The sequence below is a fragment of the Candidatus Methylomicrobium oryzae genome (assembly GCF_016745425.1).
GTDB lineage: Bacteria > Pseudomonadota > Gammaproteobacteria > Methylococcales > Methylomonadaceae > Methylomicrobium > Methylomicrobium oryzae.
Genome location: NZ_JAERVK010000020.1, coordinates 1 through 56,959, shown reverse-complemented (window position 1 = coordinate 56,959; position 56,959 = coordinate 1). Strand labels below are relative to the sequence as shown.

Annotated in this window: 53 protein-coding genes and 2 pseudogenes; 30 read left to right on the top strand and 25 right to left on the bottom strand. The window is 56.9% G+C overall.

Annotation, left to right across the window (positions count from 1 at the left end):
• Positions 1-509 precede the first annotated feature (509 nt).
• The 7 genes from nifW (at position 510) to JJL52_RS18795 (ending at position 6,102) form a co-directional block, all read left to right on the top strand.
• Positions 510-824, top strand: a complete 315-nt coding sequence (gene nifW / locus JJL52_RS18825) for a nitrogenase-stabilizing/protective protein NifW (protein WP_202054049.1) — start codon at positions 510-512, stop codon at positions 822-824.
• Positions 821-1,300: a nitrogen fixation protein NifZ gene (locus JJL52_RS18820; protein WP_202054048.1), complete on the top strand. Its 480-nt coding sequence runs from the start codon at positions 821-823 to the stop codon at positions 1,298-1,300. Before nifW ends, JJL52_RS18820 begins: the two co-directional genes overlap by 4 nt.
• Before the next feature lie 2 nt (positions 1,301-1,302).
• Positions 1,303-2,166, top strand: a complete 864-nt coding sequence (gene nifM / locus JJL52_RS18815) for a nitrogen fixation protein NifM (protein WP_202054047.1) — start codon at positions 1,303-1,305, stop codon at positions 2,164-2,166.
• A gap of 422 nt (positions 2,167-2,588) precedes the next feature.
• A complete protein-coding gene (gene clpX, locus JJL52_RS18810) occupies positions 2,589-3,881 on the top strand; it encodes an ATP-dependent Clp protease ATP-binding subunit ClpX (protein WP_202054046.1) in 1,293 nt (430 codons plus the stop codon).
• A 379-nt stretch (positions 3,882-4,260) separates the two neighbouring features.
• Complete coding sequence (grxD, locus tag JJL52_RS18805) at positions 4,261-4,875, top strand: Grx4 family monothiol glutaredoxin (RefSeq protein WP_202054069.1); 615 nt, start codon at positions 4,261-4,263, stop codon at positions 4,873-4,875.
• Positions 4,876-5,131: 256 nt separating this feature from the next.
• Positions 5,132-5,665: a flavodoxin gene (locus tag JJL52_RS18800; RefSeq protein WP_202054045.1), complete on the top strand. Its 534-nt coding sequence runs from the start codon at positions 5,132-5,134 to the stop codon at positions 5,663-5,665.
• Positions 5,666-5,673: 8 nt separating this feature from the next.
• Entirely contained in the window at positions 5,674-6,102 is a 429-nt protein-coding gene (locus tag JJL52_RS18795) for a SoxR reducing system RseC family protein (protein ID WP_202054044.1), read from the top strand.
• Positions 6,103-6,168: 66 nt separating this feature from the next.
• Here the strand turns inward: JJL52_RS18795 and JJL52_RS18790 are convergent, their stop codons facing one another.
• A complete protein-coding gene (locus JJL52_RS18790) occupies positions 6,169-6,978 on the bottom strand; it encodes a TOBE domain-containing protein (protein ID WP_202054043.1) in 810 nt (269 codons plus the stop codon).
• A gap of 190 nt (positions 6,979-7,168) precedes the next feature.
• Between JJL52_RS18790 and JJL52_RS18785 the strand changes: the two genes are divergently transcribed.
• Positions 7,169-8,671, top strand: coding sequence for an alginate export family protein (locus JJL52_RS18785; protein ID WP_236994364.1), 1,503 nt, complete (start codon positions 7,169-7,171; stop codon positions 8,669-8,671).
• Between the two features lie 127 nt (positions 8,672-8,798).
• Here JJL52_RS18785 and JJL52_RS18780 read toward each other — a convergent pair whose 3' ends face one another.
• On the bottom strand, positions 8,799-9,008 hold the full coding sequence (locus tag JJL52_RS18780) for a hypothetical protein (RefSeq protein ID WP_202054042.1): 210 nt from the start codon (positions 9,006-9,008) through the stop codon (positions 8,799-8,801).
• A gap of 11 nt (positions 9,009-9,019) precedes the next feature.
• Here JJL52_RS18780 and modA point away from each other — a divergent pair, with 11 nt between their 5' ends.
• The 16 genes and pseudogenes from modA (at position 9,020) to JJL52_RS18705 (ending at position 31,144) form a co-directional block, all read left to right on the top strand.
• Positions 9,020-9,790, top strand: coding sequence for a molybdate ABC transporter substrate-binding protein (modA, locus tag JJL52_RS18775; protein WP_202054041.1), 771 nt, complete (start codon positions 9,020-9,022; stop codon positions 9,788-9,790).
• 10 nt (positions 9,791-9,800) lie between these two features.
• The gene (gene modB / locus JJL52_RS18770) at positions 9,801-10,487 is read left to right on the top strand and encodes a molybdate ABC transporter permease subunit (RefSeq protein WP_202054040.1); all 687 of its coding nucleotides are present in this window, start codon (positions 9,801-9,803) and stop codon (positions 10,485-10,487) included.
• Positions 10,484-11,563 (top strand): molybdenum ABC transporter ATP-binding protein, encoded by a 1,080-nt coding sequence (modC, locus tag JJL52_RS18765; protein ID WP_202054039.1) that lies wholly within the window; start codon positions 10,484-10,486, stop codon positions 11,561-11,563. Before modB ends, modC begins: the two co-directional genes overlap by 4 nt.
• Before the next feature lie 593 nt (positions 11,564-12,156).
• Positions 12,157-12,585 carry a TOBE domain-containing protein gene (locus JJL52_RS18760; RefSeq protein WP_202054038.1) on the top strand — a complete coding sequence of 143 codons (429 nt, stop codon included), beginning with the start codon at positions 12,157-12,159 and terminating at the stop codon, positions 12,583-12,585.
• A gap of 172 nt (positions 12,586-12,757) precedes the next feature.
• Positions 12,758-13,231 (top strand): annotated as a pseudogene (locus JJL52_RS21875) (ATP-binding cassette domain-containing protein); the annotation flags it as partial.
• A 315-nt stretch (positions 13,232-13,546) separates the two neighbouring features.
• A complete protein-coding gene (locus JJL52_RS21870; RefSeq protein WP_436231533.1) occupies positions 13,547-13,933 on the top strand; it encodes a TOBE domain-containing protein in 387 nt (128 codons plus the stop codon).
• Positions 13,934-14,179: 246 nt separating this feature from the next.
• A complete protein-coding gene (locus tag JJL52_RS18750) occupies positions 14,180-15,097 on the top strand; it encodes a LysR family transcriptional regulator (RefSeq protein ID WP_202054036.1) in 918 nt (305 codons plus the stop codon).
• Between the two features lie 133 nt (positions 15,098-15,230).
• Positions 15,231-16,433, top strand: a complete 1,203-nt coding sequence (locus JJL52_RS18745; protein ID WP_202054035.1) for an NAD-dependent formate dehydrogenase — start codon at positions 15,231-15,233, stop codon at positions 16,431-16,433.
• 84 nt (positions 16,434-16,517) lie between these two features.
• Positions 16,518-16,964, top strand: a complete 447-nt coding sequence (cynS, locus tag JJL52_RS18740) for a cyanase (RefSeq protein ID WP_202054034.1) — start codon at positions 16,518-16,520, stop codon at positions 16,962-16,964.
• A gap of 665 nt (positions 16,965-17,629) precedes the next feature.
• Positions 17,630-19,210 (top strand): efflux transporter outer membrane subunit, encoded by a 1,581-nt coding sequence (locus JJL52_RS18735; RefSeq protein WP_202054033.1) that lies wholly within the window; start codon positions 17,630-17,632, stop codon positions 19,208-19,210.
• A 17-nt stretch (positions 19,211-19,227) separates the two neighbouring features.
• Positions 19,228-20,415 (top strand): efflux RND transporter periplasmic adaptor subunit, encoded by a 1,188-nt coding sequence (locus JJL52_RS18730; protein ID WP_202054032.1) that lies wholly within the window; start codon positions 19,228-19,230, stop codon positions 20,413-20,415.
• Positions 20,412-23,543, top strand: coding sequence for an efflux RND transporter permease subunit (locus JJL52_RS18725; protein ID WP_202054031.1), 3,132 nt, complete (start codon positions 20,412-20,414; stop codon positions 23,541-23,543). The genes JJL52_RS18730 and JJL52_RS18725 overlap by 4 nt, the downstream gene beginning before the upstream one ends.
• A 363-nt stretch (positions 23,544-23,906) precedes the next feature.
• The gene (locus JJL52_RS18720; protein WP_236994363.1) at positions 23,907-25,805 is read left to right on the top strand and encodes a GspE/PulE family protein; all 1,899 of its coding nucleotides are present in this window, start codon (positions 23,907-23,909) and stop codon (positions 25,803-25,805) included.
• A gap of 16 nt (positions 25,806-25,821) precedes the next feature.
• Entirely contained in the window at positions 25,822-26,658 is an 837-nt protein-coding gene (locus JJL52_RS18715) for an HDOD domain-containing protein (RefSeq protein WP_202054030.1), read from the top strand.
• Between the two features lie 102 nt (positions 26,659-26,760).
• On the top strand, positions 26,761-26,985 hold the full coding sequence (locus JJL52_RS18710) for a hypothetical protein (RefSeq protein WP_202054029.1): 225 nt from the start codon (positions 26,761-26,763) through the stop codon (positions 26,983-26,985).
• The gene (locus JJL52_RS18705) at positions 26,966-31,144 is read left to right on the top strand and encodes a bifunctional nitrate reductase/sulfite reductase flavoprotein subunit alpha (protein ID WP_202054028.1); all 4,179 of its coding nucleotides are present in this window, start codon (positions 26,966-26,968) and stop codon (positions 31,142-31,144) included. The genes JJL52_RS18710 and JJL52_RS18705 overlap by 20 nt, the downstream gene beginning before the upstream one ends.
• A 556-nt stretch (positions 31,145-31,700) precedes the next feature.
• Here JJL52_RS18705 and JJL52_RS21865 read toward each other — a convergent pair.
• From JJL52_RS21865 to JJL52_RS18695, 3 genes and pseudogenes are all read right to left on the bottom strand, one after another.
• A pseudogene (locus tag JJL52_RS21865) lies at positions 31,701-32,021 on the bottom strand (S8 family serine peptidase); the annotation flags it as partial.
• Between the two features lie 46 nt (positions 32,022-32,067).
• Positions 32,068-32,181 (bottom strand): S8 family serine peptidase, encoded by a 114-nt coding sequence (locus JJL52_RS21860; RefSeq protein WP_202054027.1) that lies wholly within the window; start codon positions 32,179-32,181, stop codon positions 32,068-32,070.
• A gap of 7 nt (positions 32,182-32,188) precedes the next feature.
• Positions 32,189-33,685, bottom strand: coding sequence for a S8/S53 family peptidase (locus JJL52_RS18695; RefSeq protein WP_202054026.1), 1,497 nt, complete (start codon positions 33,683-33,685; stop codon positions 32,189-32,191).
• 766 nt (positions 33,686-34,451) lie between these two features.
• On the opposite strand from JJL52_RS18695, the gene JJL52_RS18690 reads away from it, so the two are divergent.
• On the top strand, positions 34,452-35,186 hold the full coding sequence (locus JJL52_RS18690; RefSeq protein WP_202054025.1) for a response regulator: 735 nt from the start codon (positions 34,452-34,454) through the stop codon (positions 35,184-35,186).
• Between the two features lie 82 nt (positions 35,187-35,268).
• Here the strand turns inward: JJL52_RS18690 and JJL52_RS18685 are convergent, their stop codons facing one another.
• The 10 genes from JJL52_RS18685 to JJL52_RS18640 all read right to left on the bottom strand — a co-directional run bounded on the left by JJL52_RS18685 (position 35,269) and on the right by JJL52_RS18640 (position 43,522).
• Positions 35,269-35,715 (bottom strand): hypothetical protein, encoded by a 447-nt coding sequence (locus JJL52_RS18685; protein ID WP_202054024.1) that lies wholly within the window; start codon positions 35,713-35,715, stop codon positions 35,269-35,271.
• A 5-nt stretch (positions 35,716-35,720) separates the two neighbouring features.
• The gene (locus JJL52_RS18680; RefSeq protein ID WP_202054023.1) at positions 35,721-36,698 is read right to left on the bottom strand and encodes a DUF364 domain-containing protein; all 978 of its coding nucleotides are present in this window, start codon (positions 36,696-36,698) and stop codon (positions 35,721-35,723) included.
• Between the two features lie 8 nt (positions 36,699-36,706).
• Positions 36,707-37,084 carry a hypothetical protein gene (locus JJL52_RS18675; RefSeq protein WP_202054022.1) on the bottom strand — a complete coding sequence of 126 codons (378 nt, stop codon included), beginning with the start codon at positions 37,082-37,084 and terminating at the stop codon, positions 36,707-36,709.
• A complete protein-coding gene (locus tag JJL52_RS18670) occupies positions 37,081-37,599 on the bottom strand; it encodes a hypothetical protein (RefSeq protein ID WP_202054021.1) in 519 nt (172 codons plus the stop codon). Before JJL52_RS18670 ends, JJL52_RS18675 begins: the two co-directional genes overlap by 4 nt.
• A gap of 3 nt (positions 37,600-37,602) precedes the next feature.
• A complete protein-coding gene (locus tag JJL52_RS18665; protein ID WP_202054020.1) occupies positions 37,603-37,926 on the bottom strand; it encodes a (2Fe-2S) ferredoxin domain-containing protein in 324 nt (107 codons plus the stop codon).
• 66 nt (positions 37,927-37,992) lie between these two features.
• On the bottom strand, positions 37,993-38,304 hold the full coding sequence (fdxB, locus tag JJL52_RS18660; RefSeq protein ID WP_202054019.1) for a ferredoxin III, nif-specific: 312 nt from the start codon (positions 38,302-38,304) through the stop codon (positions 37,993-37,995).
• A gap of 10 nt (positions 38,305-38,314) precedes the next feature.
• Positions 38,315-38,530, bottom strand: a complete 216-nt coding sequence (locus JJL52_RS18655) for a CCE_0567 family metalloprotein (protein WP_202054018.1) — start codon at positions 38,528-38,530, stop codon at positions 38,315-38,317.
• A gap of 8 nt (positions 38,531-38,538) precedes the next feature.
• Positions 38,539-39,012, bottom strand: coding sequence for a NifX-associated nitrogen fixation protein (locus JJL52_RS18650; protein WP_202054017.1), 474 nt, complete (start codon positions 39,010-39,012; stop codon positions 38,539-38,541).
• Between the two features lie 127 nt (positions 39,013-39,139).
• Complete coding sequence (nifB, locus tag JJL52_RS18645; RefSeq protein WP_202054016.1) at positions 39,140-40,630, bottom strand: nitrogenase cofactor biosynthesis protein NifB; 1,491 nt, start codon at positions 40,628-40,630, stop codon at positions 39,140-39,142.
• Positions 40,631-40,945: 315 nt separating this feature from the next.
• Positions 40,946-43,522: a chemotaxis protein CheW gene (locus JJL52_RS18640; protein WP_202054015.1), complete on the bottom strand. Its 2,577-nt coding sequence runs from the start codon at positions 43,520-43,522 to the stop codon at positions 40,946-40,948.
• A gap of 291 nt (positions 43,523-43,813) precedes the next feature.
• Here JJL52_RS18640 and JJL52_RS18635 point away from each other — a divergent pair, with 291 nt between their 5' ends.
• A complete protein-coding gene (locus tag JJL52_RS18635; RefSeq protein ID WP_236994362.1) occupies positions 43,814-44,275 on the top strand; it encodes a GNAT family N-acetyltransferase in 462 nt (153 codons plus the stop codon).
• Positions 44,276-44,448: 173 nt separating this feature from the next.
• On the opposite strand, the gene JJL52_RS18630 is transcribed toward JJL52_RS18635, so the two are convergent.
• Together JJL52_RS18630 and JJL52_RS18625 are read right to left on the bottom strand one after the other, a co-directional pair.
• Entirely contained in the window at positions 44,449-44,871 is a 423-nt protein-coding gene (locus tag JJL52_RS18630; RefSeq protein ID WP_202054014.1) for a PIN domain-containing protein, read from the bottom strand.
• On the bottom strand, positions 44,868-45,125 hold the full coding sequence (locus tag JJL52_RS18625) for a type II toxin-antitoxin system Phd/YefM family antitoxin (RefSeq protein ID WP_202054013.1): 258 nt from the start codon (positions 45,123-45,125) through the stop codon (positions 44,868-44,870). The genes JJL52_RS18630 and JJL52_RS18625 overlap by 4 nt, the downstream gene beginning before the upstream one ends.
• A gap of 209 nt (positions 45,126-45,334) precedes the next feature.
• On the opposite strand from JJL52_RS18625, the gene JJL52_RS18620 reads away from it, so the two are divergent.
• From JJL52_RS18620 to JJL52_RS18605, 4 genes are all read left to right on the top strand, one after another.
• Entirely contained in the window at positions 45,335-45,928 is a 594-nt protein-coding gene (locus tag JJL52_RS18620) for a recombinase family protein (RefSeq protein ID WP_202054012.1), read from the top strand.
• A 31-nt stretch (positions 45,929-45,959) separates the two neighbouring features.
• Positions 45,960-47,606: a DDE-type integrase/transposase/recombinase gene (locus JJL52_RS18615; RefSeq protein WP_202054065.1), complete on the top strand. Its 1,647-nt coding sequence runs from the start codon at positions 45,960-45,962 to the stop codon at positions 47,604-47,606.
• Entirely contained in the window at positions 47,596-48,576 is a 981-nt protein-coding gene (locus tag JJL52_RS18610) for an ExeA family protein (RefSeq protein ID WP_202054011.1), read from the top strand. Before JJL52_RS18615 ends, JJL52_RS18610 begins: the two co-directional genes overlap by 11 nt.
• A gap of 505 nt (positions 48,577-49,081) precedes the next feature.
• Entirely contained in the window at positions 49,082-49,450 is a 369-nt protein-coding gene (locus JJL52_RS18605; protein ID WP_202054010.1) for an endonuclease domain-containing protein, read from the top strand.
• 204 nt (positions 49,451-49,654) lie between these two features.
• Here the strand turns inward: JJL52_RS18605 and JJL52_RS18600 are convergent, their stop codons facing one another.
• The 8 genes from JJL52_RS18600 to nifH form a co-directional block, all read right to left on the bottom strand.
• On the bottom strand, positions 49,655-50,617 hold the full coding sequence (locus tag JJL52_RS18600) for a hypothetical protein (protein WP_202054009.1): 963 nt from the start codon (positions 50,615-50,617) through the stop codon (positions 49,655-49,657).
• Positions 50,610-51,374, bottom strand: a complete 765-nt coding sequence (locus tag JJL52_RS18595) for a 4Fe4S-binding leucine-rich repeat protein (protein ID WP_202054008.1) — start codon at positions 51,372-51,374, stop codon at positions 50,610-50,612. Before JJL52_RS18595 ends, JJL52_RS18600 begins: the two co-directional genes overlap by 8 nt.
• Positions 51,375-51,383: 9 nt before the next feature.
• Positions 51,384-51,650, bottom strand: coding sequence for a DUF6129 family protein (locus JJL52_RS18590; protein WP_202054007.1), 267 nt, complete (start codon positions 51,648-51,650; stop codon positions 51,384-51,386).
• Between the two features lie 131 nt (positions 51,651-51,781).
• Positions 51,782-51,982, bottom strand: coding sequence for a 4Fe-4S binding protein (locus JJL52_RS18585; RefSeq protein WP_202054006.1), 201 nt, complete (start codon positions 51,980-51,982; stop codon positions 51,782-51,784).
• A 10-nt stretch (positions 51,983-51,992) separates the two neighbouring features.
• Positions 51,993-52,205 carry a putative nitrogen fixation protein NifT gene (gene nifT, locus JJL52_RS18580; RefSeq protein WP_202054005.1) on the bottom strand — a complete coding sequence of 71 codons (213 nt, stop codon included), beginning with the start codon at positions 52,203-52,205 and terminating at the stop codon, positions 51,993-51,995.
• A 128-nt stretch (positions 52,206-52,333) separates the two neighbouring features.
• The gene (nifK, locus tag JJL52_RS18575) at positions 52,334-53,905 is read right to left on the bottom strand and encodes a nitrogenase molybdenum-iron protein subunit beta (protein WP_202054004.1); all 1,572 of its coding nucleotides are present in this window, start codon (positions 53,903-53,905) and stop codon (positions 52,334-52,336) included.
• A gap of 243 nt (positions 53,906-54,148) precedes the next feature.
• Positions 54,149-55,630 carry a nitrogenase molybdenum-iron protein alpha chain gene (gene nifD / locus JJL52_RS18570; protein ID WP_202054003.1) on the bottom strand — a complete coding sequence of 494 codons (1,482 nt, stop codon included), beginning with the start codon at positions 55,628-55,630 and terminating at the stop codon, positions 54,149-54,151.
• A 214-nt stretch (positions 55,631-55,844) separates the two neighbouring features.
• The gene (gene nifH, locus JJL52_RS18565) at positions 55,845-56,726 is read right to left on the bottom strand and encodes a nitrogenase iron protein (RefSeq protein WP_202054002.1); all 882 of its coding nucleotides are present in this window, start codon (positions 56,724-56,726) and stop codon (positions 55,845-55,847) included.
• Positions 56,727-56,959: the final 233 nt, after the last annotated feature.

Below are 56,959 nucleotides of genomic sequence, written 5' to 3'. Positions count from 1 at the left end.
TTGCGCTGGTTCCGCTGCTGCTGTTCGTATTGCTGGTGATTTACCTGCTGATCAGCGATTTGGACAAGATCGGGCCGTTTTGAGTTACCGAAGCAAAATGCAATGGGTAACGGCTGAAGCGAGTAGGGGGGCTATCTCTTACCGTGTGGCATCGGCTGATACATGAAAAAGCCGGTTTTCGGAATAAATCCCCCCTGGCCCCCCTTTTTCAAAGGGGGGGAAGCGGCTCTGTTACAAGAGGGGCTTTGTTAAAAAAAGGGGTTAAAAGGAGACTTTGTTAAAAGGGAAAGCGGCATTCACAAGGGAAAACGGTTTTACTTTAATAATCACGATATCCCCTTATGAATGAAGGATAAGACAGCTTCCTGCTTTGAAAAAGACAAGAGAGCACCTCTTTGAATAAAGCAGAACAATATCTCCTTTGAAAAAGGGACGACCACTTCCCCCCTTTGAAAAAGGGGGGCCAGGGGGGATTTCAAAGGGCACTCTTACACCAAACGAGGTAACCGATGAGTTTTCAAGACGAGATCGAAGAGCTCGAATCCGCGGAAGATTTTTTGCAGTATTTCGAATTGCCTTATGAAGCGCGCGTGGTCCACGTGAACCGCCTGCACATCCTGCAGCGTTTCCACGACTATCTGGACAAAGGGGCGGAGCACCTGCCCGAAAACGAGGAAGCGCAACGGGCGGTTTACAAGCAGCTTCTGGCGCGCGCTTATCAGGATTTCGTCGAATCCGATGCGCAGACCGAAAAGGTGTTCAAGGTCTTCAAAATGGCCGAACCGCAAACCGTTTTCATTTCGCTCGGCGATATCCAGACATGAACGACGACCGTTTCGACGAAGAACGCTTCGATTTCGGCGAAGCGGTCCGGGTGACCCGTAACGTCCGGAACGACGGCACTTATCCGGGCAGGGCGATCGGCGATCTGTTGATCCGGCGCGGGAGCATCGGGCATGTAATCGAAATGGGCACTTTTCTGCAGGACCAGGTGATTTATACGGTGCATTTTCTCGACCAAGGACGGATGGTCGGATGCCGGGCCGAGGAATTGATTCCGGCCGATGCGCTCTGGAGTCCGAGCCGTTTCGAGTTCCGCGACAAGGTGGTTTGCCGGATCGATCTCGCCGTCAACGGCGGGATCGTCGCCGCCAAAGGCGCCGAAGGCGAGATACTGAAAGTGCTCAGGGACAGCCTGCCGTTGCAGTATCACGTGCGCTTTCCGGGCCGTACGCTGCAAGTGCCCGAAAGCGTGCTGGAGCCGGCCGATCCGGAAAATTTCCGCGAGCCCGAGGATTGATCATGACGCAAACGTCCGAGAATGCCATCGAACCCTATACCCTGCTCAGGGCTTCCCTGGCCCTGTTCAAAAAAGCCCCGGCCGAACTCGGCCCCGAAGAACGGCGCCGGGCCGAACGGCAGGCCCGCAGCGAATACGACATCGAAACCCGGGTGCTGCACTCGGCTGAGGCGGCCGGGGTGGTCATTTCCGACAGAGAACTGGAATTGGCGTTTTCCGAAGTCCGCGGCCGCTTCGACAGCGACGAAGCGTTTCGCGCCGCATTGGCCGCCAACCGTCTGGACGAAGCGTCATTGAAAGCCGCCCTGGCGCGGCAGTGCAAGGTCAATACGGTGCTGGAGCGGGTCGCAGCCCGTTCGCCGAAGGTTAACGAGGTCGAAGTAGGGATTTTTTACCACCTGCACCCGGAAAAATTCCGCCTGCCGGAACAGCGAGACGCACGCCACATCCTGATCAGCATCAATCCGGACTACCCGGAAAATATCCGGGAGCAGGCGCGGCGGCGGATCGACGAAATCGCCCGGCTATTGCAGCGCAAACCGTACCAATTCCCCGAGCTGGCGCTCAAGCATTCGGAATGCCCGACCGCCCTGGACGGCGGCGCGCTCGGGACGATCGTCCGCGGCAAATTGTATCCGGAACTGGACGGGGCGCTGTTTTCGCTGAAGGAAAACGAGATCAGCGGAGTGGTGGAGACCGAGATCGGCTTCCATCTGATCCAGTGCCTGAAAATCATCCGCGCCGAAACCGTGTCGCTGAAAAAAGCGGCGCCGAAAATCAAGGCGCTGATCCAGGAACGCTACCGGCGCAATTGCCAGCGCACCTGGCTGGCGAGTCTGCCGGAGGTCGATAGGCAATGCCGTTAAGTTAGGAGAAACTCGTCGTTCCGGCAGGGATTGCCGGATGACTGTAGGGACACAGGAGGTACGAGCCGAAGGAAGGGCGAGGTAGATCGCGTCGGGAACAAGCGATCGACGCCTCCATGGATGGGGAAGGTAGATCACGTCGGGAACAAGCGATCGCGGGCAACGCAAGGAGCAGTTGCCGAATCCGGAAGCCAGGGATGGCAACGACAGAACACATCCCTGTGTCCTGGATACCGGCAATCCTTGCCGGTATGACGCCTTAACTTAACGGCATTGGGTCGATAGGTAGGGGGTAGGTGCGCAATTGCTTGTTTTGAATGTGCTGCGATGCTTTCCGCGTGCCGTTCGATGGTCGCTGTTGATTTTTTAAAAAGGTACGCGCAGCGTACCCTACGACTTAACGTTGAAGACGGGATGAAATGATGACCAAGGAATCCAAACACTGTTCCTTCTGCGGCGTCGAAGCGTCGGCTTCGGTGCCGATGATCGCCGGCACCGAGGGCTTCATCTGCGAAGCCTGCGTGCTGCTGGCCAGCCAAGTGGTTTCGAGCTGGGGCAGGAAGAAGGAGTTGAACGAGATGCAGGGGCCGCTGCCGAAACCGGCCGAGATCAAGGCGCTGCTCGACCAGTACGTGATCGGGCAGGATTTGGCGAAAGAGATTCTGGCGGTCGCGGTTTATAACCACTACAAGCGCCTGAAGCATGAGAGCCTGAAGTCGGGCAGCCTCGACCCTGCGGAAGAGGAGGTCGAAATCGGCAAATCGAACATCCTGCTGATCGGGCCTTCCGGTACCGGCAAAACGCTGCTGGCCAGCACGCTGGCGAAGATCGTCGGGGTTCCGTTCGCGGTTGCCGATGCGACCACGCTAACCCAGGCCGGCTATGTCGGCGACGACGTCGAAAACATCCTGGTGCGCCTTCTGGACGTTGCCGACGGCAATGTCGGCAAGGCCGAATGGGGCATCGTCTATCTCGACGAAGCGGATAAGATCGCACGCAGCCCGGAGCAAGCTTTCGGTACCCGCGACGTGTCGGGGGAGGGCGTGCAGCAGGCGCTACTCAGGCTGGTCGAAGGCTCGCAAGTCAAAGTGCCGGCCAAAGGGCGCCGCAAGGACGGCAGCAATGACGCGGTGACGGTCGACACGCGGAATATCCTGTTCATCGCCGGCGGCGCGTTTCCGGGGCTCGAAAAGCATGTCGAGAAGCGCCTGATGCCACGGAAAACCGAGATCGGTTTCCATGCCGAAGTGCAGGATGCGAAGCAGAAGCCCTCGCTCGAAGCCCTGCTGAACGCGACCCAGCCGGACGATCTGAAACGCTTCGGCCTGATTCCCGAGTTCATCGGCCGCTTTCCGGTGCTGGCGCCGCTCGAACCGCTCGACGTCGATGCGCTGATCCAGGTGCTGACCGAGCCGAAAAACGCGCTGGTTAAACAGTATCGGCAATTGTTCGCGTTCGACGAGGTCGAGTTGGAGTTTACCCAGGACGCGCTGGTCGAGATCGCCGAGCAGGCGATTGCCCGCAACACCGGCGCCCGCGGTTTGCGCGCGATCATGGAGCAGGTGCTCCGAAAAACCATGTTCGACCTGCCGTCCAGGGAGTCGGTGGCGCGCTGCATCGTGACCGCCGAGGTGATCCGCGGCGAAAGCGGGATTCAGCTGATCGAGCGGGAGGAACGGGATATCGCCGACCTGCAACGCTCTTCAGCCGGATGAGACGGAAGGTCGTTATAAATGCAGGATAGATAAGCGAAGCGCATCCACTTTAATTCAAGCATTGCTGTTTTTATGACCGTTAAGGAGTTGGCTCCAAATCACTTCCCGGCCCAAGACCTGCCAGGTTTTAAAAACCCGGCAGGTCTACTACCCGTACCGGCAAGTTAATATCGGCCAGATACTAAGTTAATAGCCGTGGGTCTGTTTCCCACACCCCGGCAGATGAAAAGCTGCGTAGGATGTGCCGAACAAAGTGAGGCGCATCGGTCGCGATTGATGCGCCTTCTGGCGTCGGCACATCCTACGGGTCTTACCCACCCCACTTTTATGGCCGCCTTTGCATTGGAAAAATGCATTATTAAACAGAGACCGATTGAACATGACCACCAAAGACAAAATCCTCAAGCAGCTCGCCGAAAATCCAATCATTCTGTACATGAAGGGCGTGCCGACCGCACCGGAATGCGGCTTTTCGGGGAAGGCCGCCGACATACTGAACCGTATCGGAATTCCTTACGCCTACGTCGACGTGCTGAAGGCGCCGTTCATCCGCGAGAAGCTGCCGTCGGTTTCGAAATGGCCGACGTTTCCGCAGTTGTTCGTAAACGGCGAGCTGATCGGCGGCGCGGATATCGTCGAGGCGATGGACCGCGACGGCAGCCTGGTGCCCTTGCTGAAGGCGGCGGGCGGGCCGGCGGCGTCCGAAAACGGTCAGACCATCAAGCCGTCCGAAGTAGAGGCCCTGATCACGAGCGCTTACCCGGGCGCCGGAATTCATATCGAAGGGCAGGGCTGCGACCTGAGCATCACGGTCGTCAGCGACCGGTTCGAAGGGTTGGCGATGATCAAACAGCACCAGGGCGTGATGGCCGCGTTGAACGAGGCGATCGTGTCCGGCCGGCTGCATGCGGTGATTTTGAAAACCTATACGCCGGCCCAATGGCAGGCGCAAAAGCCGGCCGCCGCCGCGGGCCTGCTGCAGATTCAGATTTAATTGACGCGTAAGTGTCCACCTCCCCTTTTGAAAAAGGGGGAATTAAGGATTCACCTCCCCCTTTGAAAAAGGGGGACCGAGGGGGATTTATTTAAAAATCTCCCCTAACCCCTCGGCAATTGCTCCTGCATTGCCCTACCTCCTGCATCCGTGCAGTCGTCGGCAATTGCTCCTGCATTGCCTACCTTCTGCATCCTTGCAGTCGTCTTTTTCAAAGAGGGGGACTAAATGCACATTGACACAAGGAGAAAGGACCATGACCAAAATAGGCATTTTTTTCGGCACCGACACCGGCAATACCCGCAAAGTCGCCAAATCGATCGCAAAGCAGATCGGCGAAGAAATCGCGGCAAAGCCGGTCAACATCAACAAAGCGACCGTCGACGATTTGCTGGCGTACGACGTGCTGATTCTCGGCACCCCGACTTACGGGGAAGGCGAACTGCCGGGTCTGTCGAGCGGGGCGACGGCGGAAAGCTGGGAGGAGTTTCTGCCGGCTCTTGCCGGCGCCGATTTTTCCGGCAAAACGGTCGCGTTGTATGGGCTCGGCGACCAGGCCGGCTATCCCGGCCATTTCGTCGACGCAATGGGCATGCTGTACGACGCCTTCAGTGATTGCGGCGCGGCTTTCGTCGGTTTTACCGGCATCGAAGGCTACGATTTCGAGCGTTCCAAGGCACTCTTGGGCGACCAATTCGTCGGCCTGGCGCTGGACGAGGATAATCAAAAGGAATTGAGCGAAGGCCGCCTGGCCGCCTGGTTGGCGGCAATCCGGTCGAGTTGGCAGTAAAGGTGGCGATGATTGAGGATATCGCGGTCGTGGCCCGCGCCGAAGGCGGCCGGGCCTGGCTCAGGCGCCGGCAAAACGGCGCCTGCGGCGGCTGCGTGCAGCAGGCTTCCTGCGGCACGGCAACGCTCGGCAGGCTGTTGCCGGGCCGTGAGCTGGAGGTCGTGACTTCCCTCGATTTACAAGCCGGCGACCGGGTGCGGGTTACGATCGACGATGCGCATCTGTTGGCCGGTTCGGCGCTTCTTTACCTGCTGCCGCTGTTGTTGATGTTCGCGGGTATCGGGCTGGCGAAGGCGCTGCTGCCTGCCGAAGCCGCCGAGGCCTGGCTGCCCGAAATCGCCTTGGCCGGGCTGCTTTTGGCCTTTCGGGCCGTACACTGCGCACAAAGGCGCCTGCTCCGGTTTATCGCGAAACCGGATGTCGTCCTGTTGGAATAAGCTGCGAAATTCCGGGCCCGGCCCCGGAAAACCGCGGTGCAATTCGCCCCGCAAGCGCGCGGGCCGTTACGAGGGCCTGACGCCCAGGATCGGCGCGTGGGCCTTGAAGACCGCCCAGACCGGCATGCCGGGCATCAGCGCCAGTTTGCGCAGGCTTTGCTGGGTAATCATCGCGGCCAGGATTTCGCCGCTCGGCAAGAGGACGATCACTTCCGAATCCACGATATCGTGCTGGATCCGCATCACTTTCCCGAACAGGCGGTTCCGGGCCGAAATCCGTTCCAGGGCGGGATCGGTCAACAGCATGATGTCGGCGCTGTTGATCATCAGCACCGCATCGGCGCCGATGCCGATCGCCAGCGCGTCAAGCGAAGCGGTGCTGAAAGATGAAACCACCTCTTCCCCGCCTTTCAGGCGCACGGTAATTCGGGCATCCGCGCCATCCCTGCCGATTGCGGTGACCTGGCCGAACAACTGGTTGCGGGTGCTGGTTTTGACCTCCAGGCGCTGGAGAAGGAGTATGGTATCGGGGTCTTCGGCCAGGCTCCGGTTCAGTTCGGCGATAAATTCCCTGTGCTTCTGTTCCAGTCGGGTGAACAAGGCCAATAACGCTTTACCCGAGGCCGTCAATGCGGTGCCTCCCCCTTTGCTGCCGCCGATGGCGGTGGTCAACAGGGTCTGCGGCGCGCCGTTGTTGGCCCGTTCCAGCATCTGCCAGGCGCCCTTGTAGCTCAATCCCATTTGCTTGGCCGCCTGATTGATCGATCCGCTGCGGTCTATCGCCTTCAACAGTTCGATCATGCGGGCGTCCAACATACCCGCCAGCCGTAATTCGCCTTCTATCCAACGGGAGGACGCTTTGTCGTTCGGATTCATGTCGCTTCCTTGAAAAATAGTTTTAATGTTTCTTATCCAAAAACGGTCTGTCGCAAATAACGTTATTTACTTTACTACATAGCGGTATATACTAACACCATCTCAACCGGTAATTGTTTGGGAAAACCCTTTTCTGAAATCGACTACCACACGAACGGCGTTTGACGTTAACGAAAGGCAGACCGCTATTATGAATCCCCAAAACCCATCGAATATCGCTTCCACTTTTACCCGCTCGATCGGAGCGGTTGCCGTTTCCGCCGCAATGATTTCCCATCCCGGACCGGCCGATGCGGCGACAGAAAAAAAAAGCTACACCAAACCGCCATTTGCACCTTTTTCGAGCCAGATGCCCGATGCCTTGACGGGCTCGTATAAATACGAGAAACCGGTGTGGAACCTGCACGATGCCTTGGGTCTGCCCGAATGGCTGTCGGTGTCTCTGGAACAGCGCACCCGCTATGAAACGTTGGACGGCTGTTTCCGGGCCGGCTGCAAGGGCGGCGATCAGCAGGTCCCTTTACAAAATGATTTATGGCTGGAAGCGCGGCTTAGCCAATGGCGAATCGGCGGCGAATTTCTGGACGCCCGCCAGTTCCTGGCCGATAAGGGGTCCGGGATCAACAATACCCATGTCGACGAGGCCGATTTCATCCAGGGCTATATCGCCTGGGCCGATCAGAACCTGGCCTATAGCGGCCTGGGCGTCGAGGCGATCGCAGGCCGGCAGACCCTGAATTTCGGCAGCCGCCGCCTGGTCGCCAGAAACGTGTTCCGGAATACGATCAACAGTTTTGACGGTTTCCGCTTGAGAGTCCTCGATTACAACCACTGGCAGTTCAACGCCTTTGTGACCAAGCCGGTCGGGCGCTATCCGAACAAGTCCGATCAACTGCTGGACAATTTCCACAGTTTCGACGAGCCGGAAGAGCAAGCGTGGTTTTCCGGCGGCTTTCTGGAAGTCTACGATTTGCCCGCCAAAATCAACGCCGAACTGTACTTGTACCACCTCGACGAAGGCGACCGCAAGCGCAATCCGACCCGAAACCGCCGCTATTTTACGCCGGGCATGCGTTTTTATATCAAACCGGAAAAAGGGCATTTCGACTTTCAAACCGAAACGATCGGCCAGTGGGGGACGGTGCGGGCGAATACGGCGTCCAATGAAAATCTGGACCATGCGGCCTGGTTTCAGCATCTCGACGTGGGCTACACCTTCGAGATGCCTTGGACGCCGCGCTTTGCGGTCGAGTACGATTATGCGAGCGGCGACCACGATCCGAAAGACAAAAAGGACCAGCAGTTCGATACCTTGTACGGCGCGCGGCGCTTCGATTTCGGGCCGACCGGCATTTACGGGGCCTTCGCCCGCAGCAACATCAATACGCCGGGCTACCGGATCAGCTTTAACCCCCATCCCGCCGTACAAGCCTTCATCAGCCACCGCTTCTTCTGGCTGGCGGAGAATAAGGATAGCTGGACGGCGGCGGGACTGCGCGACCAGGCGGGCAAGTCCGGCGGATTTGTCGGCCAGCAGCTGGAGCTGTCGACGCGCTGGGATGTGAACAGCAGCCTGAATTTGGAAACCGGCTGGACCCATCTGTTCAAAGGCACCTTTGCCGAAGACGCGCCGAATGCGCCGAAAAGCGGGGACACCGATTATTTTTATGTGCAAAGCCTGCTCCGGTTTTAAGGCGATGTTATAAACCGCTCATCATGCTTAGGATTTGGTTGGAAATAATTTCCTCGAATGATGAGTGTTTCGAAACGCGGATGATTCACTCCCCTCTTTTTCAAGGGGGGGAGGCGGGGGAGATTTTTTAATAAATCCCCCTCGATCCCCCTTTTTCAAAGGGGGAGGTGTGTTTAATGAAATCCTCTTTTTCAAAGAGGGGAGGTGTGTTTGACGAAGTTCCCCTTTTCAAAGGGGAGAAGGTGTTTTTGACGAAATCTCCCTTTTTCAAAAGGGGGAAATTGTTTTTGGCGAAATCCCCTTTTTCAAAGAGGGAAGCTATTTTTGATGAATCCATTAGGAGTTCCCATGTTCGTTACCTTCATCTCACGCTTCTCGATGATCGCGCTATGTTGCGCGCTCAGCGTTTGCCCGCCGGCCCTTGCCGCCACGACGATCGCGGCGGTCGCTTCCAATTTCACCCAGCCGATGGCCGAAATCGCCGAAGCGTTCGAAAAGGCGACCGGGCACGGCGCCAAGCTGTCGTTCGGCTCTTCGGGTAAGTTCGTTGCGCAGATCGAGAACGGGGCGCCGTTCGAAGTGTTCCTGTCCGCCGATGCGGAAAAACCGGAGAAACTGGAAAAGTCCAGACAGGCCGTGGAAGGCAGCCGCTTTACCTATGCGGTCGGCAAGCTGGTGCTGTGGTCGGCCAAACCGGGTTATGTCGACGATCAGGGGCGTATCCTGGAAAGCGGCGGCTTCAAACATCTGGCACTGGCCGATCCCAAGCTGGCGCCTTACGGCGAGGCCGCCGTCGAGGTGTTGAAAAACAAGGGACTCTTCGAAAGACTTCAGCCACTGTTCGTGCTCGGCGAGAACATTTCGCAAACCCATCAATTCATCTCGACCGGTAATGCCGAACTGGGCTTCATCGCGTTGTCGCAGGTGATCGGGAACGGCAAAATCGCCGAAGGGTCGGGCTGGGCCGTTCCCGAAACGCTGCATGCGCCGATCCGCCAGGATGCGGTATTGTTGAATAAAGGCGCCGAAAATCCGGCCGCCGCGGCGTTGATGCAGTTTTTGAAGTCCCCCGAAGCGCGGGCGATCATCCAAAAGTACGGTTACAGTCTGGCCGATTGAGGAAGCCGTGATGCTCGGCGATGATGATCTTGCCGCCTTGTGGCTGACTTTCCGGGTCGCCGCCTTGTCGACCGTATGGCTGCTGATGCTCGGCACGCCTTTGGCCTGGTGGCTGACGCGAACCGGATCTCGCTGGAAAGCCGTCTGCAATGCGCTGGTGGCGCTGCCTTTGGTGCTGCCGCCGACCGTGCTCGGCTTCTATCTTTTGGTGCTGATCGGGCCGAACGGTCCGATCGGCCGCCTGACGACGGGATTGGGCATGGGCACGCTGGCTTTCACGTTCAACGGACTGGTCGTGGCCTCGGTATTGTATTCCCTGCCGTTCGTGGTGCAGCCTTTGCAGACGGCCTTTGCCGCGATCGGCCCGCCGCCGCTGGAAGCCGCTGCCACGCTGCGCGCAGGTCCCTGGGATACGTTTTTCCACGTTGTGGTGCCGCTGGCGAAACCGGGCTTTTTGGCCGCCGCGATTCTGGGGTTCGCCCATACGGTCGGCGAATTCGGCGTGGTGCTGATGATCGGCGGCAACATTCCGGGGCAGACCCGGGTGGTGTCGGTGCAGGTCTACAACCACGTCGAGGCGTTGGAATACGGTCAGGCCCATTGGCTGGCCGGCGGTCTGCTGGCTTTTTCGTTCGCGGTGCTGATCGTGATGTACGGTTTCCTGAATCACCGCCTGACCGTCCAGCCGGCCAAATGAAATCCTCGATCAACGCCCGCTTTGCGCTCGACTACGGCACTTTTAACCTGGATGCCGACCTTGCCCTGCCGGGCACGGGCATCAGTGTGCTGTTCGGCCCGTCGGGCTCCGGCAAGACGACGCTGCTGCGCTGCATCGCCGGCCTGGAACGGCCGGCGCAGGGGTATCTGGAAGTCAACGGTACGGTGTGGCAGGACAGTTCGCAGGGATTTTTTCTGCCGCCCCACAAACGCGCGCTGGGTTATGTGTTCCAGGACGCCAACCTGTTTCCGCACCTGAGTGTGTACGGCAACCTGTGTTTCGGGTTGAAGCGGATCGGCTTGAAACCCGCCGCGGCCGGCCTCGAGCAGACCGTCGAGCTCTTGGGCATCGGCCATTTGCTGGACCGGATGCCGGAGCGCCTGTCGGGCGGCGAGAAGCAGCGCGTCGGGATCGCCCGTGCCCTGGTGCTGAAGCCCGACATTTTGCTGATGGACGAGCCCTTGGCCTCGCTGGACTTTCAGCGCAAGCAGGAAATCGTGCCTTATCTGGCCCGGCTGCATCAGGCCTTGGAAATTCCGGTGGTCTATGTGACCCATGCCTGGCAGGAAGCCGCCAGACTGGCCGATCATCTGGTGCTGATGAACGGAGGCCGCGTCGCCGCGGCGGGACCGCTTGCGGAAACCCTGAGCCGGATCGATTTGCCGCTGGCGCAGGACCGGAAGGCCGTTATGGTGTGGGAAGGCCGTATTGCCGGGCATGAAGCGGACTATCATTTGACCCGGATCGCTTGCATGGGCGCGGAACTCTACACGACCGCGATTGATGCGTCGGCCGGTACGCCGGTCAGGGTACAGATTTGCGCCCGCGACGTGAGCCTCGCTCTGGAAGCGCCGCAGGCGACCAGCATTCTGAATGTGCTGCCGGCGACCGTTACCGGTCTGGCGGACGATCGGAAAGGGCAGACCGTGGTGCGGCTGCAGGTCGGCGCGCACACGCTGCTGTCCCACATCACGTTGAAATCGAAGCACAGCCTGGGCCTGAAGATCGGCATGTCCGTCTATGCGCAGATCAAAGGCACGTCCATTTTAAATTAGGATTTGGTAGGGTAATTTCTCGAACGTTGATTGTTTCGAAAAGGAGAGGATTCCCTCCCCTCTTTGAAAAAGACGACTGCATGGATGCCACCACTAGAGCATTTTCATATCGCCTATAGGAAGATAATGCCGTTAAGTCAAACCGTCATCTCGGCAAGGATTGCCGAGATCCAGACTGCAGGGATGCATTAAAGCTTGCCGTCCCTGGCTTCTGGATTCCGGCAATCCCTGCCGGAATGACGAGTTTGCCCTAACTTTGCGGCATTGCTTATGACCGTACACCCAAAACGAAAATGCTCTAAAGGGTGGTCTATGGACAGAGGTACGAGCCCAAGGAAGGGCGAGGTAGATCGCGTCGGGAACACGCGATCGACGACCCCACGGATGGGGGAGGTAGATCGCGTCGGGAACACGCGATCGAGGGCAATGCAGGAGCAGTTGCCGACGACTGCACGGATGCAGGAGGTAGGCAATGCAGGAGCTATATTGCCGAGGGGCCGGGGGAGATTTATTAAATAAATCCCCCCTCGATCCCCCTTTTTCAAAGGGGGAGGTTATTTTTGACGAAACCCTTAGCTCACCGGAGGTTTATTATGAAAGTCAGTGCACGCAACCAGTTCAAGGGCCTCGTCAGCGAAGTTCGCCCGGGTTCTGTGTATACGGAAGTTCTTATCCAACTGAAAGGCGGCGACACTCTGGTCGCCACAGTGACCAAGGAATCCGCCGCATCTCTCGCTATCGAGGCCGGCAAGGAGGTGATCGCGATGATCAAGGCGCCGCATGTGATCCTCGTCACCGATTTCGGCGGCTACCGCATTTCGGCGCGCAACCAGCTGGAAGGAAAGGTGGTGGAAGTCAAGCCCGGCGCGATCAACAGCGAGGTGGACATCGAACTGAAAGGCGGCGAAACGGTGGCCGCCACGGTCACCAACGAAAGCGTCGATGCGCTGGATTTACGCCAGGGGCAACCGGTGACGGCGGTATTCAAAGCCGGCTCGGTCATTCTGGCGGTCGCGGCTTGAGGTTGAGACCCTTCGGATGCAATCCTGTTGCGTCCGAAGGGGCCTGACAGAAGCTAAGCACTCACCTCCCCCTTTGAAAAAAGGGGATCGAGGGGGATTTATTTAAAAAAATCGCCCCTTACCCCGCTTTTTCAAAGAGGGGCTGAACGCTTAAGACAAATAGAGGGCTGGCATGCTGTTGGAAATGAATGTAAAACTGCGCCGCGGCCATTTCGATTTGGCCGCGCAGTTGTCGGTCAGCGAGAATTGCGTCGGCCTGTTCGGAAAATCCGGGGCAGGGAAGAGCACGGTTTTCGATTTGATTTCGGGCGCTGTGCAGCCGCAGAGCGGACGCATCGTGTTGGACGGCAGAATTTTGTTCGACAGCAACAGAGGCATCGTGATGCCCCGCGAGCAGCGGCCGGTCGGCGCGGTATCCCAGGTTTATGATATCGATACAGCCGAAACCGTTCGCGATAGCCTGGCCGCTGCCTATCACCGCACCTTAAAGCAGCGCCGTATCTTCAAACTGGGCTTTTTGATCGAGCTTCTGGAGTTGGGGTACCTTCTCGATTCCCGTGCCGGATGCCTGTCCGCCGGCGAACGGCAACGGGTGGCGCTGGCCCGTTCGCTGCTCAAATCGCCCCAGCTTTTGCTGTTGGATGAGACCTTCGCCGCCATCGGCAACGGTTACCGCAGCAGGCTGTTGCCGATCCTGGCCCGTTTGCGGGAGGAACTCAAGCTGCCGGTCTGGTATGCCAGCCAGTCGCTCGGCGACATTCTCGAATTGACCGACCATCTGATCGTGCTCGAAGACGGCAGAGTGCTCCACAAAGGGCCGCTGCTCGAAGCGGTCAAGCAGCAGGGGGCGCTGCGCTATCTGGGCATCCGTCCGATCGACAACGTCCTGACGGTTACCGTTCGCGGCCACGACCTTGAATCCGGCTGCACGTTGGCCCAAAGCTTCGGTTTGCCGATACTGATGCCGCTCCGTCCACACCTGGCGGCCGGCGAGCGGGCGCAAGTGGCGATACGCGCGAACGAGATCGCGCTGGCCTCCCGCTATATCGACGGGATATCCATACAGAATCAAATCAAAGGCCGGATCTGCGCCCTGATTCCGCACGGGGACAGCGTGATCGTACAAGTCGATTGCGGCGGCACCCTGGTGGCCGAAATTACGCCGCGCGCCTGCCGCGACCTGGGCCTTTGCGAAGGGCTCGACATTTATTGCCTGATCAAGACCCATGCGATCGCTTATCTGTCCGAACTTGACGCCCTGACTCATCAGCGCATCGCGAATCATGGCGACGGCTGCTATTACCTGGATGCGAATTTATCCGTAAATCCCCTCGCCCTGTTGGGTTAGGATCGGGTAGAAAATAACTTTTCGAAATTGATGGTTATGAAAAGCGGATTTATTCACTCCCTCTTTGAAAAGAAGCGTTCAGTCCCCCTCTTTGAAAAAGGGGGGGGGCGGGGAATATTTTTTGATAAATCCCCCTCGATCCCCCTTTTTCAAAGGGGGAGGTGTTTTTCACGAAAGTCTTAGCAGCCAGCCGATTTCGGAACGGTCTCCGGTCGATCGAAAGCTGAATTCCACCCTCTTTTCACGATGTTTATCCGCCAAATTCATTATCTGCTCGCCCTCGCCAAAACCCGGCATTTCGGCCGTGCCGCGGAAGCCAGCCATGTTTCGCAGCCGGCGCTGTCGAATGCGATCCAGCATCTCGAAGAAGAGCTGGGCGTCACGCTGATCAGGCGGGGCCAGCGTTTCGAAGGGTTTACCGAAGAAGGCGAAAAAGTGATGCAATGGGCGCGCATTCTGGCCCAGGACTGGGAAGGCATGCGCCAGGCCGCCGCGCAGTATCGCCGGCAACTGACCGGCGTCCTGAAGATAGGAACGATCCCCACCATGCTGGCCGCCACGCCGCTGCTGACGGAACCCTGCCAGGCTGCCTATCCCGGCGTCTCCGTCAAGCTGACATCCCTCTGCGCCGAAGAATTGATACGGCAGCTCGACCGCTTCGAACTGGATCTGGGATTGACCTATCTCGATGACCCGAGGCTCAAAGGATTCAGGATTTTACCGCTGTACCGCGAGCGGCACGTATTGTTGGCCCGGAATCCCGATCCTCGATTGATGAAAAGCCGTTTGGGCTGGAACGAGGTCGAGGGGCTTCCTTTGTGCCTTTTGACGCAGAACATGCAGAACCGCCACCTGATCGATGCCGCTTTTCGGGAAGCCGGCGTCATCCCCAGGGTGATGCTGGAAACCGACTCGATCTTCGCTTTATATGCCCATGTATGCGGCGCCGGCCTTTACAGCGTCGTGCCTCACAGCATGTTGAACGCCTTTGAAATGCACCGGGAAGTCATTGCCTTGCCCCTGGCGCCCGAACTGTCGCGCCAGGTGGGCCTGGTCATGCGCCGCCAGAATCCCTCCACGCCCATCCAGGACGCGGCCTGGAACATTGCCCAAACCCTGGATTTGCAACCTCGGTTCGATGCGCTGATAACTGCGGCTTATTGAATCATACGCCGAAACGATTGGACCCCGATCCCCTCTAAAAGAATAATACGCCTAACCCGGCCGGGATCAATCAGAGGGCATGCCGTATGTCGGAAATGCCTCATTTTCCAATCCACATCGAGGTAAAAATCAAATGGCTAAAATTGTATGCGTACTTTATGACGATCCTATCAACGGCTACCCCACCTCCTACGCGCGCGAGGACTGCCCGCAGCCTGAAGTTTATCCCGACGGACAAACGCTGCCGACGCCCAAGGCGATCGATTTCAAGCCCGGCGCCCTGCTCGGCAGCGTGTCGGGCGAACTGGGCTTGCGCAAGTACCTGGAGTCGAACGGCCATACCTTGGTGGTCACCTCCAGCAAGGACGGCGCCGACAGCGTGCTGGACCGCGAACTGGCCGATGCCGAAATCGTCATTTCGCAACCGTTTTGGCCGGCCTACATGACCGCCGAGCGCATCGCCAAAGCCAAAAAACTCAAAATGATCGTCACGGCGGGCATCGGTTCCGACCATACCGACCTGCAGGCGGCGATGGAACACAACATCACCGTCGCCGAAGTGACTTACTGCAACAGTAACGCTGTCGCCGAACATGTGGTCATGTCGATACTGGCGCTGGTGCGCAATTTCATCCCTTCCCACCACTGGGTGCTCAAGGGCGGCTGGAATATCGCCGACTGCGTATCGCGCTCCTATGACCTGGAAGCCATGAGCGTGGGCACCGTGGCGGCCGGCCGTATCGGCCTGCGCGTGTTGCGGTTGCTCAAGCCTTTCGGCGTCAAACTGCACTATATGGACCGCCATCGCCTGCCGGAAGCGGTCGAAAAAGAACTCGACCTGACCTATCACTCCAATTTGGAAAGCCTGGCCAAGGTCTGCGACGTGGTGACGCTGAATTGCCCGCTGCATCCTGAAACCGAGCACATGGTCAACGAAGAGACGCTGAAGTTTTTCAAGCGCGGCGCCTATTTGGTCAACACCGCGCGCGGCAAGCTGTGCGACCGCGACGCGATCGTCAGGGCGCTGGAAAGCGGCCAGCTGGCCGGTTACGCCGGCGACGTCTGGTTCCCGCAGCCGGCCCCGAACGATCATCCGTGGCGGACGATGCCGAATCACGGCATGACCCCGCACATTTCCGGCACCAGCCTGTCGGCGCAGACGCGCTATGCGGCCGGCACCCGCGAAATCCTCGAATGCTACTTCGAAGGCCGGCCGATCCGCGACGAATACCTGATCGTGCAGGGCGGCCAACTGGCCGGTGTCGGCGCGCATTCCTACAGCAAGGGCAATGCGACCGGCGGCTCCGACGAAGCGGCTAAATTCAAGAAAGGCTGAGCGGTTTAAATCCGAAGCAGAGGAGCGCCCGAGAGCGCTCCCTGTTTTCGCGGATACCGATCTCATTATTGATTTGGAGCAGAGATGACGAACAGAATCGAAGTGACCGAAAAAATCATCGCCGCTAAAGTCAGCCATGGCTTGAAATGGTCCGACGTGGCGGCTAAGGTCGGCTTGAGCAAGGAGTGGGTCACGGCCGCCTGCCTGGGCCAGATGACGCTGACGCCGGCGCAAGCCGCGATTGTCGGTGAAATTTTCGGGTTGAGCGAGGAAGAGCGGCGATGGCTGACCGTCGTGCCTTACAAGGGTGTGTCGTCCGACGCCAAACCGGATGATCCGTTGATCTACCGGTTTTACGAATTGATCAGCGTCTACGGGCCGACGCTGAAGGAACTGATTCACGAAGAATTCGGCGACGGCATCATGAGCGCGATCGATTTCAGGATGGACCTGCGCCGCGAACCCGACCCCAACGGCGACCGGGTCAACATTACCTTGTCCGGAAAATTCCTGCCTTACAAGACCTATTGAGGCGTTTGCGTCAGCCGCCGCCCGGATGGCCGCTTTTCCGTGCGGGCGCCCCTAGCTCGCGTAGGTCCGATTGGCGCAGCGTAATCGGACGCATGTGGTCCAGGCAAGTGTTGTCATCGCCTCTTTCCCAATCGTAAAAGAACTTGTCTATTAATATGCTTTTATCCCTTCGCAGGATAAGGTTTACCGCTCCATCGCCAAGGTTTAGCAATGCCGAGCTTTTGAAATCTGCCTAAAACGGAACGGTCGACGCAACATGCTCTGCCGGCATGACAAAAAGGGCTGTCTCAAACGAGCAACGGAGCGGTTTGATTCGCATTTCATCGCTATGCCGTCAAATGAGTTTATCGCCGGATAGGAGCGGTAATGCCGGCTCAATGGCGGATAGCGATGCATAGTATGCGTCCGATTACGCTGCGCTAATCGGACCTACGCGGCCTTACGGAAATCCCCGGCCGGCCCGTGCTGAAGCCGTTGAACAATAAGCCGGCCATAGAGTCCAATGGCTTAGTTCAAGGGAGAGAGAATCATGTTCTTGCATGGCTTAAAAAGGCATTTTATCCGCGTTAAATCCGAGTTTCTCTTGCTTTCGGCGGCATCCGGGAGGGAGAGCGCGCCGTTTCCCGATTTCCCGCGCGTCCACCCTGACGCCTGCCGGAGCCAGGATGAATCGGGCGGCTAAACCGGCCGGCTGCCGCCCGGCAGGGTTGTGGCTCTTTCTGCTGCTTTCCGGCTGCATGGTCGGTCCCGACTATGTTCCTCCTCCCGCCGACACGGCAGCCCAATGGCTGGATTCCCGGGACGGGCGGCTTAAAACGAATTTCACCGATGTCCGGGATTGGTGGAAAACCTTTAACGACCCGGTGCTTAACCGGCTTATCGAAAGCGCTTATCTCAACAATCTCAATCTCCGCGTCGCCGGCGTGCGAATCCTCGAGGCCCGCGCCCAGTTGGCCATCGCAGCCGGCAATCTTTATCCGCAAAATCAGCAACTGACCGGGTCGCTGAACAAGATACGCCTCAGCCAGCGGGCCTCGCAGGCCGCCTTTTCGCAGATTTTCGATTATGCCCAGACACAGATAGGCTTGACCGCCAGCTGGGAAATCGATTTCTGGGGCAGATTCCGCCGCGCCATCGAATCGGCGGATGCCGAATTCCAGGCCGCGGTGGCCAATTACAATACCGCCTTAGTCAGTCTCACTGCCGATGTGGCGCGTGCGTATGTCACGCTCCGCACGCTTGAAAAACGCCTGAGCATTGCGCGGCAAAACGTCGGCACGCAGCAGGCGAACCTGCAGCTTGCAAAAATCCGCTATGAGGGCGGCACCACCTCTGAGCGCGACGTCGAACAGGCCAGGACGGTGCTGGCAAGCACCGAGGCTTCCATTCCCACGCTCGAGATCGAGCTTCGCCGGCAGCAGAACGCGTTGAATTTTCTGCTGGGCATGCCGCCGGGCCGGATCGGCGATTTGCTGGGCGCCCCTGCGCAAATTCCTGCGCCTCCCGCGGAGGTGGCCGTGGGCGTACCGGCCGAGCTGCTGCGGCGGCGCCCCGACGTCCGCGCCGCCGAACGGCGCGCCGCGGCTCAGTCGGCAAGCGTCGGCGTGACCAAAGCGGCTCTCTACCCGGCTTTTTCGTTGACCGGCACTTTCGGCTTACTCTCGACCGACGTCGGCGCGTTTGCGCTGAGCGATGTTTTTCTATGGAAAAGCCGGACCGCCAACTTCGGGCCGGCGCTGCAATGGAACATCTTCAACTACGGGCAAATCACCAACCAGGTCCGGGTACAGGATGCCCGGCTGCAGGCTTTGCTGATCGATTATCAGAATACCGTGCTCGCCGCGCAGCGCGAAGTGGAAGACAGCCTGGTGGCGTTCCTGCGCTCCCAGGAGCGCGCCCGGTCTTTGGGGGAAAGTATCGCGGCCGCGCGGCATTCGCTGGAACTGGCCACCTTGCAGTACCGGCAGGGCATCACCGATTTTACGACCGTGCTGACGGCCCAGCAGGCGCTGCTGAACGAACAAGACAGCCTCGCCGTTACGTTGGGCGACATCTCGAGCAATCTGGTGGGCGTATACCGCGCCCTCGGAGGCGGTTGGCAGATTCGCGAAGGCAAGGATGCGGTGCCCGTTTTCGTCAAGGAGGAAATGGCGAAGCGTACCGATTGGGGCGGACTGTTGTCGCCTGCTGCGCAACCGTCGCCGGATTCCCGGAAATCTTCGGGCATCGGTTGGCCTCGCTGGTGAATGGAGCGAAGATCGATATGAGGAAATACAAAGCCGCGGCATTAGTAGGAGGCGCCATGCTCTTCGCGGGCGGCTGCGAGGAAAAGAATGCCTATGTGCCGCCGCCGCCTCCCCAGGTCACCGTCAACCGGCCGGTTCATCGGCAGGTGAGGGAATACCTGGAATTTACCGGCAACACCCAGGCTTTTAATACGGTCCAGCTGGTCGCGCGCGTGCAGGGCTATCTGGAAAAGGTTTTTTTTCACGACGGCGACAACGTGAAGAAAGATCAGCCGTTGTTCCTGATCCAGCAGGATACTTATCAGGCCAAGCTGAAGCAGGCGGAAGCGCAAGTGCTGCAGCAAAAAGCCAGCCTCGACCATGCCCAAACCGAATTGGCGCGGTTCACGGGCCTGGTGCGGCAGCATGCGGCCGCCCAGACCGATGCGGACCGGTGGCGGTTCGAGCGGGATAACGCCAAAGCCGCATTGATCGCCGCCGAAGCCAAACGCGATCTGGCCGGACTGGATCTGGATTATACGAAAGTCGTGGCCCCTTTCGACGGCCGGATCGACCGCCGGCTCAAGGATCCCGGCAACCTGGTCGGCGCCGGCGAGTTTACGCCGCTGGCGCATATCAGCCAGATAAATCCCATCTACGTCTATTTCACCATCAACGAAACGGACCTGCTGAAAGTGATCAGGCAAACCCGGATCGGCCCGGGCGAAGCCGAAAAAATGAAAATTCCGGCCTCCCTCGCGCTGTCCGACGAAAAAGATTATCCCCATCACGGCTTTCTCGATTTCACCGCGATTTCGGTGACCCCGACGACGGGCACATTGCTGCTGCGGGCCCGTTTTCCGAATGACGACGGCACGATCCTGCCGGGGCTGTTTGCGAAGGTGCGGGTCTTGGTGCTCAACTCGGAAAAAACGGCGCTGGTGGTGCCGGAAACGGCGGTGGGTTACGATCAACTGGGTTCCTACCTGCTGGCCGTGGACAGTAATAACCGCGTGGAACGGCGGGCGGTCAAGCTTGGGACTCAAGTGGATGAGGACCGGGTGATCGAAACAGGGATCAATGATCGGGATCGGATCATCGTCACGGGCCTGCTGCATGCCGTTCCGGGAAATCAAGTGGCTCCCAAAGCCCAAGCGCCGGCGAAAACGGAGGGCGGCAAGGGTGTTGCTGCGTCGCCGGCCGAATCTGGGAAGACACCGCCATGATTTCCCGCTATTTTATCGAACACCCCATTTTTGCGAACGTCATCGCGATCGTCACGATCATTCTGGGACTGGTATGTTTTGTGAACCTGCCCGTGTCGCAATACCCTCCCATCGTGCCGCCGACCATTCAGGTGACGTCCCGCTATCCGGGGGCCAGCGCCGAGGTGGTAGCGGCCACGGTCGGCATTCCGATCGAGCAGGCGGTCAACGGCGTGGAGAACTCGCTGTACATGTCTTCGACCAGCGCCAGCGACGGCAGCTACACCTTGACGATTACGTTCAATGTGGGCACCGATCTGAATACCTCGATGGCGCTGGTGCAAAACCTGGTCAACAGCGCCTTGCCCCAGCTTCCTTCCTCGGTGCAGCCGCAGGGCGTTACGGTCAAAAAAGTGTCCACGGACATTCTGCTGGTGGTCGGGCTGTATTCGGAGGACGACCGTTACGACGAAACCTTCCTTTCCAATTACGCCGTGATCAATCTGCAGAACCCGCTGGCGCGTTTGCCCGGCGTCGGCCAGATTGCGGTACGGGGCGCAGGGCCTTACAGCATGCGGGTCTGGCTGAATCCGGAAAAGCTTCGCTACTTCAGCCTGACCACGCTCGACGTGATCGGCGCCATCCAGAGCCAGAATCTGCAAGTGGCCGCAGGGCAATTGGGCGGCCCGCCTGCGCCGGTAAGCCAGGCTTTCCAGTTTACGGTCAATTCGCTCGGCCGGTTGGCCGATGTCTCGCAGTTCGAGAACATCGTAATCAAGAGCGCCCGCAACGAATCGGCGCAAATCGTGCGCATCCGCGATGTCGCCCGCGTCGAGCTCAGCCGGCAGAGTTACAGCAACTTCTCCCAGTCCAGCGGGCATAAGGCCGCCGTGATGCCGGTATTCACCCTGCCCGGCGCCAACGCGCTCGATGTCGCGGAAGAAGTGAAACAGGCGATGGCGAAGATGAGCAAGGATTTTCCGCCGGGCCTGAGCTACGAAATCCGTTACGACACCACCAAGTTCGTCCGCAGCGCGATCCACGACGTCTACATCACGCTGTTCGAGGCCGGCATCCTGGTGCTCGTGGTCGTCGTGCTGTTCCTGCAGGACTGGCGGGCGACCCTGGTGCCCGCCACCACCGTTCCGGTCACGCTGATCGGCGCGTTCGCGGCGATGGCCCTGCTGGGTTTCGGGATCAATCTATTGACGCTGTTCGCGCTGATTCTGGCGATCGGCATCGTGGTCGACGATGCGATCGTGATCGTCGAAAATGCCTCGTTTCACATCGAACAAGGCCTGTCCCCTAAAGACGCCACGATCAAGGCGATGCAGGAAATCACCGGGCCGGTCATGGGAATTACGCTGGTGCTGGCTTCGGTGTTTCTGCCGGCCGCCTTTCTGCCGGGCATTACCGGCCAGCTGTTCCGCCAGTTCGCCTTGATCATCGCCTCCACCGCCATCATCAGCGCGATCAACGCCCTGACGCTTAAACCGGCCCAGTGCGCGCTATGGCTGCGGCCGGCTCGAAACAAGCAGAGCAACTGGTTTTTCCGAGGCTTCAACAAGGCTTATGGGTGGTTCGAGCATGCCTACGTGCGCCTGGTGAGCTGGATGGTGCAGCGGGCCGTTGCGATGACGCTGTTGTACGCGCTGATCATTGCGGCCAGCGTTTGGCGGTTTGCCTACCATCCGACCGGTTTTTTACCCACCGAAGACCAGGGCTATGCGATGGTGATCACCCAGCTTCCGGATGCCGCCTCGCAGCCGCGCGTCGTCGCCCTGACCGAGCAACTGAACCGGATTCTGCATAAAACCCGGGGCGTGGGAGCCTGGGTGACGATCGGCGGCTTGTCCATACTGGACAGCGCCAACGTCTCCAACATGATCACCACGTTTATCGTTTTCGAAGACTGGAACAAGCGCGGGCCGGATTTGAGCCAGGACGCGATCACCGCCCATCTGCGCCGGGAACTGGCGGCCATCGAAGAATCCCGGTCCATCGTACTGATCCCACCACCGATCCGGGGACTGGGGCAGGGAGGCGGTTTCCAATTGATGGTGGAAGACCGCCAGAGCCTGGGACTTGCCGAGTTGCAAAAAGCCGTCGACGAAGTCATCCGCTCGGGCAACACCCAGTCCGGCCTGCGGAATTTGACCTCTACGTTCAATGCGCGCAGCCCGCAGCTGTTTCTGGACATCGATAGAACCAAAGTGGAATCGCTCGACATTCCGCTCAACAACGTGTTTTCGACGCTGCAGACCTATCTGGGCTCATCCTTCGTCAATCTTTTCAACAAATTCAACCAGGTCTTCCAGGTCTATGTGCAGGCCGATGCGCCGTTTCGCGCGCGGCCGGAAGACATCAAAAACCTCTATGTGCGGAACGGGCAGGGCGAAATGGTGCCGTTAGGCACCCTGCTGGAAGTGAACAGAACGGTGGGTCCCGAACTGGTATTGCGCTACAATCTGTATCCGTCTGCGCAAATCTACGGCATTGCTGCCACCGGGTTCAGTTCCGGGCAAGCGTTAAATCTGATGGAGCAACTGGCGGCGAAAACCTTGCCGAAAGGGGTCGGTTTCGACTGGACCGCGACTTCCTACCAGGAAAAGCAGGTGGGCAACCAGGCCTACTTCATTTACGGCCTTTCGATCGTCCTGGTCTTCATGGTGCTCGCGGCTTTATACGAAAGCTGGACCAGTCCCCTGGCCGTGGTGCTGGTGGTGCCCATGGCCCTGGTCGGCGTGCTGCTGGCTTTGATGATGCGGGGATTCGACAATAATCTCTACACCCAGGTCGGCCTGATCCTGATGATCGGCCTGGCCTGCAAGAATGCGATCCTGATCGTCGAATTCGCCCGGCAGCTTCAGGACGAAGGCATGGCGGCGGCGGATGCGGCGGTGGAAGCTACGCGCCGCCGCTTTCGTCCCATCGTGATGACCTCTTTCGCTTTCATTTTGGGGGTCGTGCCTTTGCTGGGCGCCTCCGGCGCCGGCGCAGCCAGCCAACAGGCCATCGGCACGGTGGTGTTCGGCGGAATACTGTCTTCGACGCTGTTGGCGATTCCGTTCGTGCCCGTACTTTATGTAATAACGCGGAAGTCGGCTGATTGGATCAGGGACAGATTTCAGAAAAGAGCGCCGCTCTAATGAGGCGCTTTACGGGAAATAGCCCGACTGTTATCGGGTTCTTGTGCACCGCGATGAATGAACTCGGAGGTTTGTCGGTTGGTTTTAGATATTGACCAGTCGGCCATTGAGAGGCACGGTGATTTGGGAACCATTAGCCTCAATGAGATAGGTTGTCCAGTTACCCATCTAATTGGAAGGAAACAAGGGCATCGTTCAGGCACTTTTTTATCGCTCCTACCTAAGAGCCCGTCGGACCTAAGTTTTCAGCGATCTTGTTGCCGTTATGTTTAACCAAAGCAGCAAACCAGTGTGATATATTAGTCGTAACGTAGAAACCTTTCTTTTCTAGGTCTAAAAGAAGGCTAATATAGAACAACAACTATGATGCCCAACGATTCCAGTATTCCAGATTCCGATGCCACGTTCAATGAAACCTTTTTGAATTTATTGGTCGAGCAAGGCGCGATTGACCCGGATAAACTGAAATACGCGCGACGCGTTCAAGCGAAACTGGAATCTTCGAAACCACTATTGGTTGTACTGTGTGACTTGGGATATGTCACACACAGCCAGCTCGTGCAGGTTTTCCGCAGCCATCCAATCAAGGTCAGGCTAGGACAGTTCTTGGTAGAGTTCGGCTATATTAGCGACGCCAATCTCCAGCAGGCGTTAGCGATTCAACAGCAAGAATCCGGACACAAGCGGTTGGGCGAAATTCTGGTTGAACGCAACCTGATTTCTGAAACCAAAATGCTGGAAGTATTGGCTGACCTGAAGGGAATTCCTGTCATCGACCTTAGCGTAGCGAGAGTCGATCAGACGCTGATGTCAAAGCAGATGATTAAGTCGGCCACTAAACACTGCTTCGTACCTATCGAAAAGCAGCCGGAAGGTGTCTTGGTAGCTTTCGGTGATCCGTTGGACAGCCAAGCAATTGAAGTTGCTCACAGCATAATTGGCGCTGACATATTACCGGCGGCAGGAAGACACTCGCAGATACTCAGATTCCTGTTGAATTACGAACGTAATATCAGCCAAGACAAGAAACTGCTGGGTGATCAATCCACAGTAACCATCGTCAACCAGATATTTGACGATGCCATACGCCAAGAGGCCAGTGATATCCACATCGAGCCATTAGAGCTCAAATTGCGCGTCCGTTTTCGCATGGATGGACTGATGGTGCACTATCAGGATTTCCCGTTGGAATTTGCACAAGCTTTGACTAGCCGAATTAAGGTCCTGGCAGGTGCCGACATCGCCGAGAAGCGGCGGCACCAGGACGGCCGCGTACTATACGAACAAGCTGCCTCGAATCACGTTTTTGATATGCGGGCCTCATTTTTCAACACCATCAATGGCGAAAAAGTTGTTTTGCGTTTGTTGAACCGCAAGACCGAGTTGCTGGATATTCACGAAATCGGCATGGCTCCGTTGATGTTGGAACGATTTATCCAGGATTCGTTAGACGTTCCAACCGGGGTAATCATCATCACAGGCCCCACTGGTTCGGGAAAAACGACGACCCTTTACAGTGCGGTGGATTATCTCAATGCGCCGGAGGTCAACATTGTTACGGCGGAGGATCCGGTCGAATACGTCATCGACGGAGTCGCTCAATGTTCGATTAATACGAAGATCAATTTAACCTATGAGGAAACCCTGCGGCACATCGTCAGGCAGGACCCCGATATCATCGTATTGGGCGAAATACGTGACCGGTTTTCCGCCGATACAGCGATCCAGGCGGCATTGACCGGCCACAAAGTGTTGACCACATTTCATACCGAAGATAGTATTGGCGGCCTTTTGCGGCTCCTCAACATGGAGATCGAAGCTTTCCTGATTTCTTCTACAATCGTTTCCGTGTTATCTCAGCGACTGATACGCCGGGTATGCCGCAATTGCGGTGAGCCTGTTAAGCCCGACCCGACTTTACTTCGCCGTTTAGGCCTCACGCCTCAAGATTTGAGCGGAGGTACCTTCTTATTAGGCAAAGGCTGCGACAAGTGCCGATATACCGGCTACCTCGGCCGGGTCTGCATCTTCGAAGTCTTAACCTTGAACGAAATGGTTAAGGATGCGATTTTGCGCCGCCAGAGCTCTTATGAAATTCGCCGTGTTAGCCTGGAAACAGCCGGTTTGGTAACAATGGTCGAAGACGGTTTGGTCAAGGCGGCCGCCGGAATTACCTCCTTGCAAGAGGTTATCCAAAATCTGCCCCGCTTCGGCAAACCCCGCCCCCTTCATGAACTACGCCGCCTTCTAGGTAGCCGATAAATTAAAACCTGCCAACATGAGCGAAAAATCACTTGCAGAACTGATTGATGAAGCCATCGCCTCCGGGGACATGGCATTACCTGTATTTCCTCGCGCAATCAACGAACTGCGCAATGCCTTAAAAGACGAGCGGAAATCGTTGGATACCATCGCCAAACAAATCGCGATGGATGCCAGCTTGGCCAGTCAAGTTTTGCGGGTCGCCAACTCATCGTTCTACGCGGGCTTGAGTAAGATCAACACCGTCAAGGAAGCTATCGTAAGGCTTGGGTTAGGCCGTGTCGTACAAATCGCTACGCTGGTCATGCAAAAGGGGCTTTTTTCTTCCAAGGATCCAGCCACTAATCAATTTATAATCAAATTGTGGCAGCACAGTGTGGCAGTCGCATTGGGTAGCGAGTGGCTAGCTAAACGGCTAAACTTCGAATCCCTTGCAGAAGAAGCCTTCTTGGCGGGTCTGTTCCATGACATTGGGGAGCTTTTGTTACTCAAATGCCTTGAAGACATGCGCGTGAAAAATCCCACGATTAATCTACCGGAGAATCTGGTACGTGAGGTCATGGTTCGCCAACATGAGGAAAAAGGGGCATGGTTGCTCCAATCGTGGAACCTTCCGGAAGCATATGGCAGCATTGCCGGATCACACCATCATCCTTTAACAGAGGAAACTGGCACTGTGGAACTCATGGTAAGGGTTGCCGATATGGTGTCATACAAGCTGGGCATCGCATTGCGACCGCAACCGGAGCTCATCGTTTCAAACAGTGAAGAAGTGTCCAGACTTGGGCTATCTGATGTTACCCTGGCTGAGCTCGAAATCGCTTTGGAAGACACTTTGACTTTATCGAGTTAGGAAGTTTTGTCTTTTCCGATTTGCGCTGAACCCTGTACGATCTCATACCCTGCCCGCCGCTTTCTTCCGATAGAAAGGCGTTCGTAACACAACGACAGCGCCATGCCCGCTTCATGCCCGCAATTGGGCCGGCGTGCGCCATTTGCGGGCGAAGAAAGAAAAGCCCGGTCTATTTTTGTGCGCGACGCTCGTCCGCGAGCGGTCATGCCGCATCCCGCCCAAGCCGTTTCGAAATGGCTCGATTATTGCTTGCTGCAATACGATAGGTATTACCAGTATAACGATATTCGAAACGGAATCCCGCTGAATGACGACAAGCCAGGTTAAAAGTGTTTGCCCCTATTGCGGCGTAGGCTGCGGGATCGTGATGGACGTTCGGGACGGCAAAGTGGTCAAAGTGGCCGGCGACAAGCAACATCCGAGCAATTTCGGCCGGCTTTGCACCAAAGGCAGCACTTGCGCCCAGGCCCTTGAAGAATCCGGCCGGCTGGAGCATGCCTACCTGCGTAACGAACGCCGCCAGGAACCGGCCCGCGTTCCGATGGATCACGCGATCCGCGAAACCGCGCGCCGCCTGCGCGCCGTGCTCGACGTTCACGGGCCGGACGCGCTGGCGTTCTACGTGTCCGGGCAAATGTCGCTGGAAGCGCAGTACCTCGCCAACAAGCTCGCCAAGGGCTTTGTCGGCACCCCTCATATCGAGTCCAACTCGCGCTTGTGCATGGCCAGTGCCGGCAGCGGCTACAAACTGTCGCTGGGCGCGGACGGGCCGCCGGGCTCCTACCAGGATTTCGACCACGCCGACCTGTTCTTCGTGATCGGCGCGAACATGGCAGACTGCCATCCGATCCTGTTTTTAAGGATGATGGACCGGGTCAAGGCCGGCGCCAAGCTGATCGTCGTCGATCCGCGGCGTAACGCCACCGCCGACAAGGCCGGCCTGTTCCTGCAGATCAAGCCCGGCACCGACCTGGCGCTGCTCAACGGGCTGCTGCACCTGATCGTCAAGAACGGCCATACCGATCCTGCGTTCATCGACGAATTCACCGAGGGCTGGGAAGCAATGCCGGCTTTTCTCGACGACTATCCGCCGGCCAAAGTCGCGGAGATCACCGGCCTGGACGAAGCCGACATCCGCAAGGCCGCCGAATGGATCGGTAGCGCGGGTGAATGGATGAGCTGCTGGACGATGGGGCTCAACCAGAGCACGCACGGCACCTGGCATACCAACGCGATCTGCAACCTGCACCTGGCGACCGGGGCGATTTGCCGCCCCGGCAGCGGGCCGTTCTCGCTGACCGGCCAGCCCAATGCGATGGGCGGGCGCGAGATGGGCTACATGGGGCCGGGCCTGCCGGGCCAGCGTTCGGCGCTGGTCGAGCAGGACCGCGCGTTCGTCGAAGACTTGTGGAACATCCCGCGCGGCACGCTGCGCAGCGAAGCGGGCGGCGGCACCGTGGCGATGTTCGAGGCGATGCAGGCCGGCAAGATCAAGGCGTGCTGGATCATCTGCACCAATCCCGTCGCGACCGTTCCCAATCGCAAGAAGGTAATCGCGGGGCTTCAGGCGGCCGAGCTGGTCATCACCCAGGACGCCTTTCTCGACACCGAAACCAACCGCTATGCGGATATCCTGCTGCCCGGCGCGCTCTGGGCCGAGGCCGAAGGCGTAATGATCAATTCCGAACGCAACCTGACGCTGATGCAGAAAGCCGTTGAGCCGCCCGGCGAAGCGCTCGCCGATTGGCAAATCATTGCCCGCGTGGCGGGCGAGATGGGCTATGCGCATGCCTTCGATTACGCTTCCGCGTCCGAAGTGCTCGAAGAAATCAAACGCGCCTGGAACCCCAAGACCGGCTACGACATCCGCGGTGCCAGCTATGAGCGCTTGCGCACGACGCCGCTCCAATGGCCTTGTCCGGAGGAAAGCACGGCCGACCGGCACCCCATCCGCTATCTGAACGACGGCGTCAGCCAGACGCTCCAAACCGGCCCGGACGGCAGTACGCCCAAGTTCGCTTTCGCGACCGAAAGCGGCAAGGCCGCGTTCCTGCCGCGTCCGCACCTGCCGCCGGCCGAATTGCCGGACGGCGAGTTTCCGTTCGTGCTGAACACCGGCCGTTTGCAGCATCAGTGGCATACCCTGACCAAGACCGGCAAAATTCCCACGCTGAACAAGCTCAATCCGGGGCCGTTCGTCGAAATCCATCCCGAAGATGCCACCCTGCTTGGGGTGCGCGACAAGGACCGGATCGAAATCCGCTCCCGGCGCGGCCGGGCCGTGCTGCCGGCCGTAATCACGGACCGGGTGCGGCCGGGCAATTGCTTTGCGCCTTTCCATTGGAACGACGTGTTCGGGGAGAATCTGGCGATCAACGCCGTGACCGGCGACGCGGTCGATCCTCTCTCGCTGCAGCCCGAATTCAAATTTTCCGCTGTGTCCCTGGCGCGCATTGCCGATACGCCGCTTACTCATTCTACCGTTAGCGGGAACAACGGCGTTCCCGCCCGCGCCAATGCCGGCGCATCGACTCCACTTCATACGGAACCGAACATGCAACAGATCGATGCTCTCGCTAAATTTCTCGGCCTCGACGCCGTGCCTGCCATCGTATTGGATGCGCAGGAACAGCGCTATCTGCAAGGCTATTTGACCGGCTTGCGCTGCAGCGCGGCGCCTTCTCAAGCAACCGGCGTTCCGGTGTTGCCGTCCGGCGCGCCGCTCGACGATGACAAACGGCTGTTGTTGGACGGTGTGCTGGCAGGCCTGTTCGCGCGCGCCGTGCCGGCGAACCCGGCTTTGGCCGTTGCGGAAGAGGATGTGCCCGCCCTACCGGAGGTGGCCATACTGTGGGCTTCGCAGACCGGCAATGCGGAAGGATTCGCGGGCCGTTGCGCCGAGCGGCTCACCAACGAAGGATACGCGGTTCGGCTCGCCGCGATGGACAGCGTCAACGCGGCGGACCTTATCGGCATGTCGCGCGTATTGCTCCTGGCCAGCACCTTCGGCGACGGCGATTCGCCGGACAACGGCAGCGCATTCTGGTCGTCATTGGAGGCCGGCGGCGCGCCCCGTCTGGAACATCTGCAATTTTCGGTGCTGGCGTTCGGCGATTCCAGTTACGACCAGTTCTGCGGTTTCGGCCGCAAGCTCGACGCCCGCCTGGAAGCGCTGGGCGCAGAGCGGCTGGCTCCGCGCGCGGACTGCGAACCGGAATTCCAGGTCCCGGCCGAAGCCTGGCTCGCGGCGGTCGCACAGGCGTTGGCCGGAACCGCCGCGCCGGCCCGACAAGCCACCCGGAAGATTCCGGTGACGGCAGAGGCCGGCGAGGACGACGAGGAGACGGCCCCGGCTCCGGTTGCCGTACCCGCGTACGATCGGAACCGCCCGCTGCACAGCCGCCTCGTGCTCAATCGTCTGCTCAACGTGCCCGGGGCCGAGAAAGAAACGCGGCAGTTCGCTTTCGATCTGGCCGGCAGCGGCTTTACCTACGAAGCCGGCGATGCGCTGGGCGTCTGGCCGACCAACTGTCCCGATCTGACCGCCGAGGTGTTGACGGCGCTCAAGATTTCACCCGCGGCGCCGGTCGTTGTGAACGGGGAAGAAATACCGCTTGGCGAGGCGCTGCTCCGGCATTACGAAATTGCCCGGATCACGCCGGACTTATTGCGTTTCGTTGCCGAACGCTCGGGCAGCGGCACGCTCGCGGAACTCCTGAAAGAGGAAAACAAAGCCCGGTTGAAAGAATGGCTGTGGGGCAGGCAAGTCGTCGACATCCTGCACGAATTCCCGGTACGGGCGGCGGCCGGCGAATGGCTCGGCGTGCTCAAGCGGCTGCAGCCGCGCCTGTATTCAATCGCTTCGAGCCCGAAGGTCGATCCGCTGCAGGTGCATTTGACCGTGTCGACGGTGCGTTACCGCTCCGGCGGCAAAGCGCGCGGCGGCGTCTGTTCGACCTTTCTCGCCGACCGGACGGCCGGTGTCGAAGTGCCGATTTTCCTCCAGAAGTCGGCGCATTTCCGGCCGGCCGCCAACCCCGATGCGCCGATGATCATGGTCGGCCCCGGCACCGGCGTTGCGCCGTTTCGGGCGTTCCTGCAGGAGCGCCGGGCCGCCTGCGCAAAAGGCAAAAACTGGCTGTTCTTCGGCGAGCAGCGCGCCGCGACCGATTTCTACTATCGCGACGAATGGGAATCACTGCAAAAAGACGGTTATCTGCACCGACTGGATACCGCGTTCTCGCGCGACCAGGCCGAAAAAATCTACGTGCAGCACCGGATGATCGAGCAGGGCGCCGAGCTGTGGGTCTGGCTGGAAGAAGGCGCGCATTTTTATGTCTGCGGCGATGCCGCCCGGATGGCGAGGGATGTGGATGCGGCGCTGAGGCGGATCGTAGAACACGAAGGCCGCATGAGTGCCGAACAGGCTGCCGCCTATGTCGGCCGCATGGTCCAGGACAAGCGCTACGTGCGGGACGTATACTGACTTTGTCCGCTCGATGCCGCAGGGTGTCTTGATCCGTCTTCAAGACTCTATCCTTCCCACATTGAATATCTGAAAAACACGGCAGTTGTGTAGATTGGATTGCGCATTTTTGCGCAACCCGGCAAGTGTCGAATGGCCTTCTTGTTTTATAGCGTTTTATACAGCAAGGTAGCCTGGATGGAGCTTACGGAATCCGGGTTAATCGAAGGCACGAATTCGGAAATTCCAAGCAGGACGGGTTTTAAAACCCGTCCCCATCGTTTCAACGGCGTTGAAAAACGCTCGCTCCGGTTACATTGCTCGCCGAGAAAGAGCCGCAGGTTGTTTGGCTCTGTTTAAATCCTGCGGGCGGGTAACATGCCCCCCCCCCCGTCCGGCGTTTGGATTTAGTTATAACTCAGATGAAAGTCTATAGAATTAACTTTTACGGCAGTGATATTCTTGCTACTTAACCTACGAGCCTGTCGGACTTGAACCAACCACTATACGTAACTTATTAATTTAATTGTTATTTATTTTTCAGTCTTAAAATTCTGTTTCTAATTAAATCAATACCTTACTCTGAAGCAGTGGTCGCTCCAACAGCGATAGCGGTAGGGCATGCCGCAGGATAATATTTTTCTGTTGTTCCACCGAGTAATGAATTACCCGCAGAGGCAACAACAACTTCACCCTTTTTTGTTGCTGTTTCAACTGCTCGGCAAAGATCGTTAATGGCGGTTATGACGCTTTGTTTGCAGGCGCCTTCCGCTATGATGCCAAGCTGCTCCTTAAGATAGCAAAATAATCCCGCCGAACTGGCCTCCTCTGTAAAACCGGCACTGATGTTGATAATGGGGGCATTTTCACTATCAGCGTATGCAATACCGTCGACAGAGGCATTGTCGTAGGCAGCCCCCCGAACGAGTCCATCACCCTGACGGCTAAAATTTTACTGTTCCATGTGCCACGCCGGCGACACCTTTATTGTTATCACTTATCGCAGCGGCAATACCGGCAACATGGATTCCATGCCCATTTAAATCATCGGGCAACATGTCGCCATCAACAAAAATCTTTCTCAGTAATGATTTTGTCGGCTAAGTCGGGATGCCCAAGATCTACGCCCGAATCGACCAAAGCGATGACTTTATCGTTGCCGCGTGCAATATACCAAGCCTCGTCAGCGCGTATTTTCATCAAATGGGTTTGTTCGCCAAACCGGGTGTCTGCCGGCGTTAAAGACGACAACATGTTAATGAAATAGGTCAGGTCGGCGGCGACTACATTCGGATTGGATTCCAAATTGCTTACAATTGACACCAGATCAAATAAGGAGGCGGGAGGCGTCAATAATTTTATCTGATAATTGCCAGAATGAGGGTTGGAACCAATCACCGCTCCACCGACACTGGCGACAATTTCATCTATTTGGGCATCGGTCGTGTTTTCTTTCACCATTATGTTAATAATGTCTTTTGAAACTTTTGGCCCAATGATAGTGGAAAAGCCGTTCTGTTCAATTTCATCCCGAGTGACAATTTTAAACCCCACCGGGTATTTTGTGACACACAGTTTCCCTGGCTTAGATTCCGTCTCTACGCTGTTGACGACAGCCACGGCAGCAAAGCGAAAGCAATCGCCAGACGACATGCCGCTAGTTGCCAGTGTATATGTACCTCCATAGCCATAATTATTGGCTTGAATATCCCCGTTTTGTCCATTGTCAAATAACTTATAGGTCGCCAATGAATCCAGGTCGCGAATAAAGACTTCACTGACTTTTTTTATGCCTTTTCCCGTAACACGGCTAGTAAGTAATACCGGGGTTGTTGAGTTTACTGTGAGAGCGTCAGGATACGCCGAGGGTTGAATTACTTTTATTTCAGATTCTATGTCCAACCCTATTCTCACTTTCGCCGTGCTGGTGGACGACTGGCCTGTCTGGGCGATGGTCGCTGTCGTGGTTATGGTATATTCGCCAACCGACGATGGTGTGAGCACTTGAGCTAGCACGGTCCCAAAGTTGGCAGAAAGGTTGTAAGAAGTCCCATTGATAGCGGGCGACGCGCTAAGACCTGTAGCGGGGCTAATGGTTTGAGCAATATTAACGGTATAAGGAGTACCTTTCACGGGAGGAATAAAATTTAGGTTAGTCGCGATATTGTGCGATTCACTTAAATTGAAAACCTGCTTACTGGGCGATGTTTGAATTTTAATGTGTTCCACCAGTTCGTAATTGATTTTCCAAACCAAATGAGCGTCAGGGTCAAATTTATATTTATGATGCAGACGTATCGTAAGTGTGTCCACACTGTCCGCTGTTCCGCCCGCCGGGGCATCATTAAAGGCAACGTTTCCGTCGATAACCTCAATATTATCCGTGTTGCTTGTTACCGTTGCACTGACTTTCTTGATTGCGTTGTCGCCGTTGATTAGCTTCACACGATAGGTGGCATCATAGATGCCTTGGTAATAGTGTTCTTTTTTTATCAGCGTGTACTGCGTGTCAATAACAGGCTCTTGGGCAAACGCATGTTCTAAAAACGCAAGCTGAATCATCAGTAGAACTATAAAGCATATAAAATACACTCGGTTCATGCCTTCCCATTATTTTTAAACAAATAATTGCCTAACTACGAACTAAGCATCGATCCCTTCAGTGAGTTTACAGGGCCGTAGGATGTTGACGGCTGCATGGATGCAGGAGGTAGAGCAATGTCGGGAGCAGTTGCCGAGGTACGAGTCGCATCGTTCGAGTTTTCCGGTCAGCCGGTGCAGGCTTTCCGAATCATCACCTCGATCATTTCCTATTCCCAATCACATCGAGTCTCGGATTGAATGCTAATGTAGCTCATAATGTCGATAGTACCCATAATCAGCCGACTTGCTTCGACATTGCGCTAAAAATGTTAAACAGCTCACAGCATTGACCGGGCATTTAACCCGTAAGGGGGATGAATTGTAGGGTGGATTCGCCGTCAGGCAATCCGCCGAAACGGCGCACCGGCGCTTCGTTTGGCATGGCGGTTTGCTGGCGCAAAACCGCCCTAACGAGTAGCCTGGATGGAGCTTACGGAATCCGGGTTAATCGAAGGCACAAAATTCGGAGAATCGAAGTGTAAAAGGAGGCCGGCACGATTATTCGCCGTTTTCGTGCTAACCTGACGACTTGGATGTATGCAATCAAAGGCTAAATGTGACAGTTTGAAGGCGTTTCCTGTGGCGCCGAAACAGGAAATCCGGGATTTCCTTACCGTTATTCGGAGAGTAGTCGTATGGCCGCGTTTCTCTTTTTAGCATAAGAAATCGTTATAAAGGATATACAATGAATATATTGATAGCCGAAGATAACCAAGTCATCCAATTATTAAATGCTAAATTAATGCGCGATTGGGGTTTTGAATTCGATATGGTATCAAACGGTATTGAGGCCGTAGAGTACGCTCAACGAAACAGGGGAAGATACGATCTTTATCTAATGGATATCGAAATGCCAAAGATGAATGGCATAGAGGCTACAAGAAGAATTAGAGGAAGCACTCCATATTTTCCAATAATGGCGCTTACAGTAAGAACTGACTATCGGCCATCATGCTTTGCTGCCGGTATGGATGCATTTTCAGAAAAAACCTGCGCTCCTGATCAGTTATTGCAAGCAATCAAAGAATTAACCGTCAAATTGACTTTAATAAACTCCAGTGATGTCAATGTTGTATCAATAAAAGAGGCTACGCCAGTGAATCATGATGAACTGCAAGAATTACGAGCGCTCAAAAGCAAGGGACTCACTAAGCTAAAGTTGGTGGGATTAGACCATGTCTTTGTCGTTCATAAAAACATTCAAAATAAAATTTCTCACGATTTAATAGGTGAATGCAAAGAACTGTCGGAGTTTATTGATAGATCTCCGTCGGAACCCGGTCGTTGCCATTTATATAAAACTAATTTGCATGTCACAAAAGATTTATTTCTTCCCGAGGAACTGGAAGATGCAATTCGTAGAGAAGATGAAGTTGCAATGAAGTTTAGTAATGCAACCGACAGGCGTATTTCGGAATAAAAATCGGAAGGAGCGTCAGGTTAGGTTTGAACTACTACTCCTCGATTCCGCATAGCCGTATCGAGGCTACATCCTTTTTACCTTAGGACTCCATAACCTTCACATAAGCCCGGCGCAGCAGTTCCATTTCTGCCGGCGGCCGTCCGCGCAGCTCGGGCAGGGTGCGCAGCCGGCAGCCGCGGCTTTGCATCAGCTTGTGCGGCGGGTCCAGCACCATGAAGCGGGCCATGTGCACGGTAATCACCCCGTTCGGAGTATCGACCGGCTCGCTGAAGCCGGTTTCGATGCGGAGCATGCCGTCTTCCAGGTCCAGAAGCTGGCTGATCCGGTTCAGCAGCATCGCAGGATGCGGGGCCACCTTCGCGCTTTCGGGTTCCCCGTTTTCCAGCGCGCTGGATAGCGCCGGCAGCGGCTCCGGAAAACAGACGCTGCCGTTGGCCTGCTGCGCGAACAGGGTCAGCGCGCTGATGTCGCCTTTGTAATAAAGCAGCAGGCGGTGATTCGGATCGAATACGGAGTCGGCGGGCATCGGGTTTATTTTGCGTTGATCGGTGAAGTTTCGCCGTACTGGTCCCAAAGCGGCTTGTAACTGCTGTCCAGGCCGGACAAGCGTTGATGGGTCCGTTCGAGCAGGGCATGGTCCGGAAAACGTTGGCTGTTGCCGTCCGCATACCAGCGTTCCATCTCCCGACTCAACCGGTTTTTCTGCTCCGCGCAGTCGGCGATCTGCCGTTTCAGCCAGGCCAGGCTGGACGCCGGCGTCAGTTCGGCGATCCGGTAGCGCAGGCCGTGGCTGAAGATGCGCACGCCGCCGCCTTGTGCCGCGGTATGGTGGAGGTCCTCGGCGTCGTTGATTTCGATGCCGGCCAGATAATCGATCCCGAATTCGTGGAGCTGCGGCAGCCAGGGCACAGTCGGGCCCATCAGCACAGTGTTGGCGTTTCGGGCCAGTTCGGCGAGGCGCGGAAAGGTTTTATTCGGGATCGAGCTTCCGGTCAGAAAGACCCAGTCCGCATTCGGGAGTAGAAATTCGGCGGCGGCGTCGGGCAAATCGTCGCCGGTCGGCTGTTTCTCGATCACCCAGAGCTGCATCAGGTGCCGGTAGCGTTCGATGCCCGGATAATGGCCGATCACCGCGACGTTTTTGCCGAGCAAATGGGGCAGGAAATGATCGAAAACGGCCAGATTGGCCCCTTCGCCCTGCGGTTCGAGCGGTATCGATTCAGGCAGCGGCCGGCTGTTCAGGCAACTGTTGATCGCGGCCATTGCGGCGGTCGCCTGGTAGGAGTCCCATTCCAGAATCCAGGCGGCCACGTCGATGATCGGTTTGCCTTTCAGGCTGCCGGACCAGGACAGCGTCCGGGTCGGAAGGGCAGGGCTCATTGCCAGGCCGGTGCCGCCTTCGCTGTTGCGGCACAAGGTCCACACCAGGCCGATCATCAGTTCGTCTACCAGCGCCGCGCTGTTGCAGGAGTCTAGCAGCAGTTCATAAATGCGTTTCGGATCGGACATGGCCCTCTTTATTGCGGCAAATCGAGCAGTTTGGCTTCGGTCTTGATGTTGTCTTCCTTGCCCCAGGCATTGATCGCTTCGACGAAGTGATTTTTTTTGCGCGGATGCGGCTGGACCACATCGTATTCGGCATAAAAGCTGCCGTCGCCGTGAAACTTGATCTGCCCGATCCGCTGCTTGCGGCTGTTGTACCAGAAGCCTACCAGATCTTCGCTTTGCGTGTAAGGATCGGTGACCTGGATGAACTCGGCCGCATCGAAATCCGGCAGGTCGATCCGCGTTTGCAGCGGAAAGCCGAGCCGGGCGATAGCCTCGGCGATCGACCCGCACACCGCATTGCCGAAAGAGCGTTTGGCTTCGATGTGATCACGGATACCGGCGCTCATGCGGCTTGCTCCGCCAACGCATCCTCCGTCAGCGCATCGGCCAGGCTCATGATCACCGAGGCGCCGCAGCGGTCTTCCGGATCGAGCTCGGCGATCGCAGCCAGAATCCGGTTCGCTTCCAGATCCTGCCCGAGACGCAGTTTGATGAAGGCCAGGGCCTTTAACGTGTATAAATAGAACAGCGCGGCCTCGCCGGCATACATGTCCCAGCGGAACGCCTGTTTGGCCAGGCGCCGGTATTCGTAAGGGAAATTGCCCTGCCGGGAAGCTTCTTCGAGCGCGCAGATCACTTCGCGTTCCGCGTCCTTGAGGCGCCCCTGGTAGAAGTAAAACTTGTACAGCGCGAAATAGGTTGAGAGGCAGCTTCGGTCCAGTTGCTGCGCCTCCTTGAAGCATTTCTCCGCCTGCGCCGTGTCCGCACGGCTCGCCGCGACACCCGCCTGCAGCAATCGGTTGATCTCCTTCGGCAGGCCGGGACTGAACAGCACACGCTCGTCGAATACCGTCGGATTCATGGCTCACCAGACCTCGGCGGGCATTTTCAACGACTCGACCGGCACGCCGCCGAGCAAATGCTGTTCGATGATCGTCTTCACCTCCATCTTGCCGACCTTGCCGTACATCACCCCTTCCGGGTACACCAGCACACTCGGCCCCTGCGCGCAGGGACCCATGCAGCCGGTATTGGTCAGGCCGATCCTGTCGAACAAATTGCGCCTCTGGATTTCCAACATAAACTCGTTCATCACTTCCGCGCAGCCGGAGGCGGAGCAGGAGCCGCGCGGATGGCCGTGCGGCCGGTTTTGGGTACAGACAAAAACGTGTTTTTCGGGTCTGGGCATGATTGTAATTCCTAAAATTTAATGTACGCTGGGTTTCGTTCCTCAACCCAGCCTACTTTTGGTGTGCTACGCCGCTTTATGTTGATGCGTGAAGCAGTCTTTCGGGCACACCTTCGAGCACGCCTCGCAGCCGATGCAGTCCGCCGCGTTCTTCAGGCTCATCACCATCGTGTTGTCGTCGTCCTCGAAGTCGCCGTAATCATCGTCGAAGTCTTCGGCAGAGAGCACTTCGTCGCGTTCGACCAGATCGAACACGTCGCGCGGGCACACCTTGAAACAGCGGCCGCAGCCGATGCAGGCGCGCTGGTTTAAATCGGTCACGAAAGAAGGCGTCCAGGCAGCGCCGCCGAAGGTGACTCCGGTTACGAATTCGCTCATGGCAGTCTCCTCAGGCCGTCTCGCCGGTCGCGGCCAGCAGTTTTTTGCAGGCGTCGTCCCAGGCCTTGCAGGCATCAAAGGTTGCCTGGGCGGTTTCCATCAATTCGCCGTAGGCCTCGGGCAGCCGGTCCTCGATCAGGTCGTGCAGCGCCATCGCGGCCTCGCCGGCCAGGCGCTTGGTCTTTTTGACTTCTTTTTCGAGCCGTTTGATTTCTTCGTCATTCATGGTTCACCTCACGCTTCGGCGACTTCCCGGTATTGATCGATCAGCAGGGCCGCCTTGTCGACGATCTGCTCGGTCTTTACGCACAGCTCTTCCAGCGTCGGGAAACCGAACCGGTGCACATCGCGCAGGGTTTTGTCGACCGCGATCAGCTTGCCGACCAGCACGAAGGCGCGCCCGAAGCCTTCGTGCGTGAGGTTGATCACCGGCACTGCCATCAGGCCGGTCTTCTTTTCGATCAGCGAGGCGATCGCGTTGTAATAGGCTTTGACGCGGGCCAGCGTCGTTTCGTCCGGATCGCCGACAATCGGAATCTCGCGTTTGCGTTCTTTGGTCAGAATCAACGGATCGATGATTTTTTCTTCCGGCCAGCCTTCGAAGGTGTCATAAGTGTCCAGCGCGCGAAGCTGCTTCAGCAATTCGACGATGATGTCGGAGTTCATGAAAGGGTCGCCGGTTTTGACGGCGAGTGCGGGTTGAGACATGGTGGTTCTCCATTATTCGGTTGCATTGGAGGATGTGCTGAGGAACGAAGCGCATCTGTCGAGTGATATCTCGTGATTGATGCGCCTCCTTGCGTCGGCACATCCTACGTTTTGAAATTTGTTCATCTTATGCCGTAGCGCGTTGCCGGACAGCCGCCTCATCCAGCTTCCCGGCCGCCGCCATTTCCCGGTAAACCGCCAGCACCGCCTCCTCGATCGGTTCCATCGCATGCTCGCCGTTCGGCATGATGCCGGCTTCTTCGAGCATTTCCCAAGGCTCGAAGCCGATCTTCGAGCACAATACCGCCTCGCAGCCTTCCAGGGTCCGGATCGTGCGCTGCAATACGCTTTCGCCGTCGCCGCAGGTTTCGTCGCCGCTGCAGTACAGTTCGGTCTTGCGGTGGCTGATGAAGCGGACGCCATCCGGCGAGGCTTCGTAGATCAAAAATTCCTTCGCATGGCCGAAGTGCTGGTTGATCACGCCCTGGCCGCTGGTTGCGACCGCCATCAGCACGGGGCGGGTTTGCAGCTTTTCGGCCTCGGCATGTTTCGCGGCCGTTTCGGCCTTTGCCGCGCGTTTGCTGTTCATCTCCGCTTCGATCGCTTGATGAATGACCTTGCGTTTTTCCATCGCGGCCTGGTAATCGATTTCCATCGTTTCGATCTTGTCCAGCGTGAATTCGTCGCCGCGGTCCTCGCCCAGGAGTCCGACCGCATCGGCGCGGCACTGCCGGCAATGGCGCATCATGTTCATATCGCCGGAACAGGCGTCCTGCAAGTCCATCAGTTCGTCCTGGGTCGGGCCGCGCTGGCCCATCACTCCGTAGAAGGTGCCGTGTTCGGCTTCGGCGATCAACGGCATCACGTTATGCAGAAACGCGCCTTTCGCCTTCACGATACGGCTGACCTCGGCCAGATGCTTGTCGTTGACGCCCGGAATCATCACCGAATTGACCTTGACCAGGATGCCTTTGGCGACCAGCATTTCGAGCCCCTTCTGCTGTTGGTCGATCAGAATCTTCGCGGCTCTCTTGCCCTTGATCCGGCGGTTTTCCCAGAAAATCCACGGATAAATCTGTGCACCGATCTCGGGATCGACGCAATTGATCGTAATCGTGACGTGGTCGATATTGTGCTTGGCCAGTTCCTCGACCGATTCCGGCAGCGCCAGGCCGTTGGTCGACACGCAGAGCTTGATGTCCGGCGCGTCCTGGCTCAGGCGGCGGAAGGTTTCGAAGGTCCGTTCGGGGTTGGCGAGCGGGTCGCCGGGCCCTGCGATGCCGAGCACGGTCATCTGCGGAATCGTCGCGGCGACCGCCATCGTTTTCTTGACCGCCTGATCCGGCGTTAAGAGTTCCGATACTACGCCCGGCCGCGACTCGTTCGAACAGTCGTATTTGCGGTTGCAGTAATGGCACTGGATGTTGCAGGCCGGCGCGACCGCTACATGCATCCGCGCGAAATAATGGTGGGCGTCTTCCGAATAGCAGGGATGGTTCTGCACCTTCGCGCGAATGGCGTCGGACAGATGGTCCAACTGGTCCTCGGTCGAACCGCAGGAACTGGCGGAACAGCCGCCCTTGCCGGCCGGTTTGTCGTTCAATACTGGCAATTCCATCGAAGTTACCTCGCTGATTGGTTACTTTGAGGGAAAGCATGGATCGTACCAGTTATGAAAAAGTTTTTATGTGATTGATATTTATGCCTTATTTGAATAGGTTCTGCGGAGGGGCCTTGTGGCAAACAGCACAAGGCTGTGTTCGATTTTCAACAAAAGGGAAAAAAGGGAAATGTGCCGTTTCGGTTTCGGATCTGGCCGCGGCGTGAATTTGTGGAAGCGGGTGCGGACGGTTTACAGCTATCGGGAGGTTATGCGGTTGCGTAAGTTGGGTTGCGTGCTTTGCGCAACCCGCAACCCTTTCAATTGAATCCTTTACCTTTTCCGGACCGAGGACAGAATCAGGTTTTGATCCAGAACGACCAGCATCTGCCCGGACGCGTTGTTGTCGCAGAGGTTGACCAGCGATTTCACGTAGCCGCCGTCGCCGCGCAATAATTCATCGACCGGCTGGACTTGGCGCTTTTCAAAGGTGGGGATTGCATCGATATCGTCGACCAATAAACCGATGACTCCGCTTGCGGTCCGGACCACGACGATGATGCCTTTGATGTTTTCCGGATTTTCCGGATCGACCGGCGGCGTCCCGGTCAGAATTTTGCCGTCTACCACGATGATCGGGAATTTGTCGTTGCCTTCCTCCCCCCGGTTATCGTAATACATGATGCTGCCGACGATATAGGACTCGACGCCGGGCAGGCGGTTGATCCGCGCGGCTTCGACGGCTTCCAGTACCTCTGAGGCACGGAAGGCATAGACCTTGCTTCCGATATAAAACGTCGCCAGATCCACGGTTTCGCCGATGACCGGCTCTTGCGGATAGGTAATGACTTCGCGCTGGTCGGTAACGGCTGCTTCGGTTTTTTCTTCGCCGATGGGGATGAAGACGAAGGCGGCTACATCGTTTCGGTAGTCTCCCGTGGTTTTGAATTCGCGGTAGCCGCGCGACGAGTAACAGCCGACGGCATAGTAGGTTTTGTCATGAAGCACGATTCTCGATTTGCCGGAACCCGTTTGCAGTTCGGAAAATTCCTGGAGGATTTCGAGCGTTTCGCCGTTTTGATAGGGGGACGCTCCGGTCGAGGCGAGGATGCGCCCGCTGGGTCGCTCCACGAACAAACCGAAAACGCCGGCTTTTTCGGGCAGGCAGTCTTCCAGCATTTGCTTGAATTCGCGGGCCGAATCGAAAACGATCCCGATGCCGCCGACGACCTTGTTCGGATCGTCGAAATGGCGGATGGCCGCGTTATACACATAGGTCGGTTCGTCGCCGTACAGCCAGGTCTCTTCGAACGGCGATACCCGGTATTCCTGCGGCGAGCGCAAATAAAACGTCTCTTGCGCATAGGCGGCATTGACCGGCCTGTCCACCGCCTCCACGGGATCGTGATGGAGATTGGATTCGGCCACGATCATTCCCTTGATGTCGTAGATAAAGAGGCGCGTGTAGACCGTGTACAGTTTGTTGATATAGATCAGGATGTCGGTCATTTTCTGCTTGCCTTCTTCGTCCAGGCGGCCTTCGGACAGCAGGCGGCGGATTTCCGAAGTCAAGGCCCACCAGCGGCAGTCGTTGCTGCGTTCGTAAAGGTTTCGGTCCATGATGTCGATCATCAGCCGCGCAATGGATTCGGCATTGCGCAGTTCGGCGGTGATCATCGTGATGTGCAGCTTGCTGCTCGAATCGGCCAGCGCCTGGGCCGTGCGGGCGCCCATCGAACGAATCTGGCGCAGGATCGCCTTCAGCGACAGAAGATGGCCATGTTCGTTGGCGGCCATGATCTGCCCGTTCCAGATGACGCGGTGCAGGAACTGGTTGATGCCTTCGGCGGCGCCGGCGATCAGGCTGGACAGTTCGGTGGACAGGGCGTCGCCGTGGCGGAGGATTTCCGCGTTGATCTCCTTGTCGGAGGCGGATGCGCCGAAGGCCGATTGCAGCGGAATCATGGCGTGCCCGTACCATTCTTGGCCGACATAGCCCTGGTAGGGACGGCCCCGGTGCGTCACCGACAGGTATTCCCGCCCGGCGAAGTCGGTGATGCCGAACTCGCGGCCTTCCGGTACGGCTTCGATGCGGCGGCCGATCGGCACATGGTCGAAATCGCTGGTGGCAATGACTTTGGCGTCGGCGTTCAGCAGTAAAATGACCGCCTTGTCGCCTTTTTTCTGCAGGCTGCGAAAAATGCCTTCCATTTCGTTATCGAAGCGGAATGACAGGCACAAGATGCCGAGCACGGCGCCGTTGGCCGGGTCGGCAATGCGTTTCGAATAAATCAGCGCGCGGTCTGTGTCTGGACGCAGGCCGGTCTTTCCGAAAGTCTCGACATAGTCTTCGGTCGAATTCAACGTCCGGTGAATGATCGGGTCGGAAACGGTCTGTTCGATGGGAGCCGCTTCACGGTCTAGCCTGGCCAGAATGCGGCCCTGCGTATCCAGGACGATGATGTCGTCGTAGACGGTATATTTCGAGCCGTACTCGTCCAGCAGGCGGTTGATCGAGTCGGTGTCGGCTTCTGCGCCTTTGACGGCGTTCAGCACGAAATCGCAGATATCGGCGTTGGTGGCCAGAAACCCGATGTCCGCGGTGCGTTCGTACAGGTTCCGCACCAGAATGTCGATTGAGACTTGCGCCTTCGAGTTGAGCTCGAGGCAGGTTTTGTTGATTTCCTCGGAAACCAGCTGATGGGTCAGTTTCTTTTCCAGGTCGCCGAAACCCTGCTTGGTCGCCTCCATCGCGGGCAGGATGGATGCCGCCTCTTTAGGACAGCTGATTTCGGCGATCGACGAAATCAGCCCCCAGGTGCCGTTCAGTTCCCGGAGGATTTCCTTGCATTGGGCCACACTCCGGATATAGGGAGAAAATGTTTCGAAACGCTCAATCTCTGACAGCATGTCATTTATCCTTTCGCTTAAAATAGAGATCAGAAAAAATATTCAGTCTTCAAGCAATTTCTGCACCATCTTTACTATTTGTCGGCAAGGTCAGGGCTGCAATGTGTCGGGATGGAGCAATTTTCGCAATATGCACCAATATTGTGCGCATATATTGCACAGTACTGGTGCGATTGATTGGAAAAAGCGGTTCGGAGCTGAGGCCGGACCGAGAAAGCCGCGCAGTCGGGCAAGGCAAATGAACGACCTTCCCGGCGCTTTAGATCACCCTGTTCGACAGAACCGAATTTCATGAATATGCATATCAGAGAAGCCGTTATCGAAGACAACGAGGCGATTTGCCGGCTGCTGTCTTTGCTTTTCGATCAGGAGGCGGAGTTCAGACCCGATTTCGCAACGCAATCGAAAGGGGTCGGAGAAATCCTGTGCGATTCGGAAAAAGGCCGGTTCTTCGTGATCGAAGCGGCGGGCCGGGTCGCCGGCTGCGTCAGTTTGCTGTTTCTGGTGTCGACTGCGTTGGGCGGCAAGGTAGCCTGGCTGGAAGACTTCGTGTTGGAGGAATCGGCAAGAGGGCAGGGCTGGGGGACTCAATTGCTGGATTACGCGATTCGCTTTGCTGTTCGGGACGGGTGCAAGAGGATTACGGTTTTGACCGACAAGAACAATGCGGCGGCCCAGTCGCTTTATCGGAAGAAGGGCTTTAACTATTCCGAAATGATTCCGATGCGGCTCGTTTTTGAAAATCCCCCCTAACTGTAGCGGCCCGATAACATCAATCCCAGGACCCGATTACATCCGTTTTTCGGGACCCTATTAGCTGAGAATGTCCGGGCCTCAGAAACCAGATTAAACGAGAATGAGCCCAGATTAATTGAGAACAGCCCGATAACATCGGCCAGGAACCACATTAACCGAGAACGGCGAAATTACTCAGCGCCGATCAAATACATCGTCACGGTGCGGGTGGTCCATGTGGCTACGCCGCTGCCGAAGAAATCTTGATCCTCTGTCCATATGGGGCAATCTAATGCCAGAGCTGTGGCTAACACCGGCCAGTCACGACTATCGCGGATACGTTTCCTCGCTTTGGCCTCGAATTCGCAATAAACATCAAATTCAATACACTGCACCAGTGTTGGCAACCGGCTCAGTACGGCAGCGCCGACTTCCCAATCGAGGCCTCGTGCCGCAAAGATGGGCGGGAGATACTTCTCGGCATCCGCAAAAGCATCGTCGGGGGCAAAGAAGGCCGTTGTGCCGTAGTATTGGTCTAATAGCTTAAAGACTCGCTGACCCAGCACGGCCCGGACAAGAATGTTAGCGTCAAGCACCAGAGCTTGACGACTCATGGCTTGTCAGTCGCGCGACGCGTTTTGAAATCGGCCACAATCTCCTCTTCTGAAGCGCCCAACTCAGACAGCATCGCTTCCAGTTTCGCCGCTGCCTGTTTGAGCGCATCCAGCTCTGCTTGATTACGTCCCCGATGTGCCGGAATGTAATAGCCGATGGTTTCCCCGTGACGGGTGATCGTGATTGGCGACACGGATTCCAGATAGGAAGGCAAATGTGCCCGGAACTCTTTCACGCCCACTTTAGTTTCCATAACGTCCTCTTTGTGTACTTAGGTGTACACATTATAGCGCTACTGCCGGGGTTCGACAAAACGATCATTTTGTCGAACCCCGGCAGCCAGGCCATTTTCCGTCGAAATAAGACTGTTTTCAGTGCAGATTACTGGTTCTACAAATCAAAGTTCGATTTACTTTTGGGTGATGAGTATAATGGACGATACGCATACGACAAAAGATTCCCATGAATATTGGTTACGCCCGCGTCAGTACCCGCGATCAGACCGTAGCGCTTCAGGTCGATGCGCTGAAGGAGGTGGGCTGCGCCAAGGTTTACGCGGAAGTCATCAGCGGCGCGGCGACCGAGCGGCCGATATTGGCCAAGCTACTCGAAGAGGTGCGGCCGGGTGACATCGTGGTGGTTTGGAAGCTGGATCGTCTGGGGCGTTCGCTCAAGCATCTGGTTGAGACCGTCAATCTGCTGTTACAGCGGGATGTCGGCATCAAGAGCCTCAATGATCCAATCGACACCACAACGCCGCAAGGACGTCTGGTGTTTAATCTTTTCGCTTCCTTGGCCGAATTTGAACGCGATGTGATTCGCGAGCGCACGCAAGCCGGTCTTTCCGCCGCCCGCGCATGTGGACGCACCGGCGGACGCCCGAAAGGCTTGCCGCAGAAAGCCCTATCCACCGCTTGCGCCGCCGAAACACTGTACCGTGAAGGCAAACTCAGCGCCCAGCAAATTGCCGAGCATTTGCATATTTCCAAGAGCACTTTATACGCCTATCTGCGCCATCGCGGCGTACCCCTCGGCGTATCGAGAGCGGTTCGGTAGAACCGGGACTTATCCAGTGCCCAGAAAGATCATTCCGTCCGAGACCTTGATCGCTCTGGCACGGCGGCTGGCATTACTGCCGACTCGCAGCCACGAACGCCGCCTGGTCGTGGCGGAAACCGCGCAGACGTTTGGTGTTTCCGAGCCCACCTTGTACCGGGCGCTGGCTGAGCGATGCCGGCCAAAGGCTTTGCGCCGCGCTGATCGCGGAATACCGCGCGTGCTGCCGGCAGAGCAGTTGGAACACTACTGCGAATTAATCGCCGCGATAAAAGTGCGGACTTCCAATAAGAAAGGCCGACATCTCTCGACCGCCGAATCGATCCGGCTGATCGAGACGTTCGGGATCGATACTCCCGATGGCCATGTCCAGGCCGCTGTCGGCACACTCAATAAGACCACGGTGAATCGCTATCTCAAACAATGGGGCTACGACCGTACGACACTGGGGCGGCCACCGCCTGCGGTACGTTTCCAGGCGGAGCACAGCAACGATTGCTGGCAATTCGACCTGTCGCCATCGGACCTCAAGGAAGTCGAGGCTCCGTCATGGATTCGTCCGGATATGAAGGCGCCCACCCTGATGCTGTTTTCCGTCGTTGATGATCGCAGTGGCGTGGCTTACCAGGAGTACCACTGCGTTTACGGCGAGGATGTCGTCACCGCCTTACGGTTTCTATTCAACGCCATGGCCGCAAAAGCATCGCCCGACACCCTATTACAAGGCATTCCGTTGATCATTTATACGGATAACGGTCCCGTGGCACGTAGCCAGGTATTTCAGCGCGTGATGCACTACCTTGGCATCGAGTTGCGCACACACCTGCCGGCCGGCAAAGACGGCCGCCGTACCACGGCCCGTTCCAAAGGCAAAGTCGAGCGCCCATTCCGCACCGTGAAAGAGGTGCACGAAACCTTGTATCATTTCCAGAAACCGCGCGATGAAGCCGAGGCCAATGCCTGGTTACAGAATTTCCTGATTCGCTACAACGCAATGGATCATCGGTCTGAGCCGCACTCGCGCGCCGAAGATTGGTTGCAGAACCTTCCCGCCGGCGGCATTCGGGCGATGTGCAGTTGGGAACGTTTTTGCACCTTTGCCCGCGAACCGGAACGGCGCAAGGTGGCGATCGATGCACGCGTCACGGTGGACGGCACACCGTATGAGGTCGATTCTGACTTAGCCGGTGAGGATGTCGTGCTGTGGTGGGGACTGTTCGACCAGGAATTGTTTGTCGAGCACGGTGAAAAACGCTTCGGCCCTTACTTGCCGGTCGGCGGCCCCATTCCATTGAATCGCTACCGCACTTTCAAGAAATCAGCCGCACAGACGCGTGCGGATCGCATTGAGACATTGGCCGCTCAACTCGAATTGCCGCGCGCCGCTCTGGAAAGTCGCCCCGACGTCGCGGTATTCATCCGGCCCGACGGCTTACCCACGCAAGCGTTTGCCGATCCCGACCCCTTCAACCAGTTGACTTACCCGAGTCTACTGGCGGCGAAACGCGCCATTTCGGAATTTTTGGGTTTGCCACTGGCGAAATTGCCTGCCGATCAGCTTGCCAGAATCAATGAGCTTGTCCAGTCCACGCTGAACAAGCAGGCAGTGCTGGCACGGGTCCGTGCCTGTATCGAACCTGTCAAACATTTATCGGAGAACCCACCTCATGCTGAGTGACATTAGAAACCACTACGGTCTCATCCGGGAAATGAGTTCGATTAGCCAGATCGCCTATTTCGAAACGACCCAATTACAGCAGGTCGTCACTGAACTGAAGCTGGCCATCAAGGACAGCAAGCTCATCGTATTGGCCGGCATGGTCGGTACCGGTAAAACCGCGATGCTGCAAAAAATCCAGGACTTGCTGGAACAAGATAAAGCCATCTTGATTGCCAATTCCTTGGCTTTGGATGTGAGCCAAGTCACACCCGCAACGCTGGTACAGACATTATTCAGCGATCTGTCCATCGATAAGGACGACCCTATGCCCAAAGCGGTAGGACTACGAGAACGGGCGTTGCGCGAACTGATTCGCAAACGGAAAAAGCCCGTCGCATTGTTCATTGATGACGCTCACCAACTGCCGAGCAAGACTCTGATTGCCCTGAAACGCTTGATGGAAATCGTGCGGAGCGGCAAAGGTACGCTGTCTGTGGTGTTGGCCGGGCACCCAAAGCTCAAGAACGACTTGCTGCGCCCGTCAATGGAGGAAATTGGCGCGCGGACAACGTTTTTCGAACTGAACGGCTTCGGACACGACAAGAAAAAGTACGTGTGCTGGTTGCTCGATCAAGTTACGGTAGCAGAAACCAAGCTGGATACTTTAATCACCGATGCTGCCGTGACATTACTCTGCGAGAAATTGACGACACCGTTACAGTTTGAGCTTTATTTAACGCGCGCTTTCGAGGAGGCTTTCCGCGTCGGCCAGAAACCGGTGGACGCCGATACCATTCACGATATTTTGGCGCCGGACCTGGATGGATTGGAAGCACGTCTGACGCGAAACGGTTACAACGTCAGGATGTTGACCGACATACTCGCCGCCAAACCCAAGGAAATCCGCTCATTCCTGAGCGGTCAATTACCGCCTGAACGAACCCAAGAACTCCACGATCAATTGCTGGCTGCCGGCGTACTACTGTAAGGCGTAACGCATGAGCGGCAAAGCCGGTAGCCGTTCTCGGTTAATGTGGTTCCTGGCCGATGTTATCGGGCTGTTCTCAATTAATCTGGGCTCATTCTCGTTTAATCTGGTTTCTGAGGCCCGGACATTCTCAGCTAATAGGGTCCCGAAAAACGGATGTAATCGGGTCCTGGGATTGATGTTATCGGGCCGCTACACCTAACCCCCCTTTTTCAAAGGGGGGAAAAGCGGCAGGGCATCGAGGATTTTTGGCGTTTATATTGAAGGAACGCCTTTTTTCAAAGGGGAAAAGCGGGAGGGGTAGATTTATACGGTCAGGACGATATTCCGCTTTGATAAGGAAGAGAAGAAGTATCCCTGTTAACTTCAATAATGACAAACAAGACAATATCCCTTTGAAAAAAAGGGGGAAAGCGGCCAGCTTCGGCAATGGCCAAAATCCAGACCAAGACCAAGACCAAGACAATACCCCCCTTTGAAAAAGGGGGGCCAGGGGGGATTTCCAATGCTAACTTACAACCCGAACCTTAAATTCAAAGCCCGCAGCTTGCGCAGCAACATGACCGATGCCGAGAACATGCTGTGGTCGCGTGTGCGGCGCAAACAAATTCCGGGCGTGCAGTTTTATCGGCAGAAGCCGATAGGCGATTACATTGTGGATTTTTACGCTCCCCAAGCGAAATTGGTGATCGAATTGGACGGCGGGCAGCATTTTGAACCGGAGCAACAGCGTTATGACGGACGAAGAGCTTTGTATCTGCAAAAACAGGGGTTGGCGGTGCTGCGGTTTACGAACGTTGAGGTGTTAAAAAATATTGAAGGAGTGATGGAGGTTATTTTTCGGGAGGTGCGGAAGGAGGTAGGGCATTTTTAAATCCCCCCTGGCCCCCCTTTTTCAAAGGGGGGATGTTGTCTCGGTTGTTGTTGAAATTAGCGACGCCGCTTCTTCCCTCCGCTAAAAAAGGGGGGAAAAGAAGCATTATAGATTGCAATGATTATTACTCCTTTTGAAAAAAAGGATTATTACCTCCCTTTGAAAAAGGGGGGGCAGGGGGGATTTATAACCGGCATTGCTGTTTCAAACATTATAAGGATTCGCAATCCAGTCCCTCAGAACCGCTTCGTCCTTTTCCGGCAGATAGGCGAAATCGCCGGAGATGTCGCGGTATACCGATTCGGCGCTGTGCGTCGAGACGAGCCTGCCTTTCAGCATATAGAAAAACCAAGCGAAAGGGTAACCGGCCTGCCGGTCGAAGCGGCCCAGCACGCTGCAGAGCGCCTGACCTTTCTTGCCGGCGAAGTCTTCCAGATGCGGCAGGCGGTTTTGGTGGATGTTCACGATTTCGGCGTTTACGATCTGCTCGCCGAAGCGGCCGGTATGGCGGTAGGGGCGGATGATCCAGTCGCCGGACATTTTGGCTTTCTGCCCGGCGCTGCTGCGGTTCCAGTCGTCGATGAAGCGCTGTACCGGATGGCGGCTCGGATGGCGTTCGCCGATCACTTCCATGAACAGCTTCACGTCGGTTTTGCGCCGGTAGGTGTAGCGGGAATGGCCGAAGCAGACGCTTTCGATCCGGAAAGGCTGCATAGGATCGATGAATTCTTCAAGGTCTTCCGGCGGATGCGCGGCGTCGACCAGCATCCGGTCCGAGACTTCGAGCGTCTTGTCGATTTCGATCAGCGTGAAGTTTTCGGCGCACGGTCCGGTCTGGACCACAAAATACAGCGTCTTGCCGGTCTGCCGGGTCGCGATCAATTGCTGCTCGACAGTGTAATCGATCAGCGTTTGCAGGTTCTGCCCACATTCCAGATAGCTGCGCTCGACCCATTCAGTCAGGTCATTCGAAATGCGTGTGCCGTGAAGATCCACAACGCCCCCGAGCCGATACCATTCGTCGCCGGCCATCGCGAGCCGGATCGGATAATCGGGGATCAGGCTCTGCAGTTTGCCGAGCAGAATGTCGTCGTTCCGGTCCGGAATGATCTTTTTGCAGCAGTCGGTAATGTCCTGTCCGGCGAGGACTAAACGGGCTTCAGTCATGGTCGGGGTTTAAAGCTTGAGTGGAGTGGAGGCGCTGCCTGGCCAGGTCGCGTACATCGGGCTCGGGGTCGTCGGCCAGGGCGGCTAAATTTAGGGGATCGACTTTCAGGGCGGCGGTATAGCGGACGACCCAGTCGGCGTCGTTCAGCAGCACGACCGCGTCTTCGGGCGGCATCCGTTCGGCGACGCTCCGGCGTACGTCGGGCGAGGGGTCGTGCGCCATCAGGCCCAGGCTGACTTCCGGCAGGCGTTCGGCGACCAGCTTGCGGACCTGCACGTCCGTGTCCTTGATAAAGCGGAACAGGCGCCCGGCCGGCAGGCGCTTGACGACCGCCAGGCGGACGATGTAATCGTGATCGTTCGCCATCAGTTCCAGGTGCTGAAGGTCGAGGCGGCCAGCGACCGTCATTCTGACCTCGCGGTCCGGATCGTGGACCCAGGTCAGGAGTTGATGCGCGGGCAGGCGGAAGGCGACGACGCGCCGGACCACTTCGTCTTCGTCATCGATCAGCGCCTGCAGGGCTTTTTCGGGCGCATAGCGCGCGGCGATCGCGCGCCGCTCCCAGAATTCGTCCTGCAGGTAATGCATCGCATACACCGGATTGACCCGGAAAAAGCGGTCGATCTGCCGGCCGCTTTGTACGGATACGCAAGTATCGCCCGGCATGCAGCGACCCATCAGCAAGGTCTTGTTCCGGAACGGGCACAGGCTGCAATCGCCGAACGGCGTCGTTACCGTATCGTCTGACTCCGCCATCGACGCGCCTTACGCTTCGAGTATTTCGGCAATCACGATGCCGGAGGCATGTTCGTAATTCCGGGTCAGGCACAGGCAGTGTTCGCGCCCGTCGACCAGGTACAGGTTGAATCCTGGCTGTTCGAGTGCCGGCTGGTGATTGCCGATATCGTCTTCCATGCAGTAGGTGAAGTGAATGCCGGGATATTCGCTGCGGAGTACGGCCACGACCGACTCGTTTAGCGTAAGGGCATTGATCGCGAGCGCGATACTTTCGAGGAGTTCTGGGCTGATCATGAGGATATTTCCGTTTTGCATGGATGCAGGAGGTTGGGCAACGCATGGAGCAGTTGCCGAAAGGCGCTAGCCGAAACCCATCATGATGCCTTCCGCGATGGGTTTCGCTTCGCTATACCCATCCTACGCGACTACGCAACGAGCGGCAGGATGCAGTTGTCGATCGGGCACACTTTCACGCATTGCGGCTGATCGTAATCGCCGTTGCATTCGGTGCAGGTTTTCTTGTTGATTTCGAACACGACCGGACCCTCCTTGATCGAATCGGTCGGGCAGACCGGTTTGCAGTCTCCGCAGGAAATGCATTCTTCGGCAACAATATATAAAGCCATGGCGGCCTCCTTATAAGCGTTTCGCTTGCAATGTAATGGGAATTTTCGGCGGCGCGTCCAGAAGATCGAAATAGTAGCGGGAGCCGTCGCCTAACACGACCTCGCCGCCCCACTTGTCGGGCCTGTCGAACTCGATCGATTCGATCGTTTCTTCCAGATCTTTCTTGGCGACGTAAAACAGCAGCTTGCCGTCTTCACGTTTTCTGAGCATCACGCTGGGCATGGGATTCTCCAAACGATGTGATTTGATTAGATAAAGGTAGGCTGGGTTGGAGCAAAGCGGAAACCCGGCATGGGGGTTCGCTACACTGGGTTTCGCAGCCGCTCAACCCAGCCTACGCCATTCGATCGTTACCGAATCAAATCGTAGTTGTAGTCCGTGGTGCCCATGCCCTTGGTTTCCTTGTCCAGCTGCTCCAGCACCGCATTGACCAGGGTCGTCAGGATATACATTGCGCCTTCGTAGCCGAGCGTGGTCATCCGGTGCAGATGGTGCCGGTCGAAGATCGGGAAGCCGATCCGGATCAGCGGCACTTCGTACTGTTCGCCTTTATAGAAGGTATCGCGCTGGATGAATTTGCCGTAAGAGTTGCCGATCATGAAGTCCGGCTTGTTGGTGAACATCAGCGAGCGGAAATGCCAGAGGTCGCAGCTGATGTGCACGGTCGCGTTCTGGCCGTAAGGGGAGGCTTTCAAAACTTCTTCGCAGGCTTTTTTCCAGCGCTTGTTCGCATGGCTGACCAAGACGTCGGTCACTTCGGCGCCCAGTTCGAGCAGGAACTTGGTCATGCCCAGCGCGAAATCGGCGTCGCCGTACAACGCGAATTTCTTGCCGTGCAGCCAGGCGTGCGAGTCGGTCATCATGTCGACCAGGCGGCCGCGCTCTTTTTCGAGCGATTCCGGAATCGGCTTGCCGCTCAACTCCGACACCTTCATCAGCAGCGCGTCGGTCCATTCGAGCCCCATCGGAATGTTCAGCTTCGGCACCTCGTGCTTCCAGGTGTTTTGCACAAACTTCTTGGTTTTTTCCAGCTGCCAGGGCTGCAAGAGGATCGTGTCGACCGCATTCGGCGCGTCCTTGACTTCGTCGTAGGAAGTGCCGCCCGCGTACATCCGGAAATGGCCGTCGGCCGGCGTGTCGAGCACTTCGGTCGGATCGCTGAGCAGCGAGTAGCCGACGCCCATCTCCTTCATCATCCGGTGGATCACGCGGAAATTGCCGAGGTAGGTCTCGAAGCCGGGAACGAAGTTGATCTTGGCGTTCGCGCCGACTTCCTTCTCTTCCATGTGGTTCAGCGTGTAATAACGGATGATCCCTTCGAACATGTTGTCCCAGCCGGTGGTATGGCTGCCGACGAAGCTCGGGGTATGCGCGAACGGCACCGGATAGTCCTGCTCGATATGGCCTTCCTTCTTCGCGTTGTTGATGAATGCATTCAGGTCGTCGCCGATCACTTCGGCCATGCAGGTCGTCGAGACCGCGATCACGTCGGGTTGATACAGCGCTTTCGCGTTTTCGAGGCCGGCGAACATGTTTTTCTGGCCGCCGAATACCGCTGCATCCTCGGTCATCGAATCGGAGACGCAGGCCACCGGTTCCTTGAAATGGCGGTTGAAATAAGTCCTAAAGTAAGCAACGCAGCCTTGCGAGCCGTGCACGTAGGGCAGAGTCTTCTCGAAACCCAAGGCGCAGAGCACCGCGCCGAGCGGCTGGCAGGCCTTGGCCGGGTTTACGGTCAGGGCTTCGCGTTTGAAATTCAGTTCCTGATATTCCTGGGTGGTGGTCCATTCGAAGACTTCGTCGATCTTCTCCTGCGGATGGCGTTCCTCGTAGAGCGCCCGTTTGTTGGCCAGGTTGTCCTTGTATTCGTCGGTGCGGAACAAGGGGTAGCTGGGTTGAATGTTGTCGACTTGTTGGCTCATGATGATCTCCTAACGCTCCACCAATCTGTGGACGGCGTTGATTGGATTGCGTCGGGTTATGGTTATACGAACCCGACCTACATTTTTGATATAGCGTAGGTTGGGTTAGGCGAAGCCGTAACCCAACATTGATCGTAAGCGTTCACCTCCCCCTTTAAAAAAGGGGGATTGAGGGGGATTTATTTGAATAAATCTCCCCTAACCCCTCTTTTTCAAAGAGGGGAATTGAACGCTCCGTTGATCTTACGCCACCGCCTTGACCGCTTCGCTGCCGGCCGCCTCGGTTTTCCAGGGCGCCTTGATGTTCTTCCAGCACGGATTGTTCAAGGTCATGTCCATGTCGCGGGCGAAGATCGCAAAACCGTCGTAGCCGTGATAAGGGCCCGAGTAATCCCAGGAATGCATCTGCCGGAACGGGATGCCCATTTTCTGGAAGATGTATTTTTCCTTGATGCCGGAGCCGATCAGGTCGGGCTGGATCTTCTTCACGAACTCTTCGAATTCGTAACCGGTCACGTCGTCATAAAGCAGCGTCGCGTTGCCCATTTCCTTGATCGTACGGTCGTAGTCGTCGTTGTGTCCGAACTCGTAGCCGGTGCCGACCACTTCCATGCCCAGATCCTCGTAGGCGCCGATCACATGGCGCGGACGCAGGCCGCCGACGTACAGCATCACTTTCTTGCCCTGCAGGCGGGGTTTGTATTTCGCGATCACCGCTTCGTATTCGGCCTGGTAACGCTCGATCACGCGCTCGGCGCCTTCCTTGATCGTGTCGTCGAAATGCGCGGCGATTCGGCGCAGACTTTCGGCGATCTTGGTCGGGCCGAAAAAGTTGTATTCGATCCAGGGGATGCTGTACTTCTCTTCCATGTGCCGGGCGATGTAGTTCATCGAACGGTAGCAGTGGATCAGGTTTAGTTTCACTTTCGGGGTTTTTTCGATTTCCGCGATCGTGCCGTCGCCGGACCATTGCGCGACGACTCTGAGCCCCATTTCTTCCAGCAGGGTGCGCGAAGCCCAGGCGTCGCCGCCGATGTTGTAATCGCCGATCACCGCAACGTCGTAAGGGGTGGTCGGAAAGCTGTCGTCGCCGTCGCGTTTGTCCAGCACCCAGTCGCGGATCGCGTCGTTCGCGATATGGTGGCCGAGCGACTGCGAGACGCCGCGGAAGCCCTCGCAGCGGACCGGTACGATCGTCTTGCCGTGCTCCTTGGTCTTGACCTTCGAGACCGCTTCGATATCGTCGCCGATCAGGCCGATCGGGCACTCGGACTGGATCGAGATGCCTTTGTTCAGCGGGAACAGCGCTTCGATCTCGTCGATCAGCTTCGCGAGTTTCTTGTCGCCGCCGAACACGATGTCCTTTTCCTGGAAGTCGGAAGTGAAGTTCATCGTGCCGAACGTATTCACGCCGGTGGTGCCGACATAATAGTTGCGGCGTCCGGCGCGCGAATATTGCCCGCAGCCGACCGGGCCGTGCGAAATGTGGATCATGTCCTTGATCGGTCCCCATACCACCCCTTTCGAACCGGCATAGGCGCAGCCCCGGATCGTCATCACGCCGGGCAGCGATTTACGGTTCGAGGTGATGCATTTGTTCGATTTTTCCAGGCTTTGGTCGTTGACCGCCAAGTGCTTGGCGCGGTCTTTCTTCGCTTTTTCGGGATAGACTTCCAGCACTTCCTGGATCAGCGCTTCGGTCTCTTCTTTGGTCATGGCTGCCATGATGTTTTCTCCTTCGGCCGCGGGCAATCCCCCGACAAGCCGGTATTGGAAGAGTAGGCCGGGTTTACCCTAGGACATAAAAGCGTAGCGTAACCCAACCTACATTAAGCGTAAGCGTTCAGTCCCCCTCTTTGAAAATGAGGGGTTAGGGGAGATTTTTTAAATAAATCTCCCTCGATCCCCCTTTTTCAAAGGGGGAGGTGAACGCTTACCATTAAGCGGAAACCTCGGCCGCCGCAGTCTTGCCGACGATCGATTCGTCTTCCGCTTCCATGATGCCGAATTCCATTAACAGGTCTTCCAGCTCATCCATTGTGATCGGCGACGGAATGACCAGTTTTTTGTTTTCGACGATCTTGCTCGCGAGGCTCCGGTATTCGTCGGCTTGTTTAGAGGTCGGATCGTATTCGATCACGGTCATCCGGCGGATTTCGGCGCGTTGCACGACGTTGTCGCGCGGCACGAAATGAATCATATGGGTGCCGAGGCGCGCGGCCAGGGTTTCGATCAGCTCGTCTTCTCGGTCGGTGTTGCGGCTGTTGCAGATCAGGCCGGCCAGGCGCACGCCGCCGGAGTTCGCGTATTTGACGATCCCTTTCGCGATGTTGTTGGCCGCGTACATCGCCATCATTTCGCCGGAGCAGACGATATAGATTTCCTGCGCCTTGTTTTCGCGGATCGGCATCGCGAAACCGCCGCAGACGACGTCGCCGAGTACGTCGTAGAACACGAAGTCCAGATCCTCGTCGTAGGCGCCTTCTTCTTCCAGGAAGTTGATCGCGGTAATCACGCCGCGGCCCGCGCAGCCGACGCCGGGCTCAGGACCGCCGGACTCGACGCATTTGATGTCGCCGTAGCCGACCTTCAGCACGTCTTCCAGTTCCAGATCTTCCACGCTGCCCGCGTCGGCAGCCATCTGCATGATCGAGTTTTGCGCCTTCGCATGCAGAATCAAACGGGTAGAGTCGGCTTTCGGATCGCAGCCGACAATCATGACTTTCTTGCCGAGCTCGGCCAAGCCGGCAACCAGGTTTTGCGTGGTGGTGGACTTGCCGATGCCACCCTTGCCGTAAATAGCACATTGACGTAACGCCATGATCTTCTCCTCTTGTTAACGGGTTGTTGATGACAATCGGAGTAGTGCAATGGCTGTGCCAAAATGACTATAATGTGTAACTGTTTGTTTTATAAGTTAAATTATTTGTATGGCGGGCCAGGGGAATTGGTCACATACCATACATTTTGTATGGTGATGTGGTTTTAACAACAGTGAACTCATCACCTATCAGTTTCAGATAAACTATGCCGTGTACACAACTATTGATTCAA

Bases quoted from the DNA above. Each gene is read 5' to 3' on its own strand.
- nifW (WP_202054049.1), top strand. From the start codon at position 510: ATGAGTTTTCAAGACGAGATCGAAGAGCTCGAATCCGCGGAAGATTTT.
- JJL52_RS18820 (WP_202054048.1), top strand. From the start codon at position 821: ATGAACGACGACCGTTTCGACGAAGAACGCTTCGATTTCGGCGAAGCG.
- nifM (WP_202054047.1), top strand. From the start codon at position 1,303: ATGACGCAAACGTCCGAGAATGCCATCGAACCCTATACCCTGCTCAGG.
- clpX (WP_202054046.1), top strand. From the start codon at position 2,589: ATGACCAAGGAATCCAAACACTGTTCCTTCTGCGGCGTCGAAGCGTCG.
- grxD (WP_202054069.1), top strand. From the start codon at position 4,261: ATGACCACCAAAGACAAAATCCTCAAGCAGCTCGCCGAAAATCCAATC.
- JJL52_RS18800 (WP_202054045.1), top strand. From the start codon at position 5,132: ATGACCAAAATAGGCATTTTTTTCGGCACCGACACCGGCAATACCCGC.
- JJL52_RS18795 (WP_202054044.1), top strand. From the start codon at position 5,674: ATGATTGAGGATATCGCGGTCGTGGCCCGCGCCGAAGGCGGCCGGGCC.
- JJL52_RS18790 (WP_202054043.1), bottom strand. From the start codon at position 6,978: ATGAATCCGAACGACAAAGCGTCCTCCCGTTGGATAGAAGGCGAATTA.
- JJL52_RS18785 (WP_236994364.1), top strand. From the start codon at position 7,169: ATGAATCCCCAAAACCCATCGAATATCGCTTCCACTTTTACCCGCTCG.
- JJL52_RS18780 (WP_202054042.1), bottom strand. From the start codon at position 9,008: ATGGATTCATCAAAAATAGCTTCCCTCTTTGAAAAAGGGGATTTCGCC.
- modA (WP_202054041.1), top strand. From the start codon at position 9,020: ATGTTCGTTACCTTCATCTCACGCTTCTCGATGATCGCGCTATGTTGC.
- modB (WP_202054040.1), top strand. From the start codon at position 9,801: ATGCTCGGCGATGATGATCTTGCCGCCTTGTGGCTGACTTTCCGGGTC.
- modC (WP_202054039.1), top strand. From the start codon at position 10,484: ATGAAATCCTCGATCAACGCCCGCTTTGCGCTCGACTACGGCACTTTT.
- JJL52_RS18760 (WP_202054038.1), top strand. From the start codon at position 12,157: ATGAAAGTCAGTGCACGCAACCAGTTCAAGGGCCTCGTCAGCGAAGTT.
- JJL52_RS21870 (WP_436231533.1), top strand. From the start codon at position 13,547: ATGCCGCTCCGTCCACACCTGGCGGCCGGCGAGCGGGCGCAAGTGGCG.
- JJL52_RS18750 (WP_202054036.1), top strand. From the start codon at position 14,180: ATGTTTATCCGCCAAATTCATTATCTGCTCGCCCTCGCCAAAACCCGG.
- JJL52_RS18745 (WP_202054035.1), top strand. From the start codon at position 15,231: ATGGCTAAAATTGTATGCGTACTTTATGACGATCCTATCAACGGCTAC.
- cynS (WP_202054034.1), top strand. From the start codon at position 16,518: ATGACGAACAGAATCGAAGTGACCGAAAAAATCATCGCCGCTAAAGTC.
- JJL52_RS18735 (WP_202054033.1), top strand. From the start codon at position 17,630: ATGAATCGGGCGGCTAAACCGGCCGGCTGCCGCCCGGCAGGGTTGTGG.
- JJL52_RS18730 (WP_202054032.1), top strand. From the start codon at position 19,228: ATGAGGAAATACAAAGCCGCGGCATTAGTAGGAGGCGCCATGCTCTTC.
- JJL52_RS18725 (WP_202054031.1), top strand. From the start codon at position 20,412: ATGATTTCCCGCTATTTTATCGAACACCCCATTTTTGCGAACGTCATC.
- JJL52_RS18720 (WP_236994363.1), top strand. From the start codon at position 23,907: ATGATGCCCAACGATTCCAGTATTCCAGATTCCGATGCCACGTTCAAT.
- JJL52_RS18715 (WP_202054030.1), top strand. From the start codon at position 25,822: ATGAGCGAAAAATCACTTGCAGAACTGATTGATGAAGCCATCGCCTCC.
- JJL52_RS18710 (WP_202054029.1), top strand. From the start codon at position 26,761: ATGCCCGCTTCATGCCCGCAATTGGGCCGGCGTGCGCCATTTGCGGGC.
- JJL52_RS18705 (WP_202054028.1), top strand. From the start codon at position 26,966: ATGACGACAAGCCAGGTTAAAAGTGTTTGCCCCTATTGCGGCGTAGGC.
- JJL52_RS21860 (WP_202054027.1), bottom strand. From the start codon at position 32,181: ATGTTGCCCGATGATTTAAATGGGCATGGAATCCATGTTGCCGGTATT.
- JJL52_RS18695 (WP_202054026.1), bottom strand. From the start codon at position 33,685: ATGATTCAGCTTGCGTTTTTAGAACATGCGTTTGCCCAAGAGCCTGTT.
- JJL52_RS18690 (WP_202054025.1), top strand. From the start codon at position 34,452: ATGAATATATTGATAGCCGAAGATAACCAAGTCATCCAATTATTAAAT.
- JJL52_RS18685 (WP_202054024.1), bottom strand. From the start codon at position 35,715: ATGCCCGCCGACTCCGTATTCGATCCGAATCACCGCCTGCTGCTTTAT.
- JJL52_RS18680 (WP_202054023.1), bottom strand. From the start codon at position 36,698: ATGTCCGATCCGAAACGCATTTATGAACTGCTGCTAGACTCCTGCAAC.
- JJL52_RS18675 (WP_202054022.1), bottom strand. From the start codon at position 37,084: ATGAGCGCCGGTATCCGTGATCACATCGAAGCCAAACGCTCTTTCGGC.
- JJL52_RS18670 (WP_202054021.1), bottom strand. From the start codon at position 37,599: ATGAATCCGACGGTATTCGACGAGCGTGTGCTGTTCAGTCCCGGCCTG.
- JJL52_RS18665 (WP_202054020.1), bottom strand. From the start codon at position 37,926: ATGCCCAGACCCGAAAAACACGTTTTTGTCTGTACCCAAAACCGGCCG.
- fdxB (WP_202054019.1), bottom strand. From the start codon at position 38,304: ATGAGCGAATTCGTAACCGGAGTCACCTTCGGCGGCGCTGCCTGGACG.
- JJL52_RS18655 (WP_202054018.1), bottom strand. From the start codon at position 38,530: ATGAATGACGAAGAAATCAAACGGCTCGAAAAAGAAGTCAAAAAGACC.
- JJL52_RS18650 (WP_202054017.1), bottom strand. From the start codon at position 39,012: ATGTCTCAACCCGCACTCGCCGTCAAAACCGGCGACCCTTTCATGAAC.
- nifB (WP_202054016.1), bottom strand. From the start codon at position 40,630: ATGGAATTGCCAGTATTGAACGACAAACCGGCCGGCAAGGGCGGCTGT.
- JJL52_RS18640 (WP_202054015.1), bottom strand. From the start codon at position 43,522: ATGCTGTCAGAGATTGAGCGTTTCGAAACATTTTCTCCCTATATCCGG.
- JJL52_RS18635 (WP_236994362.1), top strand. From the start codon at position 43,814: ATGAATATGCATATCAGAGAAGCCGTTATCGAAGACAACGAGGCGATT.
- JJL52_RS18630 (WP_202054014.1), bottom strand. From the start codon at position 44,871: ATGAGTCGTCAAGCTCTGGTGCTTGACGCTAACATTCTTGTCCGGGCC.
- JJL52_RS18625 (WP_202054013.1), bottom strand. From the start codon at position 45,125: ATGGAAACTAAAGTGGGCGTGAAAGAGTTCCGGGCACATTTGCCTTCC.
- JJL52_RS18620 (WP_202054012.1), top strand. From the start codon at position 45,335: ATGAATATTGGTTACGCCCGCGTCAGTACCCGCGATCAGACCGTAGCG.
- JJL52_RS18610 (WP_202054011.1), top strand. From the start codon at position 47,596: ATGCTGAGTGACATTAGAAACCACTACGGTCTCATCCGGGAAATGAGT.
- JJL52_RS18605 (WP_202054010.1), top strand. From the start codon at position 49,082: ATGCTAACTTACAACCCGAACCTTAAATTCAAAGCCCGCAGCTTGCGC.
- JJL52_RS18600 (WP_202054009.1), bottom strand. From the start codon at position 50,617: ATGACTGAAGCCCGTTTAGTCCTCGCCGGACAGGACATTACCGACTGC.
- JJL52_RS18595 (WP_202054008.1), bottom strand. From the start codon at position 51,374: ATGGCGGAGTCAGACGATACGGTAACGACGCCGTTCGGCGATTGCAGC.
- JJL52_RS18590 (WP_202054007.1), bottom strand. From the start codon at position 51,650: ATGATCAGCCCAGAACTCCTCGAAAGTATCGCGCTCGCGATCAATGCC.
- JJL52_RS18585 (WP_202054006.1), bottom strand. From the start codon at position 51,982: ATGGCTTTATATATTGTTGCCGAAGAATGCATTTCCTGCGGAGACTGC.
- nifT (WP_202054005.1), bottom strand. From the start codon at position 52,205: ATGCCCAGCGTGATGCTCAGAAAACGTGAAGACGGCAAGCTGCTGTTT.
- nifK (WP_202054004.1), bottom strand. From the start codon at position 53,905: ATGAGCCAACAAGTCGACAACATTCAACCCAGCTACCCCTTGTTCCGC.
- nifD (WP_202054003.1), bottom strand. From the start codon at position 55,630: ATGGCAGCCATGACCAAAGAAGAGACCGAAGCGCTGATCCAGGAAGTG.
- nifH (WP_202054002.1), bottom strand. From the start codon at position 56,726: ATGGCGTTACGTCAATGTGCTATTTACGGCAAGGGTGGCATCGGCAAG.